This window comes from Duncaniella sp. B8 (assembly GCF_005304985.1).
GTDB lineage: Bacteria > Bacteroidota > Bacteroidia > Bacteroidales > Muribaculaceae > Duncaniella > Duncaniella muris.
Window position 1 is genome coordinate 2,768,234 of record NZ_CP040121.1, and the last position, 57,671, is coordinate 2,825,904.

Consider the following 57,671-nt stretch of genomic DNA (forward strand, 5'->3'; position numbering starts at 1 on the left):
TAAGCAGGTGTCGCGGTACTCGGCACGATTGAAAGGTCAAACTCAACATCGCGGATTTTTCGGGGGTCATACTCAATCTGAGTGCCTACGCGACCGGCAATGTTGAATACTCTCTTTTGGTCGTAGAACTGCTGCATATTCTTAACGTCCTTATATGCGGCATCGCGCACAAACTCGCTGAACGTGTCGAGCAGGTCAAGCAACGATGTGGTTGCATTCTGTGTCTGCTGATTGTAGAGCGCCGCAGACATTCCTGCATATCCGGGTTTGCCTTGCAATGCTCCATTCACACCCGATATGTCCTCAAAGAATTTGAGTTGTAAGTTGAGCAATTCGTTAATGCCGATATTGGTAGAGTTGGCTTGAACCTGTTGAGGCAGGTCACGGTGGTTCTTTGACGGAGTGTAGACAATAACACCATCGTGGCGGCTCCACATATCTGCAAAGTCCTCCGGCGACATTCCTTTTGGAATACAGTCGCTCGGTATCATCAACACACCTTTGGCCGATGCTCTCATAATCCAATCGTAGAGGGTTATGAGGCGGTTGGTGTATCGCTGTTGGTCGATTACATCACTGACAAACGAATGTATCTCGCCGTCAATGAAAGGATATGCCTTGAAAACGTATGGGTGGCTCTTGTGGTCGTATGGTGTTTCTCCCTCTTTCAGAATATCGCCAAATGGTGTGAGGTAGTAATAATACCAAAAAGAGTCCATAAACCACTCGGCACGGATTAGTGGAATATCTTCCTGCGGCATACCTGCGGCCAACCCCTGCATGATGCGCTGTGTGTTTTCTTCCACTACCATTTCTTTATAATCCTCAAGCTCAATCTTGAATATATCGCCGTTGTTATAATCATGACACCAATAGCGAGGTTTTGTTTCTTTGCGCCATACCTCAATCACACGGCACCGGCTTTCATCACGCGGCACAAGAAAATCCATTTCTGGGGACTGAGAGTAACCGAACTGTTCCCACGCTTGTGTCAGAACAATCTTTTCTCTTGCAGAACGGTATATCTGTGCGAGTTTCGCATAATCGGTGGGGGATTTGGCGAACTCATGACACACATCCTCGAAGCTGACATCATGTATTTCTCCTACGCAGGAACAATCCCATGTGCGGAAATCGCGCATATTGTTGTCAATGAAAAAGTTGTTGGGCTGAACATATTCCGTCCAACAATCTTCTTTGTCATTCATGCGACCGAACCATTTGCGGTGAACAATCATACCGGAGATTAAAAACTCCTCCATAGTTCGCGCATACAACTCGGTCATGCGGTTGAGCTGCATATTATATTGTAATACCGTGGACATCGTTTCAGCTAATTTCTGTTCGTCACGGTCACGCGCATAACAGGTCGGCTCTGTCGCTTGACTTCGATACACACCGATAACATTACGCACAAGTCGGCGTATGAGGTTATTCTTCAGCGGTATGTTGCCCTGCTTCATAATGTACTGCTCCTCGGTCATCTTCACTCCGTTCACACACACTATGTCGCTCCATTGGTCGCCGTAGTTATATCGCTTATTCCGCTCTCGTTCACGGCGAAAGCGATGCATATTTTGATATAGGGTTTGTGCTTGCAACAGAACATCAGTAGCCCTGCGCATATCATCGCCCTGCGCCTGTGCCCTTGCGATACTATCCATATCTTCAACACTCGCAGGTTTGACTTTACTTAGTCTATTTAATTTGATAGCCATATCGAGAGTATAAATTTGTGTCGGTGGCAAAGTTACTCACCACCGACACATTACCAACTTTATCTGTTGAGTTGCTGAGATTGTGGCTGCATGGCTTGATATTTCGAGTAAAACTCGTTCATCAAGGTTGTCAGTTCTGACATGGCCGATTGTTGGTTTTCCACAGTTTCGGCTTGCAGGACTTTCACCATGCCGGCACGGTACGCTGGGATTGTAGATGCAATGAGGGCAGCTTCTTCCGGGGTCTTTGATGTGAGCCACATTTTTGAGATACGTCCGAGTTGCTTGTCAAGACTGCCGAACCTCTGATAAAGTGTAAAGTCGGGGTCTTGTTGTAATGCCGCGTGTGCTTGTGCTGCGGCGGCATAATCGGTCTTAATCATAGCCCTTGCCTTTTCTGCCTTCTCGTTCACTGCCTTATATCGAGCCTCAAAGTCGGCGTAGGCTTCCTTTACTGCGGCATCGCCACGGCTCTCCAATCGCTCGGTCATTCTGTCCTTGGCCAACTCTTCGTATTTGCCGAGACGTTCCTCATCGCCCCAAGACCATGGAGCAAGAGGGGTGCCACGCTTCACCTTGTATTCGGCATAGCGCGCCGCCAACTGTTGCGGTGTCAGTTTGCTTGCCTCCTCGCCGTTCAGACCTATCTCATCAAAGTAGAGTTTGTCGAGTTGGCTCTGTGGTACTTGCAGCACTCTCATCACAAAGATAGCAGCCTCGTGGCTCAATGCCGGGTCATCACCGCAAGCATCGGTAATGGCAATAGCAGCATCGGTAAGGCTCTGTGGATTCATGCCTATGCCGGATTGTACCAGGAGGTTGAGAATGTCATTGACCGCCTCGGCGTTTTTACCACCAATAAACTTATTGGCAATGGTGTTGATGTCGCTTGCCAACGGCATATCCTTACTGAGTTGGTTTCTGCTCCATTCTCCGCTTGCCCACATATTGCCGAAACTGCTCATCACATCGCCGCCGGTCAGTCCCTCTATACTTCCGAAGTATGAATGAGTAATCACATCATCCCACATTTTGTCTTTTTCGGAAATATAATAGCCGAAAATGATGTATGGAAGATATGGACCAAGATTCCAAAGCCACTCAAGAACATAACCAAACGTAGCAAGTCGGATTACATCTTTCTTGATTTGTCTGCGGAATCGTTTCCGAGCTGCATCATTCGCTCTGCTATATTCGTCATCGGTAGCGCTTTCGGGGTCTATCTCCCAATCGCGCAGTATCTGCTTGGTCATGAACGCTACGCTCTTGGCTCGCTGTGCTGACGTAAGGTTGCGCTTGAGGTTTCTTGCGCCGTCATAAGTTTGGCGAGTGTACGACATTGAGGAGTTGCGGAATACAGTAAACAAGGTACTCAGCCAATCTTTATCTACCTGCATGGTCGAAAGGAAGGGCGACTCTGACGACTGCTGCGTCTGATTGAACAGTATCGTGGCGTCCTGCATGGCTCGCTTCTCTGCGGCGTCTGCCGGATAACCCTCTTTGAGATATTGGTTCAGTCGCGTTTCATACATCGCTCTTGCTCCGATGCTGACGGTTACGGCATCCACAAATGCATTCGGGGTCATACCGATGCGCGAGGATATTTCCATAACCCGGCTGCGCCACATCTTCCAATCCATATCCGATTTCAGCAGTCGAGGGTCTCCGCTGATGCGCGAGTGCCAGCGCTCGCGGAAGATGGGCAGGTTTTCCAAACACCATTTGAAGTCGCCGTAGGGATTGGCTATACTCTTCGCAATTGATTTCAAGTTAACTTCTGGTGCATAGGCAGGTGCGGAAAGGAATTGCTTTAATGCTGTGAATAATCTGAAGCTTACCTTGGCTGCTGTTACTCCTTTGGCAAGGTTAACAGCGTTTTTATTGAGCCTTGACACCGGTGGACGGTATTCTCCTGCAGCCATAAGACACAGGTCGTTGAAATTCTCCCATAACCTGCGGCCACCACCGTAGACCGTTGTCATGTTGATTACTTGGTTACGGAAACGCTTGTATGTGCGCAGGGTGTTAAGGTCGCGGTTCCATTCAGCGTATGCACTCCAATGTTCCATTTGGGTGATATGGTCGAGGATTACGCTCAATGCGTCTGCGCCTGTAATGTCGAGGGCGAGATTGTTCACACGGCGCTTGATGATACTGCCAGTCTTTGTTGTGATACCGTCCGGGCGGTTCTGCTGATTAACATCTTCCTCCTTATCAACTCGGGCATTTGCCAAAATCTTCAAGGGGAAATAGTTCTCAATAGCGGCCATAGATGCACCGAACATACGCTTGTGCGTTTCGTTGTACTCGTTACGAGTGGCAACAAGGAAATCGTCTTGCAACCAATCGCCAAGAGCCTTGAAACGTGGGTCGAGGAAGTTCTCTATATCTGCCACATTTTGCTCGGTGATACCCATGCGGCGCAGCTTCATACGTCCATCGGTCATTTTATCAACCATGTAGATGTAGAGGAGGTTGCCCTGTGTCAGTTCGTGGTCGCGCATTTCGCCGCCGTCCCAAAATGAAACAGAGGCTTTGGGAAGTTTACGCTCCATTCTGATGATGTCGCCCCACGTCTTGCTCTTGCCGAACAGTTCTGCGGCTTTCTCGTCAAGCTGTGCAAACTTATCTTTGATACCACGCAACTCTTTGTTACGACAATCAACCCAACCGCGCATGAAGCGGTTCCACAGATACCCCTCTCCGTTGGCGCTCTTGTTGCCAAATACTCGCATGATTTGGTCGAAAGTGCCGAGAGGTGCAAACAAGAATTGCACAAAACCATTATTGACAAACTTGTCTTGCCAATCGTCCTTATGGTGTTCGTTTGTTGGTCTGCCCTCCATGTCGGAGTTTGCATTGTGGTGTATCTCGCTGATACGAGCTTTCTCTGCCTCGCGGAATGCTTTTGCATTCTCAATACTGCCGCGCAGGGAGTCTGACAAGCGGCCTACAAGGTTGAAGTATGCCTCAGTACGCTCAATCTTATTCTTGCGAATAGCGTCCTCGGTAGTTTCAATGAACTGCTTGTAAGCATCATCAGTCATGCGCCCGGCGTCCCTATCTTCTTTAGCGATTTTAAGGCTATCGCGCAGGGCTTTCTCCTCTGCCTTGCTGTTAGCAATGTTCTGAACGTAGTCAAGTGCCATGTTGAGGCCGGCATATTCAATGGCGGCTTGGTCGGCAATGGTTTGGTCGGGGTCACTCATTCTGTTCAGAGCCTCGGCTATGCGGTCGGTGATGTCGTCCTCTGTGAGTGAGATTGCTTTTTTTACAACCTCCATTGTGTGTTGGCCGTCTACATCAAGAGCGCCCTGTACCTCGACACCTCTTGCATCGACCTTACTTCCACGGATAGCAAGGAGTTGGCGAAGCGAAGCCTCTCCGTTGCGTAGTTGATTATCGACCATGATGTCCATAATCTTCTGTACGCTATCTGCAATATCGTGCATGGCTGTGGCATTTTTGACTGCCGACAACAATCTTTGCATTTCGCCGGAGGTCATGCCGGAAAGATAGCCGTTTTGCATAAGGATACGTGCGAGGTCGGAAACACGTTTTACGGTGCTTCTGTCAAACATCGCTTGTGCGTTCATTGCATCAACGACACCGGCCTCAACCTTGCGGTCGGCACCGACAAAACTTTGTGCTGTGCCTCTGCGGTTACGCATGGAGTGTAACAGACTTTGCAGATTGTTGGTTACAGCCCTCATTGCATCGTTGCGCAGGGTGAGGTCTGCACTCTGATTGTTGCTAAGACGTATGGCCGCATTGGTTATGCGCTCCTCCAATCCTATGCTTTGGTCTTTCCAAATGTCGCTTGTTTCTCCATCGCGGAAACGTGCATCGCTCGACAATCCGAGTTCATCACGCTTGGCCGCATCACGAGCCATGTCCACATAGTCGCCTTTGGTACGCAGCTTCTCATGGCTTCGCCACAGCATATAGCGGAGTTCGTTGTCACCGAGTTTTACCCACTTCGGGAGCTTCAACGAGCCGAGGAATTTATTGATAGCCTCTAAGACTTTGGCTTTGAGCTTCACCCAAATGCCGCGTTCGGCTTTGGTGAAGTCCTCAAAACCTTTCTCGCTCATACGACCGAACATCTCATCAACGGCCACACGGCGGTGGTGTTCATACTCTTTGCCCGGCTCGTTCACAAAGCGGCGAGTAGCGTCCTCCTCGACCTGCTGTTTCAAATCGTCTTTGAGGTGATTGTAGATTTCATCGCAGAAAGCATCGTAGTTTTCTTCTCCAATCATTTCTCGCAGACCTTTGTGTGCTACAACCTCATGGAACACCGTTTCTGCAACGTCCTCGACATTCGCATTATTGGGGAGGACAATTACAACCTCGCCGGTTGCAGGGTCGTAGAAACCCTTGCTCCTGCGCATACGCGCCTGTCGCTCGGAATTGTCGTTTGTCAGCTCTTTAGTATCAGTCACAATGCGAATGGGAGTGTTGAATTTCTTCGACATTCTTTCAGCATGGCTGCTTTTGGCTTCGGTTGATGCTCCATACTCGCTGCCCAGCTCATACAACAGGCCGTCATCATTGGCGCTCCTTGTGTTGTTACCCTCAACGTTTACCACGTCAAGCAGGGTCGTACCACCAACCTTGTTGAGATTGTCTTTCAAGTTGCGGTATGCAACCATCTTGGAGCCTTCGTGTGTGAAGTCGCCGTAAAGTATTGCAGACTCTCCACCGAACTGAATGACACGCTCGGATATGTATCGGGCAATTTCGTCTGATTTAGTAGGTAACTTGGTGAATGGAGTGTGGATATTGCCGACAATTCTCCCTGCTCGTGAGAGTATGATAAATGACATCTTTGCTCGGTCGCCCATGCGCTGCGAGTTGAGGAATTTGGCAACATCTTCCGAACCGCGAACCAACGGCTGTTCCATTGGGTCATAGTTCGGGGCAAAAATCTGCTTGTCTAATGTGTGAACTGCAAGCGGACTTTCATTTTCGGGTACACGCTTTTGACCGACACCCGAAGTGTTGTCAGTATCGAATGTTCCGTATTTGCCTGTCTTTAGATTGATGATTACTCCATGTACCGGTACTTTTGATATATCGGCAATCTTTCTGAGCATCTGAACGTCCTGCGGCGAACACATGAGGTTGCCGCTCGGATGATTATGTACGAAGTAAACTTGGTCGGGCTGAATGCGGTTGTATGCGAGTGAAGCGGTAGGAATATCAACCATTGTGGCGGTGAATGTTCCCATGCCGAGTTCAACTACCGTAGGTTTACCGTCCTTAACGAGAACGACAAACGAATGTTCCTTTGCAGCATCTTCGAGAGCCGAGAATATAAACGCAACATCATCGGCGCTCTCAATCTTCTCTCCACTTGTGAAATTGAAAGAACCGCTTTCTCTGAATACTCGCTCTATAAGGCTGAACTCACCGGCTTCTTTGTCTAATCGACTATTATGTCGGTTGAGGCCGGTATCACCTTGCCGTTGTAGGTCGTTGGCTCCGCTCCGCATACCGACTTCATTGCCTCCTGCATTTTCTCCGCTGAAGTCAAAGTCGAATAAGCCGCCGTAACCTTCGGCATTTTCGGAGGTGTAGTTGATTGTTTTTCCGTCTTGCGTTTCATATCTGCTTGCAAAGTTAGCATTTTCTTCTGAATATGACGCAATAGGCTCACTCGCGGCATCTTCGCTATCCTCTTCGGTCAGTTCGATGTTAGAAGCGGCCTCTACCTCTTTGTCCAATTCTGCATACTTGGCCTCCTTAGCCTCCATTTCCGCTTTCATCAAGTCCTCGTATTCACTGAGTTTTTCCTCAGCTTTGGCGAGTTCCTCGGTGAATTTGAATGGAACACCGTCACGCGCTGATATGGATTGCAGTTCTGCGTTGTTGCGCTCGATTGAACGCTCCGCAGCTTCAATGCGCCCACGGAAGTCCTCGCCGCTAACAACATCATTCAAGATTTCTGTTACAGCATTCTTAATGACATTGCCCTTTACCGGCATGGCTTCTATTCCGAGTTCGGGACACGAGTAGGTCATTTTTGCAGGAGCGGAGTAGAACAAATCGCCCTGCTGACCTTGCTTTGTTTCCCTATTGATTTCGGTGTGAACATGGAAATTGAAGCCTCCAACGGAGATAGTGATGTCGGACGTTGCCGGACGAGAGGAGTAGCCCGATTTGCGGACTTGCTCTTGCAGTTCGGCCTTGCGTTTGTTCTGCTCGGTAAAGAAGTCCTCCATTGCCTCAACTGAGGGATAAGAGAGTTTGTCAACAGTTATGTCGCCAACCGTGGCGGCCTCAACCTTTTCAAGATAAGACTTGTTTTCGGCGATGCGCTTCTCTGCCTCTTTGTTCTGCCCGGCTATCTGACGCTTGCGGTTGTGGATATAGGTTTGGTCGGCCTCCCACGATTTGCGCTGTGCAGTCAGTTTGCGAACCTCTTTCTCAATCTGATTTTTCAGCATGGCATACTCGGAGCCGGAGAGCTGTGCGGTGATGTCGCCAAACAGGTCTTGGTCCTCCTCCAATGCACGGTTTTCCATTGAGTTCTCCATGAGCTGCTTGCCATTCATGATGCTGTCGGCAATCGCACCTTTGGTTTTCAGACGCTGATAGGCTGTAACGTCAAGGCTGTCCTCCACACCGAAACGAAGCACACGAACAGGAATGCCCCATTCATTGTGCAGGTTACCCTGTCGCAGAATACGGCCATTTCGCTGAGTGTAGTCCATAGGTCGATTAGGTGCATCAAGGTGGATAAGCGTATGGAGGCGCTCTTGAATGTTCACACCTGTACCGAGTGTGAATGTACTGCCCATGATGACACGAACCTCACCGGCATTCACTCTGCTGAAGATTTCGAGCTTTTTGTTTACAGTCATCCCCGATTTCATCACGACAATCTGCTCCTCTGGCACACCTGCAGATATGAGTTTCTTGCGAATATCCTCATAGAGATTAAAGCCGGAAACCTTGTTTTGGTAGTTGTCGGCAAAGATAGCAACGGTGCCGTTGTAGTCTTTGGCTTCTTCGAGGGTGCGAAGTGTCTGACGCACGGCCTCATTGGTCTTGCTGTTGGGGTCGTCCTCCGCATCTGACTGAACGAGTCGAGCATCAACGGCGGCGGCTTTGGCAATACCGTACATCACAAGGGGAATATGACTGTTCTCTTTCTTCTCCTTGCCGCTCATATTATCGTAAGCGTCAAGTTGCTCCTTGACAAACTTCATGATAGAGCGCAGTGCGCGTGTCTGAGGCAGGAAGATGTCTTGTGCTTTGCCGCCCTCCATTTGAGGTATCTTGTCACTTACACCTCCGGCCTCGCGTGTCAGCACGGTGTCGGCCACGGTAGACCAAATGCGCACAAGTTCGGGCAGGTTTACATATCCTGCAAAGCGATTGTTCTCTTTATACTTGCCGCTTGTGGAAAACTCCAACATCTGTTGCAGGTTGCCAAAGTTACGTACAAAATCATCGAAGTAATAAATGCCGTAGTCTTTCATCACATCGGCCGACATAAGATAGCGCATGAACGTCCATATCTCTGCGGCGGTGTTGGAGATAGGTGTGCCGGTCGCAAAAACAACATTCTTGCCGCCGGTCTTTTCAAGAACGGACTGTGTTTTGAGGAACACTCCCTGCGACTTCTTACTGAAAGACGGGTCTACACCTTTCACACCGCGCTGCATGGCGGTGGCAAAGCCGAGGTGCTTGTACTCGTGAGCCTCATCGACAAGGATAGCATCAATGCCCATGCTGTCGAAGTCCTCGACATCATCAGTAGCACGGTCGAGCATTTCCCTCGCTTTAACTTCTGCATTCTGTCGGGTCACTGCGGCTTTCTTAGCGTCCTTTTCTTTCTTCTTGTCGGTGGCTCCACCGTTGGCAAGTTGGCTGATTTCGTCTTTCAGCTTCTCAATCTCACGCTCGGCGGCACGAACAATCATGCTCCTTCCGTCCGGGTCTGCATCTTTCATCTGGTCAAGCACAAGCAATTTTTCCTCAATCTTGTCTTGGATAAATTGCGTCTGACGCTCAACGCTATCGGGAATACGCTCGAATACGGATTGAGGCACGACAATCATGTCCCAATCATTGAACTTGATTTTGGCATAGAAAGCCTTGCGACCCTCTGCGTTGCGGTCTGCATCTTCAAGGGTCAGCACTTTGGCATTAGGATAGAGAGCCTTTGCACTTGCTACAAATTGGCCTACGGTGGCATTCTGCACCACAATCATAGGCTTGCGGGCAGTACCGAGGCGGCGCATCTCCATTGCTGTTGTAATGAGGGTGTATGTCTTGCCGGTGCCGACCTCGTGAGCCAACAATACAGGCTGTGTCGTTGCGCGGATTACGGCCTTTGCTTGGTGCGGACGTAGACGGAACGGACGACCGCCTACCATTGTGGCGGCTCCGCCGAAATGCTCCGGCACAAATTCATCGGGAATTGACTTAGGCACGGAGTTGTTGAACTTCTCATTGTAGACTTCCTCCATGCGCATAGACAACTCCGGGTCGTTCTGCATCTGTTCACGCGCCCAATCCTTAAAGTCCTGTCGTATCTCATCAACCTTTGTTGCGCAAGCGGTTGTGGCCGCAGCATCGGTTTCGGTTGTAGTGGTGCCGTCACTATTCTTGGTGGTCTTGCTGACGGTGATTGTCTTGTTGGTGATTGCCGCCTCAATGAGCTTGTGGCCGGGGATAAGGATACCGAGGCTTTCACTACGAATGCCCATTTCCTTATTCTTAGGCTCGTCAGTCCAATACGGTTCACTCATGTGCCATGTACCACCGGCATTAGTAAGACGGACGTTTAAGTCGGTGCGCTCCTTGACAAAACGCTCATAGAGCTTCGGGTCTACCCATGACGAGCCAAGAGTAAACTCGATAAGATGCGCAGGGATATTCATAGGCACAACGGCCTCCAATGCTTTGATGTTGGCATCGTATGCACCGTTGGCGGCTTCGTTGGCTTCTCTTGCTTGGCGCAGCTTCTCACGGACGTTGCCACTAAGGTATTCATACGACACCTCCATTTGGCCGGTTGTCGGGTTCTCGAAGCCTAATCCGCTCTCGATAATTTCCTGCTTGACATCGGCCTGTGACTTGCCTAACTGTGAGGCGAGATATTCCGGGTCGATGCGGCCATACTTGTAGAGGCTTGCAATGATACCGTCCTTGACGTTTTTCGGAGCGGGTTCGCTTTCCTTTTCAACAACACGGCGACTGAAGATGTCGGTCTTGCCGTAGGTCTTAATCTTCGTGCCGTCCTTGCTGCCTTTTTCGGAGTAGGTTTCAAGAGCCACAATGCTTGAAAAATCAACATCATTGCGCAACCATGCAAGATTGTTGTTCTTGTTGAGGTTGCCATATCGGGCTACAAAGGTGTCGTATGCGCTGTTGAGGCGGTCGAGAAGCGGTTGCAGTCCTGCATCATCGTTATGCTCCGTCTGATATTTCAGCACATCGGCCAAAGCGTTTTTAAGGTCGGTGTAATCGGCAAAGCATTGTTCTTTGGTGCGTCCCTTGATTTTGTTCTTATTGAACGTCAGAGGCACGGCACTACCCATTCGGGCAACGCAGAGATTGCCGTTGCTGTCGGTCACCATGCTTCCCTCCTTGACATCTTTACCGAGAGCCTCGTTGATGTGAGTGGTCTGTTCTGCGACTGCGGTGCCTTGCTCCTTACTCCAATCCATTTCGGCAATGTGCTGAACCCAAGCGGCCATTCGTGCCGGTTGGTCGGCTGTTCGTGTCGGGAACAATCCCATAGAAGTAGGTCGGTAGGTGTCGCCCTGCTCAAAGCCAAAGAACATTTCGCCGCCCATGCATTCGGGATGTTCAATGAAATATCGGTTGATGAGCATCGGCAGGTCTTTCGTCTTGCCTCTATCGTCCTCGAAAGACGCGGTTCTCACAGGAGTAACCGTGCTTATGTCTATTGCATTTGCGCTCTTGCGGCCATTCACACGCTTACGCACAACGATAATGTCAGAAGTGGCCGCTGTGCCTCCGAATGTTTGATTGTTCATGCGGAACACACCGACAACATCTGCACAGCCCTCCTTGTCGCCAACGAGCCAGTTGCGTAGCTTCTGCGATTTGTCGAGTGTGCCGCTCGATGTGATGAAGATACCGATACCACCCTCACGGAGCTTGCGCACGTTCTTAGCAATACAGAAGTCATGAATATCGCGGAATTTCTTAGAGAGGTCGCTGTCGCCGCTTTCGTCCATGACATGAAGGCCGGTGACGAAAGGCACATTGGTAATTGCGAGGTCTACCGAGCCATTTGCGATGCGAGTTTTCTCAAATCCCTGCACCTCCACCTTTGCGTCTGGGTAGAGCAAGGAAAGAATGCCGCCTGTGGTGTTGTCAATCTCCACAGCATGAATGTTACTGCGTTCGCTGATTTCGGTAGGCATCAGTCCGATGATGTTACCAATACCGGCAGAACCCTCTACGATGTTACCGCCCTTGAAGCCGAGAGCCTTTGCAATATCCCACATGGCATCAATGACCGGCGCAGGAGTGTAGTAGGCGCTGTTGCGGCTCATGACCGCAGCTTCGTATTCTTCGGGAGTAAGTATTTCGCGGAGTCGCTTGTTGATAGGATTAGGCGACCATGTGCTTCCCTCATTGAAAGCAGAGCCAAGACCACCCCAACCACTATAACGGCGCAGGACTTCCATTTCTTTGGGAGTGGCCGTTTCGCCGGACGCGAGTAATTTCTTCGCTACCTCAATGGCGGCAAGGTTGGCATCAATACGAGCCTTTTCACCTTTCGGGGCATAGTCTACACCACGCTCGGCATGGTTGTTGCGAATATTCTTCGGCTGTGCTACGCCTCGTTCGCTCTTATGCTGTTCAGATACTCCTGTGCCTCGCTTGGTGTCAGACACAGTATGCTCTCCACCACGTTGAGCCATTCTTCCTCCGTCAGTTCGCTCAGCTTCATGTTCTGCGCTCGTTCCCAACGGTTCATTAGGTCGCGGTTGCTGTCCCCCTCGCCCGGCTGTTTCGGGGCGAGCTTGTACGTCAGTTTTCTCATGTGAATTATTTTTTGGAGTTGTTGAATTATTCTCTGCCTCACGCTGCTTTGCGAGTTCGGCCTCTACTTCCGGGGTAACGGTGAAAGGCGACTCTCCGCGCTCCAACATATCGGCCATATCCTTGACGAACTGAGCGGAGTCCTGTTTAGGCTCGGCCTCGTCAAACAGACCGCCGAATAAATCATTCATCGGCTGTTCATCGGGTATGCGTGATTTCTTTGGGGCTTTTAACTTGGCGACACGTTCAGCCATTTGCACCATATCCTCGCCCGGTTGAGGTGTAAGAGGAGTTGCAGGTTTGACCACATCTTCGGGGAGGTAATTGCGGGCCTCGCGGCGAATGGCCGTAAGCAGTTCATCATAGGTGACATTGGAGGCTGCCCAACAATTACGCCCTATGCGTTCAAATGAAACATATCCTTTTTCATCTGGCCACTCAACACGGTACATTATTCTATCCGTTTTTAGATTATCTCCTCGTCTACGTGAGTCTTGCTCTGCAACCGGTTCAAGACCGATATACATCTTGAGATGTCTGCCTTCGTTAAGTGGCAGGGTTATATAAATTTCCCCACCTGCAGGTGCAAGATTTGCTCGAACAGTTGTACCTTTCTTTACGTTCTTTCGCCCAAGAGGTGTTGTAGCACTCGTAACTTTGATGTCAATTCCAAGGTCTTTAACAATCTGTTTGGCAAGATTGGTAGCGTCTGATACAGCTTTTTTCTCTGCTGTCAGCATATAACCATAACTCTCATGGAATTTGGAGTCATCTTCCACTGCCTCATAGTAGCCGAGGAGGGCAAGTTGCTTATTGACATCCTCTATTTCTTTGTCGAGGTCACGAGAGAGTCTTTCGGCATCTTGCTCAGTTGTTGCAACTTCGAGTTCACTTTCGACTTTGCTTGCAACAGCCTCTGCTTTGTCTGCAATAGCTTCTGTATCTGCTGATGTTTCGTCAGCCTCTTTTTTTCTTTGCTCATTTCGTTGGTCTTTGAGGGTTTGAATTATTTGGTCGGTATGCTGCTGTGAGCTTTGCTCATCAACAATATGCTGAGAGGTGGCGATGATATCTTTGGCTCCGGGCTTGTCGAAATTATAAACGTCAAAAGCCTTGACTGTCTTTCGGTCGTCCATTTCCTCATCCCATCCGAGTTCTATCACCTCCTCCATGTTCTGCGCGGCGGCATAGAGAGATTTGAGGTGAGGACGCATATCATCGAAGATGTCGGGCAGCTCGTCTATCATCGCCTCGCAGTAGTCGGCAAAGGAGCGTAAACCGCCTTTCATCATAAGATATGTCATACGCGTACCCATGCGCAAGACTTCTGCATCCATTTGTTTGGGCTGTGGTTTGCCATAACCCTCGGCACTCTCCTGTACTATATCATCACCTTTGCCGAAATGGTTGCGGAGGTTGTCACGCAGGTTGTTAAACTCGTCTGCGTCCTCATCGCTAATCCATCTGCGTTTTTTCGGTTTGGTCTGTGTAGGTTCTACCGGCTCGGCATGGTCGCTCAATTTGGTTTCTCCTTTAGTAGATAGGTCGGCCATGACACCTTCAACGTTGACACGATTGACAGGCGCTTTCTTTGGCTTATCGCTTGCAGGTTTTTCCATGTCTGCAAGCGACAGCGGAGCCTCGTCTGCAACCTCGTCCTCGCTCTTGCCGACAATATCCTTGGCAAAGGCTTTCGCATCGTCGGCACTACGGAGCATCCAACCGCGCGTTTCACGGTCGTACCAACCTTTGAGAGCTTTGGCTTTCGCACGTAAGGTGGACAATTCCTCTTTGGAGAAATCGCGGTCAAAGGTCACAAGGTATGTGTCAAGCGTCTTGCCCTGCTTGTTGGTGTAGGGCTTAGGCTCGACTTTATAACCCTCGCCGGTGATAGCGGCGGCAGGTTGTGTCGGTTGCTCAACAGGAGCTTCGTCTGTGATTTTGCTGACGGTGGAATAATCGGCGAACGGTTTAGTCTTGCGGTGGCTCGACTGTACCCATTTGTTGAAGTCCTCGATATTAGTTTCGGAAATTCGCAGTCCGGGGTGCGTCTGTCCCCATGTAGCATCATAGTTGGCAAGGTAGGCGCTCATGGCCTCGTCCTTATTGTTGAAGCCAAGCATAACCTTGTGTTCATCGAATGAGCCGTCTGTATTGGTTTGGTCTACGACATACACCTTGCGGCCATTCCACATATCCATGTTCTCATGCAGGAACACATCTATATGGTCGCCGTCAACACCCTCTGTACCTTTGATGTAGCCGTAGGTGTTGGCCATAGTGGTACTCCATTCCTTACCATCTGCATCAATACCTTTGCGGACGCTGCCAGCAGGGTTCTCGATTGTGATGTCAAACTCGCCAATGGTAATATGGCCTTTCTTATAATTTCCTGCCTCAGCTTGCGCCGGAGTAGGCTCGGTGTTCACCTCGGCAGATGCGGCCTCAACTGCGGCCTGTACCGTTGCAGGTGCGGCATCTGTGGATTGAGGTGTTTCGCCCTCTACTGCTTCGACTCCTGCTGTGCTGCTATCATCTGAAGCTCCTGCTCCACTGTCGGACGGTTCTGTTCCTGTCGGAGTTTGTTCTCCGCTTGCAGGTGGTTCATTGCCTCGGAGTTCCCCTCCTTGGCTAACTTGATTGCGGAGAGCCACATCAGCACCTCCATTTGCGACATCGTTGTTTCCATTCTTCGCCGGTTGATATTCAAAGTTTAATACTTGGTTAATGACTTCCGCAAGCGGATACTCGGTTGTGTCGGCCTCATCAAAGAGGGTCGCGGCCTTTTTCCCTTGTGCAAGGTCGTACATTTGATTGAAATAGGACGCGATTGTCGCTTGCGACATATCGGTTGCCTTATACATAGCGGCCAAATGCAACGCAAAGTTACTAAAATTATCGGCCGGCATATAATGCTCAAATCTATCATCAAGGGCTATCGTTTGTTTGAAAGCTTCAACGGCTTTCAAAACCTCCTCCATTTTCTTTGCGTTGGCAAATGTGGGGTCGGACATCAGTTGATTGTAGACAATAATAGAGGCTTGGATTTCGGGTAACATCTTACCGGCGAAAGGCGAGTCCATATCACGGAATGCCGTTGCGAGGATTGCGCGTTGTGCCTTGGCCGGAAGTTTGTCAAACATTTCTTCCAACTGCTGTGATGCACCCTTGAATACTGCTTGATAGAGAACTTTCTGCAAGTCGTTCTTGGCCTCGGCTGTGAGATTGCTCTTACTATCAAACGCAGATTGGAATTGAGTATTGCTGATAGCGCCTACTTGGTTCATCCATTTCATAACCTCAGTACCGTTGCGGTCTACGAGTTGGCCGAAAGACACATCTTCTTCGCCACTGCTGAGCAACATATTGGCAAACGTCCGCATATTGTCGCCGAGTGTTTGGGCAACATTCTTAGGCTTGATACGCTCGATGCCGCCACTCTCGGTGTCCTGTGCGGTCATTTGGCCAAGACGGATAGCCTCAGCATCATCGACATCGAGCATATTGACGAGGACAGGGTTCTGCATGGCGTTCACGGCCTCTGGGTCAATGCCAAATTGCTCTGCGTTGTCAATGAGGTACTGTTTATAGGTCTGCTGCTGTTGAGGCAGGTTGCTCTGCCACAGGTAGCGGAGTGCATCAGAGCGGTTGTTGCCTTGAATGACCTCGCCACGAGTATTGACAGTAGGAGCGCCGGTGTATGCCGTAACGCTGCCGGTGATTTCTTTCGGACGAATACCCTCGGCCATTTCTTTTGCGGCGAACATAGATACAGCCTCCGTGCGATTTTTGGGCTGTGCCTCCTCAATAAAGAACATGGGGTTACGCTGTCCCTGCACATGGGAGGGTTGCAACTGCGAAGCCTCAATGACGGCAACACGGCCTTTGGGCAGGTCTTTCTGTGAGAACTTGACCTCAACCTCATTGCCGACAACACCCTGCACAGGCTCTTGACGAGTGAACATCTGACCGCTGAAACGGCGCACACCTCGCTTACGGGCATTTTCGGGTGTGTCCATGTGCCATTCGGGAATTCCCTCCAATGCCTCGCGTTCAAGTCGTGCGGCTTCTTCTCGTGCCTCTCTCTCGGCTTTCTCAGCCTCAGCACGTTCAGCGGCAAGCCTACGAGCCTCGACCTCCTGCTGTGAGCGGATTGCACTCTGACGAGCGTTTTCAACTCCGGCCATGCGCTGCCACTGCTCATATTCGGCTTGTGCCTTTGTGAGTTCAGCGGTGTTGGCTTTCTTTGATGCAAGTATCTCAGTCGGGGTCTTGCCTTTGGGTTTGAGCTTCTGTGCTTTCTCAAAAGCCTTGCGTTTCTCCTCGACCATTGTGTCGGCAATCTCTTTGGCTGTGGCCGCATCGCCCTCAGAAAACTCAACAAGAGCGTCCCAACCTACTTCCGGGCTTTCGGCCTGTTCAAAGATAGGTTCGTTCTTCTCATTACGAGGAATGCGTTGCAGAGGTGTAGGCTCTGCCTGTGCTGTCAAGTCGGGCTGAGATACATTATCTACCTGCGGAGCTTCGTTAGTAGCAGGGGCAGGAACGACAACATTTCCATCATCGACAGATTGCTGTACGTTTTCAATAGGAATTTCAGTTTTGGGAACGGTTTCCGTGATATTTACACCTGTTTCCATAGGATTGAGGGTTGTTTCCTCAGTTTTGGGAACGGTTTCAGCGTCTACGGGAACAAGTTGTTGCTCCATAGCCCTGCGCTGTTGCTCGTACTCGTATGCCTCAAGCATACCTCTACCGAAGTCGGTCAGTCTTTCGGCATCGGTGCGCAACTCGCTTATTTTGGCAGTCAGTTCACTATCTGAAATCCCCTGCGTTTCATCTATACCAAAAGAATATCCCTTGTCATAGTCCTCAACATTGGCTACACCTTCTTGGGTCGGCCTGTTGGGGTCTACGGGTTGAGGTTCGGCAGGTTGAGGCTGTTTCACTTCCTGCGGCTCATCGGGAGTGTATTCAGAGAGAATGTTGTCAAGTTCATGCTCTGATGCGTAGTGGAGTTGTTGCAGGTCGCCCTCAACATAATACTCGTGGTTGCCGTTTTCATCGACAAAGCCGGTAAGGACACCGCGTGTTTCCGTGCCGTCAGAGTTGCGTATCTTGATTTGGCCTGTTGTGTACTTTGGTTGAGGCTCGGCCGGTGTTTCGGCTTCGGGTGCAACATTATCTTGCGGCACTTCAACCTCAGCAGGATAGCCCTCATAAGACAGAATAGCATCGGGGGACACCATTTCAACCTTACCTGTTTCGAGGTCACGAACGACAATAGAGGCATCGCTACGTTCATTGTCAATCATTGTGCCGTCCTCCATCATAACGACACGGCCACTCAATACCTCAACAGGGCGGTCTTGGTATTTCATGACGGCACGGCCAACAGGCTTCTGTTCGCCTCCGGGCTGATGCGGGTCGTATTCGGGTGTTGTGGGATTATCGAAACGAGGGTCAATAGGTGCATCGTTTGTGGGTGTCGTTGCTTCGGGTTCGTCAGTCAGAAGTTTCTGATTGGTGATGTCCTCGGCTTCTGCGTCCTCAACAGTATTACGCTCTTTGGCATTTTTGGGGATAAGCTCATCAAGATATTCATCAATGGCGGTTTGCTCAGCTATTGTGCGGCGGTTGGCCTCTTTGCGGATTGCATTGTCGATGTCCACACCATATTTGTCATTGATGCGGCCTCTCATGTTGTCGGTAACACTTGTTTCCTCAAATTCGCCCATTGCCTCAGTTACCTTCCGGAGAATGTTCTGCTGAGCCTCGTCAAACTGCTTGTCGCCGCCACGAAGGTTGTTGCGCCGTGCTTCTTCACAGGTACGGTAAACCTCAACCATATCCCAACCGTTTTCAGCGGCAACGGTGCGGCAAGCCTCCTGCAAACGGTTCTCAAAGTCGGCAGTCTGTTGATAGCGTTCGCCGATTTCTATGTGGTTCAGCTCTGTTTGACGTTTGATGCGCTCCAATTCAAGGTCTGCGGCCTTGCGGCTCTTGAACGAACGAGAAGTGATTACACCATTGGCACCCTGCGACTCTACAATAAAGCCTCCCTCGCCGTCCTCGATGAGTTCACCTTTCATAACGGTAGACTCAGGGAGCTTGCGCCCGGTGGCATAGTAATACATCTTGGCTCTTGCAGCCTCGCTGATACGAGGGTCGGTTACCATGTCTGTAAGACGGCTGACGATTTCGGGAGCATTTGCGGTAATAAGTTCACCTTTTGTCGCATCGCCGGTACGCTCTGCGCTCTCAACGAGTTCACGCAGGTCGCCATAGCCATGTTTGCTAAGTTCTGCCGCCTCGTCCTTTGTAAGTGACAATCCACCGTCAGAGGGAGCGTCCATGCGCTGACGCAGACGGCTCTCGAAGTCTAAGCGGTTCTTGCGGCCATTGGTCGGGCTGTCAAACGAGGCTTTGAGGTCGCCGAGGACGTTGCCGGCACTCTTTATCATGTGCTTGGCCTTGAAGCCAACCATCATAGCCATGTTGTCAGTCCACACGTCCATAGCATCGCGATTGCCCTCAATCCATTCGGGAACGGAGAAGATTGTACCCTCAAGCATTGTGGCGCCGGAGTAGACTCCTGCACGTTCCATTACCTTTAAGCCGGTGCTTGATGTGCTGCGCACAAGTTTGTCGGCCACATTACCCGATACAGGAGTAAGCCAACCGATAGCACCACCCATGAGAAAACCATGCGCAGCTTGACCTGCAACAGCGGAGGCAGAGTAGCCCTCGTTGAGGTATCGGCCAGTATCGTCCTGTCCGACAATGTGACCGCCATGCGCAAATTGGGTTTCCATTTCTTTAATGCCCTCAAATGTGCCAAAGTTGGCAGCACCTCCGGCGATACCACCGATAACGCGACCTGTCATTGAGGTTGCAAACTGACGTGTAGCGGCATTGGTGACTGCGGCAGTAGCTCCGCGACCTGCGAGGACACGACCACCGGCCCACATTGCACCACGAGTTGCCATACCTCCGACACCTGCGGACATCCATGTAGTCGGGTCAAGAGCGAAGCCTGTAACCGTACCTGCAACATCAAGTATTTTGTGACCGTCTTGGCGATATTGTTCATTCGCTGCCTCATACGCGGCCATATCGCCTGTTTTCTTCACACGATTAACCGCTATGCCTTTGCCGATATTCGTAACTAAATTCATATCGCCAACCTTGCGCATGAAGTATTCAAGATTGCTCTTAGGTAAGTTCTTTTCTACAGCAAGGTGATACATTCGCAAATCTGACTGCTGTCGGGCAAACTCTTTGGCTTTTCCATACAGCACAAGGTCATCAACACCGGGATTGCGGCGGCGCAGCATCTGATAGCAATCGTCTATAAGAGATTTCTGACCCTCCTCGCCAAGATTGTTCCACGCATTATCCATTAGGACATCCATGTCATGGGTAGTCAATCTATCGGTGAAGTTGTCAACGGTTTCCATTTGCTTAAAGGCAACCGCATCAGTACTGTTCATCGCAAAATTCTGCACATTGAAATTGGCTGCTTCGCGATTGCGCTCTGCCTTTGCATTGTAGGCGCTCTCTGCGGCCGACCATGCCTGTTCTGCTGCGTTTTCCCCCTCGGCAGGATTATGACGTTGCCACAGATACGAAAGTTTTTCGTCAAACTCACGCTGTAAACGCTGTTCCTTTGAACGCTTACCTGCTTCCGTGTTGTTTTCCCACCAATTATGATACTCGGTGTTAGCGTGGCTCTGCTCCATTCGGGTGCCGACACGCTCACCCTGTGTAGTGTAATAGTGGGTTTCCATTTTGCCGGTCTGAGGATTAAACTCACGCTCACCCATAAATGCACCGGGGCGATTGCCTTTCTCGATACCCTCCATACGCTGCTTGAACTCCTCGCCCTGCTTTTTAAGTCGGGCATTAGCTTCGTCCATCTGCATTTGGAAAGCTCGTTGTTGCATAGGAGTAGGCTTCCAACCCTCCGGCTGTGCCGGTTGAGAGGAAGTCTGAACTGTGGGCTGTACCGATGCTTGCTGAGCCGTGTTGTCGGTCACAGGCTTAACGGTCGATGTCGTCTGCTGAGGTTGTGCCTGTGCTTGAGGTTGCGCAGGTGGAGGAGTGACAGCGCCGATGTCCTGTGAAAACGTATCGAAGTCGGGGAGAGAGTAAGCCCCCTGCATATTATTGTAGAACCGCTTGCGCTTCTCCTCGTCCCTCATGTCCTGTTGGAATGTATCGAAGTCGGGCAATGAAAAATGTTTCAAACCATTCTGATACAATCTGCGTAAATTGTCATTGGGATTAGCCATATTATATGATAATGATTGTCGGGTTAATAACCTGCGGGTTTATCGCCTACCTCCAAACCTGCAACCTGCTTGATTGCGTTCTGCGTGGCCGGAGAGCTTTCTACATTCGCACCGATGGCGATAAGCATAGCCTCTGTTGTCGGTGGCTTGTAGCCAACTACGAAGCCATTTCGCACAATTGGATCACCCTGTACCTTATCGCGAACCTCCGGGGATAGAGTGTGATAAATGCGCGATACGGTCTGAGCGTTGAGTTTGTCGAGCGTCAATGTCACATTGCCGTTGCCCGAACCGAGGTTGAAAGTCATTTGACCCTCTTTCAAAGAATGGGCAAGGCGCTGTGACTCCATGTTGATACGCGCTCTCTCGTTGGCCGCACTGACATTGAACTGACGAACACTCTCCTTGAACTGACGCTCCCAACGCTGACCTTCTTCTTCGTGCCATTCTCCCTGTCGGTCGAAGTTGGCTTGCCATTGACGCACACGCTCGTCATAATCCTTATTACGGAATGCAACATCATCGGCACGGTCTTGGCGACCTGCGTCAAATGCTCGGTCTTGTCGGGCGAGGGTCTGTTCAGTCTGCCATGCCTGTAAGCCTCGCTGTTTGTCGGCATCTTTCATCTTGCCGATAGTGAGAGCATATTGCAGATACTTATCGGCATCGGCATCGCGCTGCGCCTTTTCCTTGTCGAAACGCTCCTTAGCCTTAGCCGACATTCCCTCTTTGGGATTATACATATTCGGGGCATAGTGATGAGTGAAGATAAGGTTGGCAACAGATTGAGCTGCGTCCGACACTCCGCTGATAATGCCCTCTATCTTTTGCTTACGGCGCAACTTCTTCAGTTCCTCCTCCGACAAAGGCTTAAATTCGGCCATGCGCTTTTCAAGCTGCGGTATAAGCTCCTCATAACTGCTTGCCGAGTATTCAGCCGGGATAGTCGTTGATATTGGGGTCGAGGTCGTAACCTTTGTGGAGGTAACAGAAGATGAACTACCACCTGCCGGGGGCGGAGTGCCACCACCGGCAGGTGCCGAACCCGCAGGAGCAGCCGGCTGTTCATTGCTGACAACTGTTGTCCGAGGGGCTATAATGGGTTTGTTAGAGTCTACCATAGTTAGAATACGCTTGCCATTGCAGAACCGGCTTGTGCTACACCTTGCACTGCTTGCGCGGTGTTCTGAGCCTTTGCCTGTTCAAGATTATTAAGTTTGTCGTTGAGTTCCTGCTTTGTCTGCATATACTGCGACTCGATTTGGTCTTTACGGCGCTCACCATTAACAGCTATCTGCGATGTTGCATCTGCGAGAGCTTGATTATTGGCTGCTTTAGCCGCCGCAATACTTTCCTCACTACTCCCCATGACCGCCGCTGAACCTGCGGCAGCTTGGTTTCGTTGTCGAATATTCTCATTAGTCATAGTAAGGATACGTTGTGCATCTGCACGTTGTGTCGCGTCCTCATTATATCGGCGGTCATACCAATTTTGGTTTTCTTTCATCTGACCCTCGATATTTCGCTTGACCTTTTTCATTGCCTTTGAAGCGCTGATACCACCGAAAATACTTGCTCCGATACCTAACGCTCCTCCGATTGCGCTGCCTAATATGCCCATATCTGTACGTTTTTATAGATTACTTACTTGTAGCTTGTTTAGCAAGGTCGATAATGCCTAAATTGGCTACATCCTTTTCTTGCTCTTCCTTATCGGCACCGGGCGCTGTGGGTGTATCTGTTGTAGCTTCTTCTTTCTCCGGCTCTTTGACCTTTTCCTTCTCTACAACTTTTTCTTTCACGACTTTCTGAGGCGCAGACGAGCCGCCATCAGTCCAACTCCCTTGATTGGCAGTAAGCTCCATTTGAGTTTTCATGCCATCATGAAGTCTATCCATAGCTTTGTCGCCCTGTCGCTCTTTCTCTTTTATAAGTTGTAGAGCGGATGAGATGATACCTCCACCTTGACCGCCCATGCCTCCTGCTGCTTGCATCATTGTTTGGGAGAATTAAAAAGTTATAATTATGGAGCAAAGGTAAACCCATACCTTTGTATCGTAACTTTAACTTATTAGTCATGGCACAAGGACGAAAGACCGGAGGCCGACAGAAAGGTACTCCAAACAAACCCAATCCGCTCAAAGAGCATCTACGCGCCCATTCAATGGCCTACTTTGCACCACGGCCACAAACGAATGGGGACGGCACCCCACGCAAATTAGAGTTTAGAACTAAGGAGGGCGACATATACAGCACCGTAGTTCTGCAAGATGCAGACGGCAATCCGCTTGTTGTTTCCGATTTTGAAGTTGATATGATGATGATGGAGGCAAAAGACCGCGCCGCCATACAGGAAAGGTTGCTGCGGTATCACACACCGCAGATGCAATCAGTGTCTGCCGAGGTGTCGTTGTCAGGTGATATCACTACTACAATCGAGGAGCGCCTTGCGCAACTCGCCGCCGAAAACGACAACTAAGCCGTCTATTTTTGTCTACATTTAGACCGCAAGCCGGGCGCAAATCGCTCGGCATTTTTATTTCCCCATTTATAGCCATTCTTTCCCAAATTAAGACAATACTTTCCGAAGTTTACGGCATTTCTTCCCCAATAATTCTTATTTCTTCCGAAGTAAAGCACATTCTTTCGGAAGTTATTGCTATTTCTTCCGAAATAAAGGGCATAAATTCCCACTTTGATTATTTATGATGCAACGAGAGAAAAAACGCTGATTTTGCAGGTCAAAAAACAGGCTGATTTTGGGGTGTTTTTCGTTGATTTTCGTGCAAAATTCATTCTCAATTTATCGGCATAAATTCCGAAGTTATTCTTATTTCTTCCGAAGTAAAGCACATTCTTTCGGAAGTTATTGCTATTTCTTTCCCAAAGTTCAGAAGAAAAGGGCATTGTTTCCGAAACCTTTCTTTTGATAAAAAGAAAATAAAAAAGAAATATAAAAGAAAAGGTATATATATCGGCGATACGCGCGTACATACACACGCGCGAGAAAATTTTATTTTTTTTTGAGGCTTCGCCAATCTCATAGAGGCAGGAGAGAAAAAGAAAAAGTTGCGCGAAAAAGAAAAGAGCCGCGCCGATTATCGGTGCGACCCTTGTACCATTTTGTTGGCCTCAACGAAATGGTCAGAAGCCCTTGCCCTTTTGATGCTCGTAGACATAGACCTTTCCATTGTCAAGATTGACGATTTTGAACTGAACCATTGAGCGGTCGGGAATATCCGCAGGAAATTGAGATACGAGTGCTTTTGTTACCTCGTCAATGTTGGAATAGCCGATGTCCTCAAAGTTGGCAAGGCACTTGCCTTGAAAGAATGCCGCTGCTCTGATGAGCATCTTCGGAGAGATACGAAACAACCCCTCATCTTCGGGCTGCTCTTTCGCCATGCGCCGCGAGGTCGCATCACTGAAAAAAATAAAGTCAATCACTTTCTCGTTGAGCCTCCACGCAGGAGAGAAGTCCAGCATAACATATCCGCGCGTCACCGTGTGCCTGTGCGAATGGTTCATCGCAAAGCCGACCTCTGCAATTGTCGCATCGCAGTCGTTCTGTGCAGTGGTCGCCCATGTGTGCCGGAACGTGTAGACGCAGTACCATTGCTCCTTTGGCATCCCCATAGCTTTGCATATCTGCTTGATGCCTGTGTTCACATTGGCGCAAAAACTGTCTGAGGTTGAGAAGCGGTCGCAGAACCGAAACAGCCTGTCGGTGTGTTCACCGGCTCTGTATTTCTCAAACAGAGGTTTGATTACCTCCGGCACTCGCATTTCGATGTATGCGTCATCGGTTCGGGTCCGGGTTGTCTTGGCTCGTTTGTAGTGGATTATGCCGCCGTGGTAGTCTTCTTTGCACAGGTTGAAAATGTCAATCGTGTTCATGCCGGCCAAACATAGTGACATCATGGCCACATCACGGCCTAACTCCGGCAGGGGGTCAATCATCTTCGACTCCGGCAGCGGTGCCGCAAAGAATGCCCTGCAAGCCTCAGCGGTGATTGCTTTCTTATTAGGCCTGTCGGCAGCAGGTATCTTAACTTTACCCCACGGATTGGTCTTTACCCGGATTATGCCGTTGTCGTAGTCGTTCAGTTCATCAATGGCCGCACGGAAAATCTGACGGATGCAAATCGGGTACATCTCTTTGGCTCTCGCGGTGCCGCTCAGAGTGGCGACCCACTTGTTTACGTTTATCGAGGTGAGCTGCGCGAACTTTACTTTGGTCGTACCGAAGTATCGCTCCATGTGTTGGAGTGCGAGTTGGTAATTTTTCGCGTTGCGCTCCTGCCCTCGGTCAATCATACGGTCAATGTGCTTTCGGGCATAGTCCGAGAATACCAAATCCTCGTTCAAATTCTTCAGAAACTCTGCAACTTGTCTCGCGTTCCACGCAGAAATATCTTGGCGATTTAACGCATCGAGCCAATTAACGATTTGCGTAGATAACGGTTTGAGGACAAACGGGTCGATAACTTCCATCGAGGATGACAAGCCTTTTCCGCTTACTACTTTGTCAGTCGGTAAATATACCGATTTGCCATTGTGAGCGACCCGGATATAAACCGAGTAGCACCCGTCCTTTCTTTTGCGCTGCTTGTTTACGCAGACTGTCAGTATTGCCATATTATTTTTTTGTTTAGAATTATATCATGCAATTATTTCTGTTGAATTCATGTTGAATCGACCGTTTGATAGACGTGTGGATTTTGTTGAATTTTCGCGGTTCAATCGTACACACTATCGTGTTCAAATGCATATACCCCTTAAAAATACTTTAGGCGGTATGCTCTTGTTTATCAGAACATACCGCCTAAGTGGCTTATTTTAAGTATCTATCTCTTAGTCTTCGATGGCAGCCTGCGCCGCGGCTACGCGGGCGATGGGCACACGGTAGGGTGAGCAGCTGACGTAGTTCATGCCGAGTTTGGCGCAGAATTTGACTGATGAAGGTTCGCCGCCATGCTCGCCGCAGATACCTACTTTGAGTTCGGGTTTGGTGGCACGTCCTTTTTCAACGCCCATTCTGACGAGCTGGCCTACGCCTTCCTGGTCGAGTACTTCAAAGGGATCGGTCTTGATGATGCCGTGTTCCTTGTAGAATTTGAGGAACTTGGGTGCGTCATCGCGAGAGAAGCCGAAGGTCATCTGGGTGAGGTCATTTGTGCCGAATGAGAAGAAGTCGGCAACTTCAGCGATCTGGTTGGCAACGAGGGCTGCACGGGGCACTTCGATCATTGTTCCTACTTTGTAGGGTACGCTCTGGCCGGTTTCTTCGAATACCTTGGCTGCTGTGATGTTGATCACGTCGGCCTGGTTCTGGATTTCCTTGAGTGAGCCTACGAGAGGGATCATGATTTCGGGGTGCACATCGATTCCGCGGGCTTTGACTGCGAGGGCGGCTTCGATGATGGCGCGGGTCTGCATCTCGGTGATTTCGGGGTAGGTGATGCCGAGACGACATCCACGGTGGCCGAGCATCGGGTTGAATTCTTCAAGTGAGTCAACCTTGGCCTTTACTTCTTCGAGGGTGATGCCCATTTCTTCGGCCATTACCTTCTGAGTGGCGGTCTGGTGGGGTACGAATTCGTGCAAGGGGGGATCGAGGAGGCGGATGGTCACTCCGTAGCCGTCCATAGCTTCGAAGATGCCTTCGAAGTCGCCACGCTGCATCGGAAGGAGTTTGGCGAGGGCTACTCGACGGCCTTCTTCGTCAGATGCGAGGATCATTTCGCGTACAGCTTTGATGCGGTCGCCTTCGAAGAACATGTGTTCTGTGCGGCAGAGACCGATGCCCTGTGCGCCGAAGTGGCGGGCCTGCTTTGCGTCGCGGGGTGAGTCTGCGTTAGTGCGGACGAGTGTCTTGGTGTATTTGGACGCAAGATTCATGATTGCGCCGAAGTCGCCGCCGAGTTCGGGTTCGGTTGTGGGAACCTGGCCGTTGTAAACTTCTCCAGTCGAGCCGTTGAGTGAGATCCAGTCACCTTCTTTGTATACTTTTCCGCCCATCTCAACTGTTTTTTCTTTGTAGTCGACACGGATTTCGCCTGCACCTGACACACAGCATTTGCCCATACCACGGGCTACTACGGCTGCGTGAGATGTCATACCGCCGCGCATTGTGAGGATACCTTGTGCTACGGCCATACCTCGGAGGTCTTCAGGAGATGTCTCGATGCGGACGAGCACGACTTTGCGTTTCTTTTCGCTCCAGGCTTCTGCTTCTTCAGCCGAGAATACGATCTGGCCGGCGGCTGCGCCGGGAGATGCGGGAAGACCCTTTGCCACGACTTCTGCGCGCTTGAGTGCTGCTTTGTCGAACACGGGGTGGAGGAGTTCATCGAGTTTCTGCGGTTCCATGCGCTTGAGCACGGTTTTTTCATCGATTTCGCCTGCGCGGAGAAGGTCCATAGCGATCTTTACCATTGCAGCGCCTGTGCGTTTGCCGTTGCGGGTCTGGAGCATCCAGAGTTTGCCGTCCTGGATGGTGAATTCCATATCCTGCATGTCTTTGTAGTAGTTTTCAAGACGGCCTGCTATTGCGATGAGCTCGGCGGCGCAGACGGGCATTGATTCTTCGAGTGAAGGATATTTTTCAGCGCGCACTTCTTCGCTGATGCCCTGGAGGGCGGCCCAGCGGCGTGAGCCTTCTACTGTGATCTGCTGGGGGGTGCGGATACCGGCGACCACGTCTTCGCCCTGGGCGTTGATGAGGTATTCGCCGTTGAAGATATTTTCGCCGGTTGCTGCGTCACGGCTGAATGCCACGCCTGTGGCTGAGTTGTCGCCCATGTTGCCATAGACCATTGCCTGTACGTTGACGGCTGTGCCCCATTCTTCGGGGATCTGGTTCATGCGACGGTAGAGAATTGCACGTTCGTTCATCCAGCTGTCAAACACGGCGCAGATGCCGCCCCAGAGCTGTTCCCAGGCGTCATTGGGGAAGTCTTTGCCTGTGTATTCCTTTACAGCGGCTTTGAAGAGTTTCACAAGGTTCTGGAGGTCTTCCACGGTAAGTTCGGTGTCAAGTTTGACGCCTTTTTCTTCCTTGACCTTGTCCATGATTTCTTCGAAGGGATCTATGTCAGCTTTGCTTTTGGGCTTCATGCCGAGCACAACATCGCCATACATCTGTACGAAACGACGGTAGCTGTCCCATGCGAAACGGGCGTTGCCGCTCTTTTTGGCGAGAGATTCAACTGTAGCGTCGTTCATGCCGAGGTTGAGGACGGTGTCCATCATGCCGGGCATTGATGCGCGGGCACCTGAGCGTACTGACACGAGAAGCGGGTTTTCAGGATCGTTGAATTTTTTGCCGGTGAGCTGCTCGACGTGAGCAATTGCGGCCTGAACTTCTGCAGTAAGATCTTTGACAACTTTGTCACGGCCATACTGGGTGTACTCGGTGCAGACTTCGGTTGTGATAGTGAAGCCGGGAGGCACCGGCATGCCGAGAAGGTTCATTTCGGCGAGGTTCGCGCCTTTGCCGCCGAGGAGATTGCGCATGGAGGCATTGCCTTCTGCTTTGCCGTCTCCAAATGTATAAACTCTTTTCATTCTGTTAATTAGATATTGATAATGTTGTTGTTTTTTTCTGTGTATTATAGCTTTGAGGTTAACACTAATGCAAAGATAATGTTTTTTTTGGCTCAAAGCAATGTTTTTGTGGTTCTTTTGAGAAAATTACGTATGTTTATATTGCTGATGTCAGGTGTAGAGTTGCGGTGAAGGGGGGGTCAGTCGTAATTGATTACACGTGAGGGTGGAATGGTTGTGATTATGGCTGATGGAAGGATCAGCACAAGCGCCGAAACGAGGATGATTCCTGCGTTCAGTATTAGCAGTGCGGCCAGATTGAATTCCATGGGGACATGGTCCAGATAATAGGCCTCGGGGTCAAGCGGTATGAAGCCGGTAGTGGTCTGAAGGAGTATTATGCCGATGGCAATCGCATTGCCTATGAGAAGTCCCAGGATGAGCAGGCGCATGGTCAGCCATACGAAAGCTCTGCGGATCAGTGAATCTGATGCGCCGAGGGCTTTGAGGATGCCGATCATGTTGACCCTGCGAAGAATAAGTATGAAAAGCGATGACACAAGTGTCAGGCATGTCAGCAGAGACATGATTGTGAGAATGACAATCACATTTGTGTCTAACAGTGCCAGCCAGTTGAAGTAGAGGGCTGCGCTTGAATGGATGTCGGTGACGGAATAGAATTTGTCGGAACGTCCGGTGTAGATGTCGTCCATCAGGGTGGCTGACAGTTTGCCTGCGGTCTCGGAGATTTCTGTGTCGCTGTCAAGTCCGTTGATCTCCACCACGGTACCAAGCCGTTCGTCAATGCCGGCCAGGGCGCTGAGCATAGGCAATGTGGCGAAGATATATGCGTTGTCATATTCGCTGAAATGCGTGTCATAAATTCCGGCTATTTTCAAACGTCGTGTGCGGTATGTGTCACCTCCCAGAAAATATGCATCGATTTTGTCGCCGCAGCCCACATTCAGTTTCTGTGCGATGTTATGTGAGATTACGGTGTGATATAGAGTTGAATCTGCATTGTAGTCGGGGATGGTTCCCGCTGTCAGATTCTCGCTCACGAATTTCCAGTCGTGATCCCTGCCCATGCCTTTCACTACTGCGCCGATGAAGTTGTCAGGCGTTTTAAGGATGACAGGCTGCCTGATTGTCAGAGTTGCGGATGCGTTCTGAGGCAGGACCTTAAATGCTTTGTCGAGATCATCGATGTTGATCAGAGATCCGTCGCGCCCGTCTGATGGGGCGTGAAGCGAAATCGTGATCTGGGAGTCGAAGCCCATGATTTTGTGGCGGATTTCGTTTTTGAATCCCATCATGACGGCAATCGACAGCAACATCACGATCACGGAAAGTGCTATTCCGGTGACCGCGATGGCTATTCCAGACTGCGTTTTTCCTGATGCGGTGCGCAGGCTGAGCCGACGTGCTATGAACAGGGCAAGAGTCATGTCGGCGACAAAATTAAACAAATTCCGTGAGTTTTGCCCAAACGGACTTCTAAAATTTGCTATGCAGGCCTTAGATAAGGAGCGCTATGCGATAGACGATAAAGGCTACAACCCAGGCTATGGCTGTGTTGTAAAGCACTGAGAACAGTCCGTAGCGCGGATTGCCGGTCTCCTTTACGATGGCCGTTATAGTGGCGATGCAGGGGCAATAGAGCAGGACGAATATCATGAAACTGAGTGCGGCGGCAGCTGTGAAATCCGGCTTGCCGGTGGCGTCGTTTGGCGATGTCAGTCGGGTTGAAAGGCTTTGTTCGCTTGCTTCTTCATCGCCGGTATAGAGCACACCGAGGGTGGAGACCACAATCTCTTTGGCGGGAACTCCGGCAAGAGCCGCTACAGATGCGCGCCAGTGGAATCCAAGCGGTTCGAGCAGCGGGTTTATGGCTTTGCCGGCCATTTCGAGATAGCTGTCACGTGATGGGTCTATGGCCGAATCGTCTGTCACGGTTTCGGCTGACACATTCTGAGCGTTTTGTCCGTCATGAAGAGGAAAATAGTTGAGGGCCCAGACAATAATACTTGCTACAAGGATCACGCCGCCCATTTTGCGCAGATACTGTTCGCCTTTGCCCCACATGTGGCGCAGTGTGGCTTTGAGCGTCGGTACACGGTATGGTGGGAGTTCCATGACGAACGGCGTCACATCCTGCCCGAAATGGAAGCGGCGCAACATGCGGGCTGTGAATCCGGCCACTATGATTCCGGTGAAGTATAGACACATGAACACCAGAGTGGCATGGTCAGGGAAGAATGTCCCTATGAGCAGTACATAGATGGGCAGACGGGCCGAGCAGCTGATGAAAGGATTTATGAGTATGGTGATCAGCCGGCTTGAGCGGCTTTCGATAGACCGGCAGGCCATGATCGAGGGGACGGTACAGCCGAAGCCCATGACCAGCGGAATGAACGATTTGCCGTGGAGCCCCAGCCTGTGCATCACCTTGTCCATAATAAACGCCGCACGGGCCATATAGCCTGAATCTTCCATGAACGAAATGCATAGATACAGAATCAGGATGTTGGGGAGGAAGACAATCACACCGCCTACACCGCCTATGATACCGTCGGCTATCAGATCCTTGATCATGCCGTCAGGCATATATTCCCTGACCATCTCTCCCAGCCATCCGACAGCACTTTCGATCCATTCCATCGGGTAGGAGCCTAATTCGAATGTGGCCCAGAAGATGAAAGCCATTATACCTATAAATATAGGAAAGCCGAACAGGCGGTTGGTGACTATGGTGTCGATTATGTGTGTCGAATTGATCTCTTCTTTTTTTGACGATTCAAGAGTCTCGGCCAAAGCGCCGGCTATGAAGCCGTATTTGGCATTGGCTATTGACATGTTTACGTCTGCATCTTTTTGAATTTCTGAAAGCTTTTGCAGTTTTTTGTCGCGAAGCCCAAGTATCTCTTTGCCGTCAGGAAGAGATCTGACCATGTCTTCTACCTCGGAGTCTGATTCAAGAAGTTTTATAGCGAGGTAGCGTGGAGAGAAATGTCGTCCGATATGCGGGTTTTCTTTCAGCGTGTCTTTGAGTTCTGAAAGAGCCTGTTCGATATCGTTGCCGAGATTCACGTGTATGTGTCTGACGGCTGGATCGGTTCCTTCAAACACGCTTATCACGGTGTCGAAAAGTTCATTTATGCCGGATCCGTTGCGGGCTGAAGTGGGGACTATTGGCACACCGATCATCTCGCCAAGGGTTTTGAAGTCGAGTTTCCGCCCTGAGCGTTCAAGTTCGTCGGCCATATTGAGAGCTATGACCATACTCCGGTCCATGTCGATCAGCTCGGTGGTCAGATATAGGTTGCGTTCAAGATTGGAGGCATCAACCACATTGATGATCACGTCAGGAGTCTTTTCCTTCAGATATCGTCTGACATATAGTTCCTCCGGAGAGTATGACGCCAGAGAGTAGGTGCCTGGCAGGTCGACAATATTGAAACGGAATCCTTTGTATTTGAATGTGCCTGATTTGGCATCGACAGTGACACCACTATAATTGCCTACATGCTCGCGAGCTCCTGAGGCAATATTGAACAGCGTGGTTTTGCCGCAGTTGGGATTGCCAATGAGGGCTACATTTATGGTTCGCAGCCCTTTTTCATGAGCCTGAACAGGCATGGCTTTCTCACTGATGGTCTCGGTGTGGTTGATCACCGCGGTTCCTGCGGTATCACTTTTTTCATTATCAGCAATTATTTCGACCAGTTCGGCTTCAGACCGGCGGAGAGAAACCTCATAGTCCATTATCTGATATTTCACAGGATCGTGAAGAGGAGCGTCAAGCAACACTTTGACTTCACGGCCTCTGACGAAGCCCATTTCCAGCATTCGCTTGCGGAAGGCTCCGTGGCCAAGTATTTTCACTACTATTCCGGTTTCGCCCGGTTTAAGATCGGATAGTCGCATGGATAAAAACGTTATAATAATGCAGTTTCGCAGATATGGCTGCAAAACGGGGATGCAAACTTAATAATTATTTATATAATAGGAAATACCTAAAAATAGTGATATGGATTTCTACGGCCACCGGACAATAAAAAGCCGGAAATTCAGTTATAAATTTGTATAAATATTTGTTTTTGCACCATGCGTCTATTCCGCCTAATAATATTACTGACAATATGTGTCTTTGCCGGGACGCCTTTTTCGGCTGTCGCTCAGGACAAAAATGACTTCAATCCGGTTGAGACCGGTGTCAACTCGCTGAACATCGCTCCGGATGCGCGAGGCGCTTCGATGGGCGATCTTGGAGCAGCGACTGAACCGGATGCCAACAGTCAGTTCTGGAATCCGTCAAAATATGCTTTTGCCTATTCACAGGCCGCTGTGTCGCTCAGCTATACTCCCTGGCTGCGTAAACTTGTCAATGATATTTTTCTTGCAAATCTTTCAGGCTATTGGAAGGTCGGCTCGGAAGACAATCAGGCTGTATCGGCCTCATTGCGCTATTTCTCACTCGGTGAGGTGACAACAGATCCAACCGGAGGCTCTGCCGGACAGACTCTGAACCCGTATGAAATGTCGATTGATGTTGGTTACTCGCGTAAACTCTCCGAGAAGTTCTCTATGGGTATAGTTTTCCGCTACATATACAGTGACCTTGGATTCGGCTATGACAGTGACGCGAGCCAGTCTACGGGGGCATCGGCTTTTGCCGCTGATATTGCAGGTTATTTCACTTCATACCCGATCATAGGCCGCAATGAATGCCAGTGGTCATGGGGATGGAACATTTCAAATATTGGGTCGAAGGTCGAATATCAGAATGGTGACAACCCGGCATTCCTTCCGACCAATCTGAAAATCGGGACATCATTCACTTATCCTCTTGCCGATTATCACAATATAGCTTTCAATCTTGACCTCAATAAGCTTCTTGTGCCTACCAAACCTCGCCGTTCGGACTACCCGGATGATATTGAAGGTGAAAAAGAGTGGGTGATAGCGGAGGATGACTGGCGCAATATGTCGCCGATCACCGGAATTTTCAAATCGTTCACCGATGCTCCTGGCGGATTGAAAGAGGAACTTCGTGAGATTTCTTGGTCGCTTGGCGCGGAATACAATTATAACCAGCAGTTTTTCCTGCGGGCCGGATATTATTACCAGAACCCCACCAAGGGCAATCTTCAGTATTTCGGTCTCGGAGCCGGTTTCGCTCTGAATGTGCTACGTCTTGATGCCAGCTATATGCTTGCCACAGCCCAGACCTCACCTCTCGACCAGACTCTCCGTTTCACGCTCACTTTCGACATGGACGGTATAAAGGAAATTTTTGGACGAAAATAAAATTAGAATCATGATGATACGTACCGGAATGGGTTATGACGTTCATCGTCTGACAGACAATCGCGATCTTATACTCTGCGGTGTAAAAATACCTTATGAAAAAGGGCTTCTCGGTCATAGTGATGCCGATGTAGCCCTTCATGCTTTGGCTGACGCTCTTCTTGGAGCAGCAGCCATGCGTGATATAGGCTATCATTTTCCTGACACAGACCAGACTTATGCCGGAGCAGACTCGCGTGTGCTTCTGCGACGTGTGGTCGAGCTGATTGTCGGAGAGGGTTTTTCTATCAACAACGTAGATGTGACAATTGTGGCCCAGCGCCCGAAACTTCTGACATTCATTCCTCAGATGATTGAAAATGTCGCTTCAGATCTGGATATCCCCTCTCGTTGCGTCTCTGTCAAGGCCACCACTACCGAACGTCTTGGGTTCGAAGGCCGTGGCGAGGGAATTTCGGCTTTAGCTGTAGCAACCCTATCAGACTCCGGATCATGCAGAGAATGAACCGCCGGCAATGGCTTGGCCGTGTAGGCGGAATCGCTTTTGGCTCGATGGCCTTCACTTCGTGTGGGACGCGTCCGGAAGCTCTTGCCGAGGTAGAGAACGTTTCGCCGCGTGTGGCTGATGCTTATGAACCTATCAGCCAGATTGACTGTGTGGCCTGTGACAACTGTATGCCTTGTCCGTATGGCATCAACATCCCTGACAATCTTATTTTTGTAGATCAGGCCCGGTATCGCGGCTATCTTCCCGGTGAGCTTGACGATCAGGATTTCAAATGCAAGGCTGATATTTTCTTTGACCGTTTCTGTAACAGTATCCCCGATCCTCAGCAGGCCCAGCACTGCATAAACTGTGGCCAGTGTCTGTCGATGTGTCCCGACCACATCGACATACCGCGTCGCATGGCGCAGATCACAGCCTTGACCGATCTGGTACGTAATCTTCGTTGTCTTGAAAAATGAAGAAGTCTGTCAATAGTCTCCGCCTGGGGCGCACTCTGGTTGCGATAGTTGTCTTTTCGCTGCTCGTAGGCTTGTTTGCCGATTACGGGCAGACAGTACCGGCTGTGGCTTCATGGCTTGCCAAAGTTCAGATATTTCCTGCGGCAATGGCATTCTCATTGGCTACATTTGTGATATGGCTTATCGTGACGCTGCTTTTTGGCCGAATTTACTGCTCGACATTCTGTCCGCTTGGTATATATCAGGATCTTTGTTCCCGTTTACCCCGTATGCGCAGGCGCGTCAAGCCCCGCTGGCACTATCATTATTCTTTGCCTCACACTTCATTGCGCCACATTTCGTTGTTTATTGTGGTACTTTCGATCTTTCTTGGCATTTCAGCGGTGACATCATTTTTTGATCCTTATAGCGTCTTCGGACGCTTTGGCCTGAATGTTGTCAGGCCTATTTGGGGTGAGATCCTGAATGCCTGGTATGAAATTGAAAAGCAACCGCAGTTACGTGTTGCCGTGGCTTCCGGTCTCGGTATTTCGATTGCCGTAGTGACTATGCTTATAGTGGGCCTTATCGCATTTCTGCATGGACGTACACTGTGTAATTCTGTATGCCCTGTAGGTACAACTCTGAGTTTTGTCTCAAAATATTCTATTTTTCATATCGATATCAATACTGACAAGTGTATTCAGTGTCGAAAGTGTGAGCATAGATGTAAATCGTCGTGTATTGATCTCAGCAGTCACGTGGTCGATACATCACGCTGCGTTGTCTGTTTTGATTGTCTTTCTGATTGTCCCAATGATGCGATAAGTTATACGTTCAACCGTCATCAGCTGTCAATCCCTCTGATGCAGAAGGTCCGCAACCCGATTGCCGGATCGGCTGCCGGAATGCAGGGGGGACATCTGGAGACTGTTTCCGGTCACAAGACTGATAAAAGCGAAGTTTCGGTAACAGAGCCGAAACTACTTGACCGGCGTAAATTTTTGACTGTGGGCGCTGTTGTCGCGGCGGCTCCTATGGTGGCAAAGGCTGCTGACGCGCTTGCATCTGTGTCGCCACGGCGCCGTATGCTTGCAGTGCCGCCGCCGGGTGTACGTAGCCGCCGGGAATTTCTTGACCGATGCACCTCTTGCGGACTCTGCATCAGTCACTGCCCGCAGGGAGTGCTTAAAGCATCTCTGGAGGAGTATGGTCTGCTCAGGGCACTACATCCCGTAAAGGACTACGATCTGTCATGGTGTATCTATGACTGCACGCGATGTGCCGACCTGTGTCCCACGGGGGCATTGCATCCGTTGACCATATCCGAGAAACGCCGTAGCCGGGTAGGACTTGCTGATGTAGACCGATCATTGTGTATTTCCTATAACGATGGTGTGAACTGCGGTGCATGTTCAAGGCGCTGTCCGGCCGATGCCATAAGCATGACGCCGGCTTCCGGCTGTAACGGGCCATTACCGGTTGTGGATGCTTCCCGCTGCATAGGCTGCGGGGCTTGTCAGTATGTCTGCCCCTCGCGACCGAAAGCGATTGTTGTAAACGGAATCTCCTGATATCCCAAAGAGTATAAAAATTGAATAATCATGAAACAATATCTCGACCTGCTCGACAAAATAATGACCGAGGGCATTGACCGCGGTGACAGAACCGGGACCGGAACCCGCAGCATTTTCGGACACCAGATGCGATTTGATCTCAGTGAGGGGTTCCCGTTGCTGACAACCAAGAAATTGCATCTGAAGTCGATAATCTATGAACTTCTCTGGTTTCTGAAAGGAGATACAAATGTACATTACCTGCAGGAAAACGGAGTGCGTATCTGGAATGAGTGGGCTGATGCCGATGGAGAGCTTGGTCCGGTCTATGGATCCCAGTGGCGTTCGTGGCCTGATTACAGCGGGGGGCATATAGACCAGATTTCGGAGGTGATCCGCACCATACGCGAAAATCCCGAATCGCGCCGAATAATAGTAAGCGCGTGGAATGTAGCCGCTCTGCCTCAGATGGCGCTTCCTCCATGTCATCTGCTGTTTCAGTTCTATGTGGCTGACGGCCGTCTGTCACTGATGCTCTATCAGCGTAGTGCCGACTGCTTCCTCGGTGTGCCATTCAATATTGCATCATATGCACTTCTGCTAATGATGGTGGCGCAGGTAACAGGCCTGCAACCGGGAGAGTTCATCCACACTCTCGGTGACACTCATATATATCACAATCATTTCGAGCAGGTGCGCACTCAGCTTCAGCGTACTCCCGGACGTCTGCCGCGTATGCGCATCAATCCCGAAGTGAAGGATATATTCGATTTCAAATATGAGGACTTTCAGCTTGAAGATTACGAAGCCCAGCCCCACATCAAAGCTACAGTTGCCGTATGACAGTTCCGACATCAATCTCAGCCCCTGCGATAATCGTGGCATGCACACGTGATTTCGCCATCGGGCGTGACGGCGATCTGCTGTATCATATAAGCGAAGACCTGAAAAGATTCAAATCGCTCACTATGGGGCATCCTATAATCATGGGGCGGCGTACATTCGAATCTTTTCCGAAAGGAGCTCTTCCAGGACGTCGCAATATTGTAGTGACCCGCAATCAGGCTTATAAGGCTCCGGGCATCGAGGCAGTCTCTTCTTTTGAGAAGGCGATTGCGCTTTGTGGACCTGACAGCCCGGCGCCATATATTATAGGTGGTGGAGAGATCTATCGTCAGGCTCTGAGTACGACTGACAGAATCGAACTGACTCTGATTGACGCGGTCGCACCTGATGCTGACACTCTTTTCCCGAAACTTGGAATGGCCGAATGGTCAGTCTGGACAGAACACGGATTGCAGCCTTTTAATCCGGATGCAATCACTTTTGAACATACTGACCCGCGTACATCCGTAAGCTACGCTTTTCTGACCTTGGTGAGAACCCGGATGTAGGTCATCTGATTATGTTGCTGATATCAATGGGCTTTGCTGTATCAAGCGGAAGCATAGCGTTTACCATGAATGCACTTGTTATCCCGTAGCGGTTGCCAGGCAGGATGTCATCCGGTCTTAGAGTGGCAGCCGATACTTTTCCGGATTCGAGCAGATGTGACAGCATTACTCCGTGAAGCAGCGGGCGGTCAGAGGTGAGCAGACGGTCACCGGCTGCAAAAATCAGATTTGAGTAGGATGTGTCGGTGATGAAACCGTCTTTCACTATTATCACTTCATCGGCATCACCTCGCATCCCTGCGAGTCCTGAGAGCGCACTCCTGTCGTGATACTTGAGGTGGTAGTCGATGCCCCCGCCATCAACGATTTTCAGCGATCCGACTTTCCGTTGGGTATACGGCTCAAACTCTACGCTGCGTATTGCAATGTCATAAATCACCCTGCATTTCACAGTCTGGTTTTTCAGATTTTCAGGTACAGGCGGAAGCCATGTCAGGTCAGGCACTCCGCAAGCAGAGCCGAATACTTCAAGACGTGTTCTCTCCATGCGTCTGCGATGCAGTTCGAGCAAATGGAATTTTCCATCGCTCCAGCGTATGGTTTCAATGAATAGCGGGTTATTCTGGGTCATTGTGGCAGATATACTTTTGTTAGTACCTCCTGGTACTCGTTGTCGCATTGGCTGTTTATAGTAATTCCACCTCCGCTGTGGAAGTAGAGCGAACCATCGTTATCGCGTTGCACACAGCGGATCATCACAGCGGAGTCCATAATCTTCCCGTCGAAGAACCCGAATACACCGGTGTACCATCCGCGCGGTGCGTCTTCGGTGCTTTTGATAAGGCGGACAGTGGCCTCTTTGGGTGCCCCCGTGATGCTTCCTGCAGGTAACAGAGGCAGAATCAGATCGCCGAAATCAAATTCTTTTCCAGCCGGAAGGCTGCCTGATATTTCAGAACTGGTCTGGAGGATGGTCTTGTTTGTGGCAAATATCTTTTCAACATATCGGAACCGGTCTACTCTTACATTCTCAGCAACTGAATTCAGATCATTGCGCATAAGGTCGACTATGGTGTAATGTTCGCACAATTCTTTATAGTCTGTCATCAGAGTTTCTTCGGCATGCGGAATCGAGGCGTCGATCGTACCTTTCATGGGGTAGGTGGATATACGGCCTTCGGATATTCTTACAAACGGTTCTGGGGAGAAACACACAAACTCGTCGCCAATCAGTATTTTGTAAGGAGCCTTGACATGGCAGAACAGTTCTTTGAGCGAGCAATTGCATGTCACCTTTGTGCGTACAGTAAGGTTTGTCAGGAACGAGTCGCCGCGCATCAGCCCATTCGTTACAGTGTCAAACATAGACCGATAGTCACGAATGTCAGTTACTTCGACAATTCTGAGTGATGGCTGTGGCTGGCATTGGTCTTCTGCATCGATATTACCTACACCGTTGACAGACCACAGAATTTCGCGGCACTCCCGGATATCATCTCTGACAAACCCATTGCTGGCATCAAAATCAACTCCCCATATGAAAGGGATACGCTTGCGCCCCAGATCGTTCATCTGTCTGCGCAGTTCTTCACGAGAAATAGTCGGGTAAGGCATTGGTCGGTGTCTGATGGTTACAGACCACAAAATTATGAAAATAATTGGATGGATATTAAATAAAATGTAATTTTGCAGCCCCGAAGTTCGGCATTAATCAGACCATAAAGACCGACAGAATCACATCAACGCATATGCGGCTGCTTATTATTGACAACCACGATTCATTTGTCCATAACATAATAGGGCTATTGAGAGACTGTGTCAACAGGATGCCGTTCCAGTTTTCGTGGAATGTGGTCAAAAACGATGAAATTCCATTTGACAGTATTGATAATTATGATGCGCTTATAATCTCCCCCGGACCGGGTTTGCCGGCAGAAGCGTCAGGTCTGATGAAAGCTATTGATTTGTGTTCGCATACCAAACCGATTCTGGGAATCTGTCTCGGATGCCAGGCTATCGCGGAGTATTTCGGCGCATCGCTCACGCATCTTGACCATCCTGCTCACGGTCATCTGTCGAGATTGAAAAATGTCGATTCTTCTGATCCGTTGCTCGGATGTATAGAGTGTGAGGCAATTACTGTAGGGCGTTACCATTCATGGATTGTGGCAAAAGAAACGCTGCCGCCATCGCTTGCAGTAAGTTCGCAAGACGAAGACGGCAACATAATGTCTGTACGCCATACTGAATTGCCGATTTTTGGCCTTCAGTTTCATCCGGAAAGCATTATAAGCAACTGTGGCGCCGATATAATAGGTGGATTTCTTTCAATAGTCCGATCCCAGACTAGCCGCGCCGTCAGTCTTGGTTGAGGCTTGAGAGGTAGGCGTGAATTCCCTTGGCGGCATTCCGTCCGGAAGCGATGCAGCGGACTACAAGTGATGCTCCGGTGGCAACATCGCCGGCTGCGAACACTTTCTTGACGCTTGACTGGCCTGAGGAGTCGGTGCAGACATTGCCACGGGCGTCCTTGTCGACTTTGAGAGCATCGATTATACCTTCTGCAACCGGATTGGTGAACCCCATAGCCAGCAGTACAAGTTCTGCTTTGATCACATCGGTATTACCGGTATGTATCAGCTTCATGCGTCCGCTTTCAGGCTCCTTTTCCCATCTGACTTCTTCAACTTCCACTTCCTTGACGCGACCCTCCTTGTCGGCGATGAACTTGCGGGTGTCAAGCAGCCATCTGCGATCACATCCTTCAAGATGTGAACTCGAAGTTTTGAGCACTACAGGCCAGTAGGGCCACGGAGTGTCTGGATTGTCACCGACTGGAGGCTTGGGCATGATCTCTATCTGAGTGACTGAAAGCGCGCCTTGCCTGTGAGCTGTGCCCACACAGTCGCTCCCAGTGTCGCCGCCGCCGATCACAAGCACGTTTTTCCCTTTGGCTGAAATTCGGTTTTCACGGCTGATCTCTACTCCGGCATTTACTCTGTTCTGCTGCTGAAGAAGTTCAAGAGCGAAATGAACTCCTTTCAGATCTCGTCCTTCCACATTGAGATCACGGGCCACTTCCGCACCCATTGCCAGACAGACAGCATCGAAGTCTTTCAATAGATCTTCGATTGAGATGTCTGTTCCTGCCTTGACTCCGCATCGAAACTCTATGCCTTCTTCTTTCAGCAGATTCAGACGACGGTCGATAATGCTTTTGTTCAGCTTGAAATCAGGTATGCCAAAGCGGAGCAAACCTCCGGGAGCTTCGTTTTTTTCAAAGACAGTCACACTGTGACCTTTCTGGTTGAGTTGGTTGGCACAGGCAAGTCCGGCAGGCCCTGATCCTATCACCGCTACGCGCCGGCCGCTACGTTTTTTGGGTGGGCGGGATGTCACATAGCCTTCGGCGAAGGCTCGCTCCACTATGGCTGCCTCATTCTCACGGATAGTGACGGCCTCGTGCTGCTTGTTGAGCACACAGCCTTTCTCACAGAGTGCCGGACAGACGCGCCCGGTGAATTCCGGGAAGTCATCGGTCATTGTCAGCAGTTCATATGCTCCTTTGATATCGTTTTTATACAGGCGGTCCTGCCACTCCGGCTGTCTGTTGCCAAGCGGACAGCTCCAGTGGCAGAATGGCACTCCGCATTCCATGCAGCGTGATGCCTGCAGGCGGCGGTCTTCAGTGTTGAGGGTCTGTTCGACTTCTCCATAGTCATTGACGCGATCGTGCACCGGGCGATAGCCGGCTTCCTTGCGCGGTATATTAAGAAATGCAGTAGGATTTCCCATTTTTTTGATTGCGTTAGAGTGTGGTGGTGTAATAACGGATTTTTGAGAGCCTTCCGGTGATCAGTCCATCTGCATGGAGGCTATTCGACGCTCAAGATTTGCCACTTTTTCATCGTGAAGCACCTTCTTGTATTCGATAGGAATCACTTTTATGAACTGACCCACATAGTTGTCCCAGTCATCAAGCATGGCTCCGGCGAGCGGACTGTGGGTATGGCGGTAGTGGTTGCTGATGAGTTTGTATAGCTCACGGTTGTCAGCCATCTCCTCGATCAGAGAGAGTTCCACCATTTCCATGTTGCAGAAGTAGTCAAAATCGCCGTCAGGATTCCAGACATAAGCGATGCCTCCGCTCATGCCGGCTGCGAAGTTACGCCCGGTAGAGCCAAGAACTACGGTGCGGCCGCCGGTCATGTACTCGCAGCAGTGGTCTCCGACACCTTCAACCACTGCGGTTGCTCCGGAGTTTCTGACGCAGAAACGTTCGCCCACACGGCCGTTGATATAGATTTCGCCTGATGTGGCACCATATAATATGGTGTTTCCTGCAATGATGTTTTCCTGAGGCTTGAATGAGGATCCCTGAGGGGGCACGATTAAGATCTTGCCTCCGGATAGGCCCTTGCCTACGTAGTCATTGGCGTCTCCCTCCAGGCGGAATGAAATTCCGTGGGCGAGGAATGCTCCGAAACTCTGTCCGGCCGCTCCTTTGAAAGTGCAGTTGATGGTGTTGTCAGGAAGTCCGTTATTGCCGAATTTTTTAGCTATCACACCTGACAGCATGGCTCCGACAGATCGGTCGGTGTTGCAGATCGGGAATTCAAGTTCTACCGGCATTCCTGATTCGATGGCAGGATAGCAACGGCTTATGATCTCGCGGTCAAGCACATGGTCGATGTCATGCTTTTGTGTTATTACATTTATTATGGCGTTTGTCTGTGTCTCTTCCGGCATATGAAGCAGCCTGCTGAAGTCGAGTCCGGCGGTTTTCCCATTTTCCATACCGGCTTTGACAAAGAGCATATCGGTACGGCCTATGATTTCATCGAGTTTCCTCACGCCTGTCTCGGCTAAAGTCTCTCTGATTTCACGGGCAAGGAAACGGAAAAAGTTTACAACATATTCCGAGCGTCCGGCAAAACGTTTACGCAGTTCCTCATTCTGGGTCGCTACGCCCACTGGACAGGTGTTTTTGTGACATTTGCGCATCATGACGCAGCCGAGCACAATAAGTGCGCTCGTGGCAAAGCCGTATTCTTCCGCTCCGAGCATCGCCATGATGATCACATCGCGTGCGCTTTTGAGCTGTCCGTCGGCCTGGAGTTTCACTTGTCCGCGCAGATTGTTGATGACAAGGGTCTGCTGCGTCTCGGCCAGTCCGATCTCTACCGGTACGCCGGCATAGCGGATCGAACTTGCCGGAGAGGCTCCCGTGCCACCATCGCTGCCACTGATTGTTATGAGATCGCTTTTTGCTTTGGCTACTCCGGCTGCAATTGTTCCTACTCCGCTCTCCGATACAAGTTTTACGCTTACTTTAGCCGCAGGGTTGACATTTTTGAGGTCAAAAATGAGTTGCGCGAGATCTTCGATGGAATATATGTCATGGTGGGGCGGGGGAGAGATGAGCGAAATGCCCGGAATCGAGTGGCGTGTCCGGGCTATGATCTTGTCGACCTTGAATCCCGGAAGCTGGCCTCCCTCACCCGGTTTGGCCCCCTGCGCTACCTTGATCTGTATTTCATCGGCGTTGACAAGATATTCGGTTGTCACGCCGAAGCGGCCTGATGCCACCTGTTTGATGGCAGAACGGGCAGATGAACCGTCAGGACGCTGGGCAAAACGTTCGGGGTCTTCACCTCCCTCGCCTGTATTGCTGCGCGCACCAATGGCATTCATGGCTATGCCGAGCGCTTCATGAGCCTCACGGCTGATTGACCCGAAGCTCATTGCGCCGGTGACAAAGCGCTTCATGATATCTTCTTCTGACTCTACTTCATCAAGCGATATGGGCGTCCCTTTTTTGAAATCAAGAAAATCGCGGATGAATATGGGCTTGGGCTTATTGTCGACCAGCGATGTGAACTCTTTGAACTTTTTATAGCTACCGAGGCGGGTGGCAAGTTGCAGCGTGGCGATTGTCTCAGGATTCCAGGCATGGCTTTCGCCGTCTTTGCGGAATGCATACTGGCCTATGAACGGCAGCGGACTTTCGGTGTTGAAGTCTTCTGAAAAAGCTTCTTTATGTGCGGCGGTTATGTCGCGTGACAGCAGTCCTATGTCTACGCCGCCTATTTTGCTGACCGTGTTGCCGAAATATTCACGACACATGCCCTCGGACAGTCCGACGGCTTCAAAGAGTTGCGCGCCTTTGTAGCTTGTGATTGTCGATATTCCCATTTTCGACATAACTTTCAGCAATCCTTTGTCAACGGCCTTGATATAGTTTTTTGATGCGGTGTCGAAGTCAAGCTGTATGTCGTGGCGCTTTACAATATCGTCAATCACGGCAAAGGCAAGATAAGGATTGACGGCACTTGCTCCATAGCCGCTGAGCAATGCGAAGTGCATTACCTCGCGGGCATCGGCGGTCTCGATGATCAGAGCTGTCTGTACGCGTTTTTTGCAGTCGATGAGATGGTGATGGACCGCAGAGGTTGCTAAAAGTGACGGTACGGGTGCGTTCTCACTGTCAACCCCACGGTCTGACAGAATAACGTAGTTGCAGCCTTCATCCACAGCCTCTTCGGCTTCGCGGCAGAGGCGTTCTATTGCCTTTACAAGACCTTCATGTCCTTCAGCCGCAGGGAAGGTCATAGACAATTTGCGGGTATTGAAGCCCTTGTAGCGCAGATTGCAGAGCAAGTCGAGTTCGCGGTTAGTGATGATAGGCCTCTTGAGCAGAACCATCTTGCATAACTCAGGCGACGGATCAAGCAAATTAAGTTTCACGGCTCCGATATAGCTGTCAAGACTCATGACAAGCTCTTCACGCAGCGGATCTATGGCCGGGTTGGTGACCTGAGCGAAATGCTGACGGAAATAGTTGAAGAGTAACTGTGGTTCTTCCGATAGAACTGCAAGAGGGGTGTCTTTGCCCATCGAGTTGACAGGCTCCTTCCCGTCTGTCAGCATAGGGGTGATTATCTTCTCGACCTCTTCGCGGTTATAGAGGAATGCATGAAGCTTGCGGCGGAAATCCGTTACGGTGTTCTCAACCTTACGGCCTGAGCTGATATTGTCAAGGTTGATCCTGTTGCGCGAAAGCCAGTCGCGATAAGGGAATTCGGACGCAAGGGCTTCTTTGAGTTCAGCATCGTGGTAGATTTTCCCTTCTTCCATATCGACCATGAGCATTTTGCCCGGACGCAGTCTGCCTTTCTCCTTGACTTCCGAAGCATCGAATGGAAGCACGCCCATTTCCGATGCCAATACAACGGTGTCATTGTTGGTGATGAGATAGCGGGCCGGGCGCAGACCGTTGCGGTCAAGCATACCTCCGGCATAACGGCCATCGCTGAACAATAGAGCTGCCGGGCCGTCCCAGGCTTCCATGAGGATCGAGTTGTATTCGTAGAATGCTTTAAGCTCCGGGGAAATAGGATTCTTGTCGTTGAACGACTCCGGTACGAGCATGGCCAGTGCGCGAGGCAGACTCATGCCTGACATGACGAAAAATTCAAGCACATTGTCAAGTGATGCAGAATCGCTCATGCCGGGCTGAATGACCGGAGCCATGTCTCGTTCGCCGAAGACTGCCGGTTTCAGCATACACTCACGGGCTTTCATCCACAGCCTGTTTCCCTGGATGGTGTTTATCTCACCGTTATGACCGAGCATTCTGAAAGGCTGGGCCAGAGACCAGGTGGGAAAGGTATTGGTGCTGAAGCGGGAATGAACAAGCGCCATCGCTGTGGTGAAACGCGGGTTCATAAGGTCAGGAAAATAATAGCGCAGCTGAAGGCTCGACAGCATACCTTTATAGACAATGATGCGTGATGACAGTGAGACAATGTAGAAATTATCTTTTCCCTCAAGCGAGAGTGATCGCACCTTGTTCTCAACGGCTTTGCGCAGCAGGTAAAGGCGTAGCTCCACCGGTTTGTCGCTTTCTTCATCAGCAACGAAAATCTGTTTGATGCATGGTTCGGCGGCGCGTGCCACAGATCCAAGCTGCTCGTTGTTTGTCGGTACATCGCGGACGGCGATCAGTTTCAGCCCTAAGTCAATGGCTTCGCGTTCGATTATGCCGAGCATTATCTGGCGAGAGTCTTCGTCATGAGGCATGAATACCAATCCGGTCCCATAGCGTCCTTTTTCAGGCACAGGAATTCCCTGCAGGAGAATGAATTCATGTGGAATCTGGACCATGATTCCAGCTCCGTCGCCGGTTTTGGGGTCAGCACCTTCCGCCCCGCGGTGGACCATATGTTCCAGGACCTGGAGACCTTTCTCGACAAGCTGGTGTGACTTGATTCCACGCACGTTGACCAGCAGCCCGACACCACAGGCGTCATGTTCGAACCGCGGGTCATAGAGCCCTTCGGCATTCCTGATAGTTTTCTGCATATACATTTGTATTATTAGAGTCAGACGTATTATATATAGGATTCAGATCAGTTTTCTTCCACACTTTTCATCCAGTCGTTGTCTGACGGGAGTGTCTCGGCCGCATATTCCTCGCCATGCTGTGAGGCATCGAGTCCGAGGTGTTCGTTCCAGCCGGAAACTCTCATTGGGATGATTTTATCTGTAAGCCAGTAGAGGCCGTAGCTCATTATGAATGTGTAGATAAATACCAGTGCGAGTACAATAATATGGTTCCGGAAGAATTCACTGCGGGAAATCATGTCGGGATTACCCTGAGCAAAGAAGTCATAAGCGAAAACGCCGGTGAGGATTGTGCCGATGATGCCGCCGAGGCCATGAGTGGGAAACACGTCAAGTGCATCATCAAGAAGATTGCTGTAGCCTTTCCAGGCAACCGCCATATTGCAGCATATGGTTATGAACAGCGCTATGAATATGCTCTGGCCGAGCGTTACCCAACCGGCGCAGGGTGTGATGGCAACCAGACCGACCACTGCTCCGATGGCAGCGCCCATAGCCGAAGGCTTGTGCCCGCGGATAGCGTCAAGTGTGATCCAGCCGACCATTGCGACTGCAGCTGCTGTGTTTGTGTTGAGAAACGCAGCTACGGCAATCCCGTCAGCGGCAAGTGAGCTTCCGCCGTTGAATCCGAACCAACCGAGCCATAGCAAAGCCGCGCCGAGCAGGACAAACGGAACATTGGCCGGCTTGATGCTTTCGCCTGCTTCCTGATGGCGGCGTCCGAGAAACATCGCACCTGCCAGAGCCGCGATTCCGGAAGCTGCGTGGACCACTATACCCCCTGCATAGTCATGTACATGCATCATGCCGAACAGACCTTCCGGATGCCATGTGCAGTGTGCCAACGGGCAATATACTATGATAGTCCAAAGTACCATAAACAACAGATAGCCTGAGAAATGGACACGTTCCGCAAAGGCCCCGGTGATAAGCGAGGGGGTAATTATGGCGAATTTCATCTGGAAAAGTGCAAACAGGGCAAGGGGTATTGTGGTAGTGGCTATTCCGATCTGCGACAGATCTGTTTTTACATCAGTAATATTGCCTACACCTACATTTTTCATCATGAAGAAGTCGGCAGGGTTTCCAATGACATGCCAGACATCGTCACCGAAAGCGAGACCGAAGCCGAACACGACCCAGATTACACTTACAAAGCCCATGACAATGAAGCTCTGTAGCATCGTGGAGATCACATTTTTCGGCCTGACCATACCGCCGTAGAAAAATGACAGCCCCGGAGTCATCATGAGCACGAATATGGTGGCGGTTATCATCCATGCTATGTTGGCCCAAAGGTGGTCTCCGGGTAGAGTGAAGAGTTCTTCAGAAAATTCTGATTTTACTCCGATGATGCTTGCTGCGATCAATGCAGTCATAACAAATAGCCAGCCTGAGCTGACCTTTTTACCATTTAAAATCATATCTTCAGTTATTTACTATGAATCTGAACAAAAAACAATCTTAAAAAATCTTTCGAGATGTTGCAAAAGTAACACTTTGTTTGTAGATTGGCAAATATATTGACAAATTTCTTTTTGTGTAGGTCTTAAAATGTCAAATTTCTAAACGTGTGAGCTGCCCGCGGCTGTGTGGGCTGAATGATTAAATTGCTGAGATCACGGCTGTTATATGTAAGTAGTAAGGTTTAGTCCGGTAGAAGCTAAAAAAATCTTAATAAGGGGCCGTCTAAATCAATAAATTTTAAAATCGTTTGCATGTGACACTAAAATCATCTACCTTTGAGCCAAGTATTGTTTCATCTATTTTTTGGTTTATAAACTTAAAATAAACCCCATCTATAGCGCAATGGACGCAAATAATTTCGATTTCTCAGAGATAGCCCCTTATGATGAAAAGCAGTTTCGGACAGCTATCGCCAAGATGGTATCTGAGCCGGGATTTGAACATGCTATCCGCTGGGTTCTTCCTGACATTGATTATGATCAATTCATAGGCCTGCTGACTGCCTGCAATAACAAGCAGGAATTCCAGTCACGGATAATGGCTGATTTCCTTGATGAACTTGAACGGAAAACCACAGCCGGTGTTACGGCCTCAGGCGTGGAAAAAATTGATCCCTCAAAACGTTATACATTCATAACAAATCACAGAGATATTGTTCTTGATGCCTCGTTTATCAATCTGATCTTCCTGCGTCGTGATATGCCCACATCAGAAGTGGCGATTGGCGACAACTTGCTTATTTACGAATGGATCACACATCTCGTGAAGCTCAACGGAAGTTTCATTGTCAAACGTAACCTCCCGACCCGTCAGGCTCTTGATGCGGCGCGCCAGCTTTCATCCTATATACATTATGCTATAACCCAAAAGCATGAAAGCGTCTGGATCGCACAGAGGCAGGGCAGGGCAAAGGATTCGAGCGACCACACTCAGGAAAGTGTGCTTAAAATGCTCGGACTTTCAGGCGGAGGCACGCTGACTGAAAATCTGGCCGAAATCAACATTTGTCCGGCAGCCATATCATATGAATATGATCCGAATGACTATCTGAAAGCCCGCGAATACCTGCTCCGTCATCGCGATCCGGAATTCAAGAAAAGCAAGCGTGACGATCTTTTCTCGATGGAAACAGGTCTGATGCAATACAAAGGCCGTGTCCACATATCTTTTGCAAACTGCATTTCGCCGATGATTGAAGCTATTCCTGCGGATGCTGACAAGCAGGAGTCTCTGAGCCGTATCTGCCATCAGATAGACAGTTCGATACACAGCGGCTATAGAATCTATCCGATCAACTATGTGGCTTATGATCATGCGTTTGATTCAGATATGTATCGTGACCGCTATACGGAAGAAGATATTGCAAAAGTCACCGAATATGTCGAAGGGCAGCTTGACAAGGTTGATATCACTGATGTGACCCCTCAGGAACGGAATTTCATGCGGACATATATGTATATGATGTATGCAAATCCGCTACGCAACAAACTTCTTGCCTCCGGTAGCTGTTGATAGATAATACAGAGATATATTCAACAGTCAATCAAAAAGAGTAGAATTTAATCCATGCGTCTTCCACTGTTCCCGCTTCTTATAGCCATTATTGTCAACCTCCTTGTTGATACATATATCTACAAGGCTCTGACGCATCGGTTCAGGAGCCGGATTCCGGCACAGGTCCATCTGTGGAGCGCGGTGGCGCTGTTTATATTGATTGTTGTGGCATTGCTGATGCCACGCACATCGTCAGAGAGCGCTCTGCTGGCTGTGATGTGGATGATCTACATATATATATCTGTCTATTTCGCAAAATACGCTTTTGTTATCATAGATCTGGCAGCCAGAATTCCGCAGTTGCTCAGACGCAAACGGCTCAGATGGCTTTCGGCAATCGCTTCGGTGACCGGTGTCGGTGTGCTCGGTGTGATGCTGTGGGCTTCTATGATCAATAGGTTCCATATTGATGTAAATGAAGTCGAGATAGGTATTGACGGGTTGCCAGACGGTTTTGACGGCTATCGTATTGCCCAGATCTCGGATCTGCACGTTGGGACATTTGGCTCAGACACATCGTTCGTTTCGACTCTTGCTGACAGGGTCAATGCTCTGGATGCGGATATGATTGTGTTTACAGGTGATATAGTCAATTCGCGCAGTACGGAACTGATCCCTCATGCCGCTCCTCTTTCAAAACTTTCGGCGCCTGACGGAGTATTGTCGATACTTGGAAATCATGACTATGGTGACTATGCTTCCTGGCCGGATAAGGCAGCGAAGCAGGGCAATATGGATCTTATGAAGTCGCTGCAGAAGGATATGGGCTGGCGTCTTCTGCTTAATGAATGTGTTATGCTGCACCGTGGAGGTGATTCAATAGCTGTTATCGGAGTCGAAAATATAGGAGATCCGCCTTTCCCGGTCTATGGATCGCTCTCAGATGCCTATCCACAGTACTCAGACAGTGTTGTCAAGATATTGCTGACCCACAATCCTGCTCATTGGGTCGACTCGATCGCATCCAGGCCAGATATAAATATACCGCTTTCTCTCTCCGGCCACACTCATGCGATGCAGATTGAAATATTCGGCTGGTCGCCGGCAAAATACCGCTATCCGACATGGGGCGGACTCTATGCCGATGACAATGGCAGCCACCAGTTATATGTCAATATAGGAACAGGCACCGTCGGATTTCCGGCGCGTGTCGGAGCCACACCTGAGATTACTCTATTCACACTTAAAAAAGCAAAAAACCAACATTAATGGCCAACGTACACGCCAATGTAATTACTGCCGAACTCGGCACTCATCTGCGTAAGCATGTGGCGGCATGTCTTCGCCTGCTGGATGAAGGAGCTACTATTCCTTTCATTGCCCGTTATCGAAAAGAAGCAACCGGAGGGATGGACGAAGTGACAGTTCATGCCGTTCAGAAGCGCCATCAGGAACTTTCCGAACTTGACAAGCGTAAGGAATATATCCTTGACGTGATCCGCGAGCGCGGCGCGCTGACGGCTGAACTTGAAGAGCGTATAAACGAGACACTTGATCCGGTGGCTCTAGAGGATATATATCTTCCGTATAAACCTAAACGCAACACCCGTGCGCAAGCTGCGCGAGCTCTTGGGCTTGAGCCTTTGGCAAAAATTATCATGGCTCAGAACTCGACTGATGTGGAGAAGCAAGCCAAAAAATTTGCAAAGGAAGCCGGTAGCATAAGTGCGGCTCTGGCCGGAGCATCCGATATAATTGCCGAATGGGTAAGCGAGAGCGAGAAAGCAAGGAATCTTGTCAGATCACGTTATCAGCGTTCGGCTGTCATCAATTCCAAAGTGATTGCCGGTAAGGAAGATGAGGGGAAGAATTATCAGAACTATTTCAACTTCTCCGAGCCATTGAGGACCTGCAATTCTCACCGTTATCTCGCCATGCGCCGCGGAGAAGAGGAAGAAATTCTCAAGGTGTCGATTACGATTGATGACGATGAAATGATTGACCGTCTTTCTCGTATGTTTGTCCGTTCGGGCGCATCGGAAGAGTGTGCGTCTCTAGTGCGCGGTGCTGTAAAGGACGGTTACCGTCGTCTGATGAGGCCATCGATAGAAAACGAAGTGGCTGCTGCCACCAAAGAAAAGAGCGATGATGCGGCCATACAGATGTTTGCCGACAATGTGCGCCAGCTCCTGATGGCGGCTCCGCTCGGTCGCAAGCGCGTGCTTGCTATAGATCCCGGTTTCCGCACAGGCTGCAAACTTGTGGTGCTTGACGAGCAGGGCAATCTGCTTCAGCATGATGTCATCTATCCCACGCCTCCGGCCAATGACTTTGTCGGAGCTGCCGATGCCCTTTGTTTTTATGTGGATCGCTATCGGATTGACGCTATAGCTATCGGGAACGGCACTGCCGGACGAGAGACGGAACGCTTTATCCGTGATGTGATGTTGCCTCGCAAGGTGCAGTTGTTTATGGTGAATGAAAACGGGGCATCGGTCTATTCGGCCTCTGAAGTCGCTCGCGAGGAATTCCCGAATGAAGATGTCACTGTGCGTGGAGCTGTATCGATCGGTCGCCGCCTGATCGACCCACTGGCCGAACTTGTGAAGATTGATCCGAAGGCGATCGGTGTAGGGCAGTATCAGCATGCTGTCAACCAGACTAAGCTCAAGGATTCGCTGGACTATGTGGTTGAAAGCTGTGTGAATACAGTCGGTGTGAATGTCAACACCGCATCCAGGCAGTTGCTGTCTTATGTCTCAGGCATTGGCCCGTCGCTGGCTGCCAACATAGTGAAATATCGTGCTGAAAATGGCGATTTTACTTCTCGTGACCAATTGCTTCAGGTGCCACGTATGGGAGAGAAGGCTTTTCAGCAGTGTGCAGGCTTCCTGCGCATTCCTGGAGCGCCTAATCCGCTTGACAACACGGGTGTTCACCCTGAACGCTATGAACTGGTAGAACAGATAGCCTTTGATGCCAAGGCCGATGTGGCTCGTCTTGCCCGTGACCGCAATCTGCTCCACAGTATTGAGCTTGACCGTTATGTGACAAAAGAAGTCGGTCTTCCGACGCTCACTGATATCATTCTGGAACTTGAGAAGCCTGGCCGGGATCCGCGTGAGACAGTAGAAGAGACGCCTTATGATGATTCTGTCAGAACGATAGATGACCTACATATAGGCCAGGAGCTTACCGGAAAGGTCAACAATATAACTGCCTTCGGTGTGTTTGTTGATCTCGGCATGAAGGAAAACGGCCTGATACATATTTCTCAACTCAGCGAGCGTTTCATTTCCTCTCCTTCTGAAGTAGTCAGCATCGGGCAGAACGTCAGAGTGAGAGTGATGGACATAGATACATCACGTGGCCGCATAGCTCTGACCATGAAAGGAGTCGCACAATGATCGAGAACCTTAATTCCTGTACGGTCGGACTCGGAAGCAATACCGCAGACCGCAGCTGTCAGATCGGGCAGGCCATCGAGCATCTGCTCGGCTATTTAGAAAACGCTTCGGCTTCATCGGTCTATGAATCTGAGGCTTTCAACGGCAAGGATGAACCGTATTTCAATGCTGTTGTACATGGTTACACTTCTCATGACCGTGAGACTATAGTGAAATATCTGAAAGAGTGGGAAGCCGAGTGTGGACGCACAATGGAGGATACATTGAAAGGCATGATCAAAATAGATCTCGATCTTGTGATCTGGAACGAGCATATTCTGAGGCCCAAGGATTTTGAGCGGCACTATTTCAATTGCGGATATCGTGAGCTTCTTGCCAAAGGGGCATATGAGACATTATGATATGAACTTTGCGGACCGGATATTCCGGATATGCACCCAGATATAAAAAACACAGCGGTCGCCGGCATATAACCGGTGGCCGCTGTGGTTTTTTGTTGATTGTAAGTGTTTTACCGATATTGAATTTTCAGTGATCCATACATGGTTGCGGCAAGTGCCACGAACAGTAGCAGGCTTCCGAACAGAAGTGCGTAGGTCGAGATGCATAGCATCACATAGCAGAAACCATACATTATAGAGAGCACACCGCAGATGGCAAGGCCGACAGCTTTTGAGCCGAGCATCTTCCACATGTAGCATGTGATAAGGGTTATGGTCATGACTGCGGCTATCAGATAGCTTGCTCCGAATGACATGTGTTCTGACAGTCCCAGCAGCAGAGAGTAGAACAGGATCAGAGCCACACCGATGAGGAAGTAATTGAACATCGGTATTGGGCGGTGCATGGTGGTCTCCGTGAAAAATACGCTGAAAAAAGTCAGAATGATGATTATGAATGCATATTTTATGGCACGGCATACTTTCTGATAGCGGTCGACACCGAGGAGAAAATCGGCACCGACGTATTCACACACGTTGTAGCCGCCAACAGTATGCCGTATCTCCCATCTGGCTGAGAAGCCGTCTTTGCCTACCTTGCGGCTGACCGGCAATTGCTCTCTGCTGAATGAAGGATTGGTGGCATTTCCGATGATGGTTATAGTGTTTGTGTCAGCAGACGGCATGATGAAAAATCCGCCTGATCCGCGCGCTTTTATCGAGGTGCTGAACGGGACATCTTCGATTTTATCAAGATCGGCTATAGGGATACATGCATGAAGGCTCGAATCCGAACGGCTCCAGGCATATGTGGTGTCACCGATCTTCAGCGGGCTTGTTTCGGTTACGTTGTGCGGATCAATGTCGATTTTGACTGTTATTGAATCGGACTCAAAACGTTTGAAATCTGACGATCTGAAGTGACCTTTCATGCTGATGGCAGCTGTAAATACTTCCGCTTCATAGATGCCGCGGTGAAGCGACATGGTTTCTACGTTGGCGTTCACGTTAAGCGCTACCGGGACAATACCGGCAGGTCTAAGACTGTCGGTGTCCGGCTCGATTGCAAGAAAGGGGCCGTCAATATATGTCTTTTCGCCCCATTGCCCGACAATATCCTGTGAGACATCCGCACTGGTTGTATTGCGGTCATAGGCCATCAGCCATATTGCAAGAGCGCCGATCATGAGCACACAGCAGAGCAGCCCCATCAGGACTATCTTCAGTCCGACTGACATGTCTGGTCCGGAAGGTCGGTTTGGTTTGGCTGAAGGGGGCTGAGGCGTGAATACCGGCAATGGCGGAGGTGTAATGCGTGGTGGCAGATTGCTCATTGCTTTGTCACTGTATTGTTAGTTCCCGGTCTATCACTTTTAGTCTGAGTGTAAAATACATGGCTATGGCCAGAATCACGAACAGTGACAGACTGCCAATCAGCAGGGCCATCGAGCCCATGTAGAGAAGAAGGAGTATGATGCCGTATTCCACAATCAGAATGCCCGCAGTCAGGACAACTGCTTTAGTATAGGCCATAATTCCTTTGACAAATGTGCCTATAAGGCCTACTGTCATGACTGTCACAATTGCGTAAGCGATGTAGAACGGCATTTTTTCGGCCATAGCGAGCAGCAGGAGGAAGAACAGGCAGAGCGCGCAGCCTGTCAGTCCATATTGCAGATAGTTGACAGTCTTGCGGTATCTGATTTCAATAAGTGTCAGTGACAGCAGCGAGATTGCCGTTATGGCAAAGCAGTAGCCTGTCGAGTTGCAGACCAGTGTGCTTGCCGCTTCACTCAGAAGGGTCAGTTCGGCGCGTGATTCCGCGAGACTGTCTATCCCGGATGCGATCATGGTGAATATGATCGAGATTCCGAGCACAAAAAAGGTCTGTAGTCCAAGCCAGCGCATGGTATATTTTGGTTCCGGGATGGTTGGAAGCTTCGGCGCCTGGGCCATTTGCGGGTTCATGTTCTGAGTGGTTTGTGATTCCATAAATTCAAATGTGATTTATTGGCTGAGAATAGTGTTTGCTATGTCTGGATGGCATATAACAGCATGACAGACTTATAAATGCAAAATTATTAAAAACGAGATGAAAAACAAAAATACTGATCAAAAAATGTGTGGCACAATCGTCGCAATATCTATGACAGAAGCCGGTAGAGCCCCATTCCCCAATTTGTGTAATCTCAGCTGTGAGTTCGGTGACAAGTCTGCGCCGGAGGATATTCCACTTAAAGATCGAGCTCCCTGAAAATTGGGATGAACTGATGAAGGAAGCCGGTTACAGACCGCTGTCGGAGTCTAATGGTCAGTGGATTGGCTTAAGGATTATTGAAAATGGAGTGTTGCGCAGTGATCTGTGTGGTATGTCGGCTTCGGTCAGTTCCTGACGGTAGCGGTCATGTCGCCTGCGGTTCAGATCGGCGCTAAGGAGTATTGTATCAGGTCTGATCTCCGCGGCGAGATCTCTGATGTCGCCGCGGAAACCGTTGCACACAAGTGCATAGCTGATGTGTCGGTCACAGTCAGAGACATGTGATTTGTCGTAAACCATTAGAATTGTCAATAGACTATCGGCGGAACTTTCAGTAAGTCTGCCGGAATGGGTCCGGAATGTAAGTAGATTGTCGTGTCTGGAGAACAGTCCGGAGTGGCAATGAGCCGGGAGCGGGCGTATTGAGTCAATGCCGCGTTTGAGCATGAAAAGTCTGTATTTTTGTGTATAACTGTCAATAATATCTCCGGTTTCATGGTTTCGGGCTGTTGTGGCGAAGACCAAAGTATTGTCATGGCGTATAATGACTGATGTATGTCGGCCTGTGCGTGGGATATAGAGTTCTGCTCCGGGATCGGCATTGCATCGGAATGAGGCTGTGATGAAGACGGTGAAGACTGAGAGCATAATTGTTGCCGCGAGCCCGGCCGGTCTGCGCCTGTAGAGCCAGATGGCAAATGCTGCAAGAGTGACAAACCATGCGGCTATAGTGAAAGGGTGGAGTAGGATACCGTCGGCAACAGCTCCGGGAAGGGTGCTTGCAAAGGTTGAGGCCGAGAGGATTATACTGTAAAGCGAGTCAACGCAGTCTGCAAGCCAGAGCCATTGAAGGCCGGCGGCATTGGCTGAAAGAAGTACGATACCACCGCCAAGAATTAGCGGCAGCAGCAACGCGCTGATGAAATTGACAGGAAGTGCATAGACAGGTAGAATGTTGAAATAGTAAGCGCTGACTATCCCGGTTCCGAGCAGGGCGGCTAGAGTTACTGCCGGATATGTGGCGAAAGTGTATGCTATGGCGTTGCGGCGGCTGAACGGGTTGATCTTCTCAGCAAACAGCAATATGGATATAACGGCAAGAAAAGATAGCTGGAAGCCGATCGAATAGATGGCCTGAGGAGTGAAAAGTAATATCAGCAGTGCTGCAAGGCATAGCGAGTTGAACGGTGCGCGAACCCGCTGGAGCATAGCGGAGATCAGAAGGACCGATGCCATTATCACAGCGCGTACCACAGACGGGCTCAGTCCCGTCATTATTGCGAACATCCACAGGAGGATTATTGTGAGTATTGTGCGTAGATTGTTCAGTCCGGTAAGTCGGAGAGGCAGAAGTACAAGTGAAATTATAAGTGCGATTATGCCTACGTGCAGCCCGCTGAGAGCCAGTATGTGAGAGAGCCCGGTTATGGAAAAGATCTCGCGAGTCTCTGCTGTCAGCATTGAGCGGTCTCCTGTGAGAGCGGCGTTCAGAAATCCCTGAGTCTTGTCAGTCAGCGCTGAGGCAGCTATAAGGAGTGTGATTTTTTCGTGCTGTCTGCGGATGGTGTTTAAAAGTCCCGGCTCCGGCTGAATGATTCTGAGGCTGTCAGGCGAAACCAATGCTTGGCCTATGACTCCGCTGCGCCGTAGAGATGAATTGTAGTCGATTTCATCTGGGAGATCTGGGTCATATTCAATGTTGTCAAGTTTTGCCGGAAAATGTATGCGCCATCGTTCATCGACAGTAGGTACTGATGACGGCACCGAGACTTTGACTCTGAAAGGCCGGATTGCGTGGCCGTTGCAGGAGTCGATCTTGACAATCAGAGTCTGTGTGGGCTCGAAACGGCGTACTTCAGTGGTGACACCTGAAAAGCAGTATGAATGTTGGCTGAACTCCGTAGGCAATTGCGGCGGAGCATGAAGTTCGCTGTCCAAGCAGCCAAGAGCCATCGCGATCAGGAGTATCGAGATGCTGTAACGGTGCAGAACAGCCGCAGCGAAGGCTCCGGCTGTAAGTAGGAACATAAAAAATCCGCCCATACCACACCCCTGCAGAAGGATACCGGTTATAAACGCAACGGTAAATGGCAGAAGTGGAATGAGCGGGAGAGGCAAAACCGTGGAGAGTGAGAAGGTGTACTATTTACATGTTCCAGATGTTCCATGACTCGAATGCCTGGAGAAGGAGCATCTCAAGGCCGTTTTTGACTTCGGCTCCGTAGGCGCGCGATTTTTTCATGAATGTAGTGACATCAGGGTTATAGATCAGATCGTAACAAAGATGGTCCGGTGTCAGTAGATCATAAGGAATGTCTGGGCAGCGGTCAACATTTGGATACATCCCCAGCGGGGTGCAGTTTACTATGATCCTGTGGCTTTCCATTACTTCCGGTGT

The 57,671-nt window shown here is 50.0% G+C and carries 30 protein-coding genes (2 of these 30 running past the window's edge); 12 read left to right on the plus strand and 18 right to left on the minus strand.

Translation table 11 applies throughout. The features are described 5' to 3' along the window. The 5 genes in view from FDZ78_RS11765 to FDZ78_RS11785 are tightly spaced (at most 59 nt apart) and all read right to left on the minus strand, a layout consistent with a single transcriptional unit that may run on beyond the window. Positions 1 to 1,718 carry the 5' portion of a hypothetical protein gene (locus FDZ78_RS11765; RefSeq protein ID WP_123398025.1) on the minus strand. The gene continues 268 nt to the left of window position 1, outside the view, so the window shows 1,718 of its 1,986 coding nt (coding positions 1–1,718); it begins with the start codon at positions 1,716 to 1,718; the stop codon falls past the left edge of the window. A gap of 59 nt (positions 1,719 to 1,777) precedes the next feature. After that, positions 1,778 to 21,049, minus strand: a complete 19,272-nt coding sequence (locus FDZ78_RS11770) for a helicase-related protein (RefSeq protein ID WP_136408612.1) — start codon at positions 21,047 to 21,049, stop codon at positions 1,778 to 1,780. A gap of 23 nt (positions 21,050 to 21,072) precedes the next feature. Continuing rightward, positions 21,073 to 22,170 (minus strand): hypothetical protein, encoded by a 1,098-nt coding sequence (locus FDZ78_RS11775; RefSeq protein WP_136408613.1) that lies wholly within the window; start codon positions 22,168 to 22,170, stop codon positions 21,073 to 21,075. A 2-nt stretch (positions 22,171 to 22,172) separates the two neighbouring features. Continuing rightward, positions 22,173 to 22,670 (minus strand): hypothetical protein, encoded by a 498-nt coding sequence (locus FDZ78_RS11780; protein WP_136408614.1) that lies wholly within the window; start codon positions 22,668 to 22,670, stop codon positions 22,173 to 22,175. 19 nt (positions 22,671 to 22,689) lie between these two features. Continuing rightward, complete coding sequence (locus FDZ78_RS11785) at positions 22,690 to 23,046, minus strand: hypothetical protein (protein WP_136408615.1); 357 nt, start codon at positions 23,044 to 23,046, stop codon at positions 22,690 to 22,692. A gap of 80 nt (positions 23,047 to 23,126) precedes the next feature. Between FDZ78_RS11785 and FDZ78_RS11790 the strand changes: the two genes are divergently transcribed. Continuing rightward, positions 23,127 to 23,528 carry a hypothetical protein gene (locus FDZ78_RS11790; protein WP_123398020.1) on the plus strand — a complete coding sequence of 134 codons (402 nt, stop codon included), beginning with the start codon at positions 23,127 to 23,129 and terminating at the stop codon, positions 23,526 to 23,528. A 665-nt stretch (positions 23,529 to 24,193) separates the two neighbouring features. Here the strand turns inward: FDZ78_RS11790 and FDZ78_RS11795 are convergent. The 4 genes from FDZ78_RS11795 to feoB form a co-directional block, all read right to left on the minus strand. Next, positions 24,194 to 25,687, minus strand: a complete 1,494-nt coding sequence (locus FDZ78_RS11795) for a phage integrase SAM-like domain-containing protein (protein WP_123398018.1) — start codon at positions 25,685 to 25,687, stop codon at positions 24,194 to 24,196. A gap of 216 nt (positions 25,688 to 25,903) precedes the next feature. Further along, complete coding sequence (gene ppdK, locus FDZ78_RS11800) at positions 25,904 to 28,618, minus strand: pyruvate, phosphate dikinase (protein ID WP_136408616.1); 2,715 nt, start codon at positions 28,616 to 28,618, stop codon at positions 25,904 to 25,906. A gap of 179 nt (positions 28,619 to 28,797) precedes the next feature. Beyond that, complete coding sequence (locus FDZ78_RS11805) at positions 28,798 to 30,066, minus strand: FtsX-like permease family protein (protein WP_136408617.1); 1,269 nt, start codon at positions 30,064 to 30,066, stop codon at positions 28,798 to 28,800. 49 nt (positions 30,067 to 30,115) lie between these two features. Next, the gene (gene feoB, locus FDZ78_RS11810; RefSeq protein WP_136408618.1) at positions 30,116 to 32,524 is read right to left on the minus strand and encodes a ferrous iron transport protein B; all 2,409 of its coding nucleotides are present in this window, start codon (positions 32,522 to 32,524) and stop codon (positions 30,116 to 30,118) included. A 180-nt stretch (positions 32,525 to 32,704) separates the two neighbouring features. On the opposite strand from feoB, the gene porV reads away from it, so the two are divergent. The 6 genes from porV to FDZ78_RS11840 are packed head-to-tail and all read left to right on the plus strand — an operon-like array spanning position 32,705 to position 37,802. Further along, positions 32,705 to 33,907, plus strand: coding sequence for a type IX secretion system outer membrane channel protein PorV (porV, locus tag FDZ78_RS11815; RefSeq protein ID WP_107033105.1), 1,203 nt, complete (start codon positions 32,705 to 32,707; stop codon positions 33,905 to 33,907). 10 nt (positions 33,908 to 33,917) lie between these two features. Further along, positions 33,918 to 34,412, plus strand: a complete 495-nt coding sequence (gene ispF, locus FDZ78_RS11820) for a 2-C-methyl-D-erythritol 2,4-cyclodiphosphate synthase (protein WP_107033104.1) — start codon at positions 33,918 to 33,920, stop codon at positions 34,410 to 34,412. Beyond that, the gene (locus FDZ78_RS11825) at positions 34,400 to 34,873 is read left to right on the plus strand and encodes a 4Fe-4S dicluster domain-containing protein (protein WP_136408619.1); all 474 of its coding nucleotides are present in this window, start codon (positions 34,400 to 34,402) and stop codon (positions 34,871 to 34,873) included. Before ispF ends, FDZ78_RS11825 begins: the two co-directional genes overlap by 13 nt. Further along, the gene (locus FDZ78_RS11830) at positions 34,870 to 36,426 is read left to right on the plus strand and encodes a 4Fe-4S binding protein (protein WP_123398014.1); all 1,557 of its coding nucleotides are present in this window, start codon (positions 34,870 to 34,872) and stop codon (positions 36,424 to 36,426) included. Before FDZ78_RS11825 ends, FDZ78_RS11830 begins: the two co-directional genes overlap by 4 nt. 30 nt (positions 36,427 to 36,456) lie before the next feature. After that, a complete protein-coding gene (locus tag FDZ78_RS11835) occupies positions 36,457 to 37,251 on the plus strand; it encodes a thymidylate synthase (protein WP_136408620.1) in 795 nt (264 codons plus the stop codon). After that, a complete protein-coding gene (locus tag FDZ78_RS11840; protein WP_123398012.1) occupies positions 37,248 to 37,802 on the plus strand; it encodes a dihydrofolate reductase in 555 nt (184 codons plus the stop codon). Before FDZ78_RS11835 ends, FDZ78_RS11840 begins: the two co-directional genes overlap by 4 nt. 1 nt (position 37,803) lies before the next feature. Here FDZ78_RS11840 and FDZ78_RS11845 read toward each other — a convergent pair whose 3' ends face one another. Then, positions 37,804 to 38,433 carry an aminotransferase class IV gene (locus FDZ78_RS11845; RefSeq protein WP_168182056.1) on the minus strand — a complete coding sequence of 210 codons (630 nt, stop codon included), beginning with the start codon at positions 38,431 to 38,433 and terminating at the stop codon, positions 37,804 to 37,806. Continuing rightward, a complete protein-coding gene (locus tag FDZ78_RS11850; protein ID WP_240740273.1) occupies positions 38,430 to 39,416 on the minus strand; it encodes an aminodeoxychorismate synthase component I in 987 nt (328 codons plus the stop codon). The genes FDZ78_RS11845 and FDZ78_RS11850 overlap by 4 nt, the downstream gene beginning before the upstream one ends. Positions 39,417 to 39,550: 134 nt before the next feature. Between FDZ78_RS11850 and FDZ78_RS11855 the strand changes: the two genes are divergently transcribed. Further along, positions 39,551 to 40,174 (plus strand): aminodeoxychorismate/anthranilate synthase component II, encoded by a 624-nt coding sequence (locus tag FDZ78_RS11855; protein ID WP_136408622.1) that lies wholly within the window; start codon positions 39,551 to 39,553, stop codon positions 40,172 to 40,174. Here the strand turns inward: FDZ78_RS11855 and FDZ78_RS11860 are convergent. Genes FDZ78_RS11860 through FDZ78_RS11870 form a run of 3 tightly spaced genes read right to left on the minus strand, consistent with a single transcriptional unit; the run spans position 40,161 to position 47,587 of the window. Then, the gene (locus FDZ78_RS11860; RefSeq protein WP_136408623.1) at positions 40,161 to 41,597 is read right to left on the minus strand and encodes a glutamate synthase subunit beta; all 1,437 of its coding nucleotides are present in this window, start codon (positions 41,595 to 41,597) and stop codon (positions 40,161 to 40,163) included. The genes FDZ78_RS11855 and FDZ78_RS11860 overlap by 14 nt on opposite strands. A gap of 60 nt (positions 41,598 to 41,657) precedes the next feature. Next, positions 41,658 to 46,172, minus strand: a complete 4,515-nt coding sequence (gene gltB, locus FDZ78_RS11865; RefSeq protein ID WP_136408624.1) for a glutamate synthase large subunit — start codon at positions 46,170 to 46,172, stop codon at positions 41,658 to 41,660. 41 nt (positions 46,173 to 46,213) lie between these two features. Continuing rightward, complete coding sequence (locus FDZ78_RS11870; RefSeq protein WP_240597823.1) at positions 46,214 to 47,587, minus strand: ammonium transporter; 1,374 nt, start codon at positions 47,585 to 47,587, stop codon at positions 46,214 to 46,216. Positions 47,588 to 48,017: 430 nt separating this feature from the next. Here FDZ78_RS11870 and FDZ78_RS11875 point away from each other — a divergent pair, with 430 nt between their 5' ends. The 4 genes from FDZ78_RS11875 to FDZ78_RS11890 are packed head-to-tail and all read left to right on the plus strand — an operon-like array spanning position 48,018 to position 52,977. After that, on the plus strand, positions 48,018 to 49,187 hold the full coding sequence (locus FDZ78_RS11875; RefSeq protein ID WP_107033094.1) for an acyltransferase: 1,170 nt from the start codon (positions 48,018 to 48,020) through the stop codon (positions 49,185 to 49,187). A 54-nt stretch (positions 49,188 to 49,241) separates the two neighbouring features. Further along, positions 49,242 to 50,438, plus strand: coding sequence for a metallophosphoesterase (locus FDZ78_RS11880; RefSeq protein ID WP_136408625.1), 1,197 nt, complete (start codon positions 49,242 to 49,244; stop codon positions 50,436 to 50,438). Continuing rightward, positions 50,438 to 52,576: a Tex family protein gene (locus FDZ78_RS11885; protein WP_136408626.1), complete on the plus strand. Its 2,139-nt coding sequence runs from the start codon at positions 50,438 to 50,440 to the stop codon at positions 52,574 to 52,576. Before FDZ78_RS11880 ends, FDZ78_RS11885 begins: the two co-directional genes overlap by 1 nt. After that, positions 52,573 to 52,977, plus strand: a complete 405-nt coding sequence (locus FDZ78_RS11890; RefSeq protein ID WP_107033091.1) for a 2-amino-4-hydroxy-6-hydroxymethyldihydropteridine diphosphokinase — start codon at positions 52,573 to 52,575, stop codon at positions 52,975 to 52,977. Before FDZ78_RS11885 ends, FDZ78_RS11890 begins: the two co-directional genes overlap by 4 nt. A 110-nt stretch (positions 52,978 to 53,087) precedes the next feature. Here the strand turns inward: FDZ78_RS11890 and FDZ78_RS11895 are convergent, their stop codons facing one another. The 4 genes from FDZ78_RS11895 to FDZ78_RS11910 all read right to left on the minus strand — a co-directional run. Then, positions 53,088 to 54,254, minus strand: a complete 1,167-nt coding sequence (locus FDZ78_RS11895) for an inner membrane CreD family protein (protein ID WP_168182058.1) — start codon at positions 54,252 to 54,254, stop codon at positions 53,088 to 53,090. 103 nt (positions 54,255 to 54,357) lie between these two features. Next, complete coding sequence (locus FDZ78_RS11900) at positions 54,358 to 55,008, minus strand: inner membrane CreD family protein (RefSeq protein ID WP_123398004.1); 651 nt, start codon at positions 55,006 to 55,008, stop codon at positions 54,358 to 54,360. Between the two features lie 319 nt (positions 55,009 to 55,327). After that, positions 55,328 to 57,301, minus strand: a complete 1,974-nt coding sequence (locus FDZ78_RS11905) for a ComEC/Rec2 family competence protein (RefSeq protein WP_168190011.1) — start codon at positions 57,299 to 57,301, stop codon at positions 55,328 to 55,330. A 118-nt stretch (positions 57,302 to 57,419) separates the two neighbouring features. Then, positions 57,420 to 57,671, minus strand: the end of a protein-coding gene (locus FDZ78_RS11910; protein ID WP_123398002.1) for a shikimate dehydrogenase. Its footprint extends 507 nt past the window's final position; only the last 252 of its 759 coding nucleotides appear in the window; the start codon falls outside the window, past its right edge; its stop codon occupies positions 57,420 to 57,422.

Coding starts and splice junctions, on each gene's coding strand:
- FDZ78_RS11770 (WP_136408612.1), bottom strand. CDS start 21,049: ATGGCTAATCCCAATGACAATTTACGCAGATTGTATCAGAATGGTTTG.
- FDZ78_RS11775 (WP_136408613.1), bottom strand. CDS start 22,170: ATGGTAGACTCTAACAAACCCATTATAGCCCCTCGGACAACAGTTGTC.
- FDZ78_RS11780 (WP_136408614.1), bottom strand. CDS start 22,670: ATGGGCATATTAGGCAGCGCAATCGGAGGAGCGTTAGGTATCGGAGCA.
- FDZ78_RS11785 (WP_136408615.1), bottom strand. CDS start 23,046: ATGATGCAAGCAGCAGGAGGCATGGGCGGTCAAGGTGGAGGTATCATC.
- FDZ78_RS11790 (WP_123398020.1), top strand. CDS start 23,127: ATGGCACAAGGACGAAAGACCGGAGGCCGACAGAAAGGTACTCCAAAC.
- FDZ78_RS11795 (WP_123398018.1), bottom strand. CDS start 25,687: ATGGCAATACTGACAGTCTGCGTAAACAAGCAGCGCAAAAGAAAGGAC.
- ppdK (WP_136408616.1), bottom strand. CDS start 28,618: ATGAAAAGAGTTTATACATTTGGAGACGGCAAAGCAGAAGGCAATGCC.
- feoB (WP_136408618.1), bottom strand. CDS start 32,524: ATGCGACTATCCGATCTTAAACCGGGCGAAACCGGAATAGTAGTGAAA.
- porV (WP_107033105.1), top strand. CDS start 32,705: ATGCGTCTATTCCGCCTAATAATATTACTGACAATATGTGTCTTTGCC.
- ispF (WP_107033104.1), top strand. CDS start 33,918: ATGATGATACGTACCGGAATGGGTTATGACGTTCATCGTCTGACAGAC.
- FDZ78_RS11825 (WP_136408619.1), top strand. CDS start 34,400: ATGCAGAGAATGAACCGCCGGCAATGGCTTGGCCGTGTAGGCGGAATC.
- FDZ78_RS11830 (WP_123398014.1), top strand. CDS start 34,870: ATGAAGAAGTCTGTCAATAGTCTCCGCCTGGGGCGCACTCTGGTTGCG.
- FDZ78_RS11835 (WP_136408620.1), top strand. CDS start 36,457: ATGAAACAATATCTCGACCTGCTCGACAAAATAATGACCGAGGGCATT.
- FDZ78_RS11840 (WP_123398012.1), top strand. CDS start 37,248: ATGACAGTTCCGACATCAATCTCAGCCCCTGCGATAATCGTGGCATGC.
- FDZ78_RS11845 (WP_168182056.1), bottom strand. CDS start 38,433: ATGACCCAGAATAACCCGCTATTCATTGAAACCATACGCTGGAGCGAT.
- FDZ78_RS11850 (WP_240740273.1), bottom strand. CDS start 39,416: ATGCCTTACCCGACTATTTCTCGTGAAGAACTGCGCAGACAGATGAAC.
- FDZ78_RS11855 (WP_136408622.1), top strand. CDS start 39,551: ATGCGGCTGCTTATTATTGACAACCACGATTCATTTGTCCATAACATA.
- FDZ78_RS11860 (WP_136408623.1), bottom strand. CDS start 41,597: ATGGGAAATCCTACTGCATTTCTTAATATACCGCGCAAGGAAGCCGGC.
- gltB (WP_136408624.1), bottom strand. CDS start 46,172: ATGTATATGCAGAAAACTATCAGGAATGCCGAAGGGCTCTATGACCCG.
- FDZ78_RS11870 (WP_240597823.1), bottom strand. CDS start 47,587: ATGACTGCATTGATCGCAGCAAGCATCATCGGAGTAAAATCAGAATTT.
- FDZ78_RS11875 (WP_107033094.1), top strand. CDS start 48,018: ATGGACGCAAATAATTTCGATTTCTCAGAGATAGCCCCTTATGATGAA.
- FDZ78_RS11880 (WP_136408625.1), top strand. CDS start 49,242: ATGCGTCTTCCACTGTTCCCGCTTCTTATAGCCATTATTGTCAACCTC.
- FDZ78_RS11885 (WP_136408626.1), top strand. CDS start 50,438: ATGGCCAACGTACACGCCAATGTAATTACTGCCGAACTCGGCACTCAT.
- FDZ78_RS11890 (WP_107033091.1), top strand. CDS start 52,573: ATGATCGAGAACCTTAATTCCTGTACGGTCGGACTCGGAAGCAATACC.
- FDZ78_RS11895 (WP_168182058.1), bottom strand. CDS start 54,254: ATGTCAGTCGGACTGAAGATAGTCCTGATGGGGCTGCTCTGCTGTGTG.
- FDZ78_RS11900 (WP_123398004.1), bottom strand. CDS start 55,008: ATGGAATCACAAACCACTCAGAACATGAACCCGCAAATGGCCCAGGCG.
- FDZ78_RS11905 (WP_168190011.1), bottom strand. CDS start 57,301: ATGTTCCTACTTACAGCCGGAGCCTTCGCTGCGGCTGTTCTGCACCGT.